Source organism: Sporosarcina sp. FSL K6-1508, assembly GCF_038007465.1.
GTDB classification, from domain to species: domain Bacteria; phylum Bacillota; class Bacilli; order Bacillales_A; family Planococcaceae; genus Sporosarcina; species Sporosarcina psychrophila_B.
In genome coordinates this window covers 1,288,785-1,346,455 of record NZ_JBBOXF010000001.1, presented here as the reverse complement: position 1 = coordinate 1,346,455, position 57,671 = coordinate 1,288,785, and the positions used below count along the sequence as shown (strand labels likewise).

General features: G+C 42.6%; 60 protein-coding genes and 1 riboswitch (1 of these 61 only partly in view). Of the genes, 21 read left to right on the top strand and 39 right to left on the bottom strand.

The window, feature by feature from the left end:
* Positions 1–314: 314 nt before the first annotated feature.
* From MKZ11_RS06565 to MKZ11_RS06550, 4 genes are read right to left on the bottom strand one after another with little or no spacing between them, the layout of a single operon-like run.
* Positions 315–1,289, bottom strand: a complete 975-nt coding sequence (locus MKZ11_RS06565; protein WP_340793193.1) for a siderophore ABC transporter substrate-binding protein — start codon at positions 1,287–1,289, stop codon at positions 315–317.
* Positions 1,290–1,349: 60 nt separating this feature from the next.
* Positions 1,350–2,111, bottom strand: a complete 762-nt coding sequence (locus MKZ11_RS06560; protein WP_340793192.1) for an iron ABC transporter ATP-binding protein — start codon at positions 2,109–2,111, stop codon at positions 1,350–1,352.
* Entirely contained in the window at positions 2,108–3,058 is a 951-nt protein-coding gene (locus MKZ11_RS06555; RefSeq protein WP_340793191.1) for an iron chelate uptake ABC transporter family permease subunit, read from the bottom strand. The genes MKZ11_RS06560 and MKZ11_RS06555 overlap by 4 nt, the downstream gene beginning before the upstream one ends.
* A complete protein-coding gene (locus tag MKZ11_RS06550) occupies positions 3,051–4,001 on the bottom strand; it encodes an ABC transporter permease (RefSeq protein ID WP_340793190.1) in 951 nt (316 codons plus the stop codon). The genes MKZ11_RS06555 and MKZ11_RS06550 overlap by 8 nt, the downstream gene beginning before the upstream one ends.
* Before the next feature lie 197 nt (positions 4,002–4,198).
* Between MKZ11_RS06550 and MKZ11_RS06545 the strand changes: the two genes are divergently transcribed.
* Positions 4,199–4,402, top strand: coding sequence for a hypothetical protein (locus tag MKZ11_RS06545; protein WP_340793189.1), 204 nt, complete (start codon positions 4,199–4,201; stop codon positions 4,400–4,402).
* A 36-nt stretch (positions 4,403–4,438) separates the two neighbouring features.
* Here MKZ11_RS06545 and MKZ11_RS06540 read toward each other — a convergent pair whose 3' ends face one another.
* The gene (locus MKZ11_RS06540) at positions 4,439–5,317 is read right to left on the bottom strand and encodes a DUF6612 family protein (protein WP_340793188.1); all 879 of its coding nucleotides are present in this window, start codon (positions 5,315–5,317) and stop codon (positions 4,439–4,441) included.
* A 222-nt stretch (positions 5,318–5,539) separates the two neighbouring features.
* On the opposite strand from MKZ11_RS06540, the gene MKZ11_RS06535 reads away from it, so the two are divergent.
* Positions 5,540–7,258, top strand: a complete 1,719-nt coding sequence (locus MKZ11_RS06535; RefSeq protein ID WP_340793187.1) for an ABC transporter ATP-binding protein — start codon at positions 5,540–5,542, stop codon at positions 7,256–7,258.
* 106 nt (positions 7,259–7,364) lie between these two features.
* On the opposite strand, the gene hflX is transcribed toward MKZ11_RS06535, so the two are convergent.
* From hflX to putP, 3 genes are all read right to left on the bottom strand, one after another.
* The gene (gene hflX / locus MKZ11_RS06530; protein WP_340793186.1) at positions 7,365–8,636 is read right to left on the bottom strand and encodes a GTPase HflX; all 1,272 of its coding nucleotides are present in this window, start codon (positions 8,634–8,636) and stop codon (positions 7,365–7,367) included.
* A gap of 137 nt (positions 8,637–8,773) precedes the next feature.
* A complete protein-coding gene (locus tag MKZ11_RS06525; RefSeq protein WP_340793185.1) occupies positions 8,774–9,469 on the bottom strand; it encodes a VOC family protein in 696 nt (231 codons plus the stop codon).
* 70 nt (positions 9,470–9,539) lie between these two features.
* The gene (putP, locus tag MKZ11_RS06520; RefSeq protein ID WP_340793184.1) at positions 9,540–11,024 is read right to left on the bottom strand and encodes a sodium/proline symporter PutP; all 1,485 of its coding nucleotides are present in this window, start codon (positions 11,022–11,024) and stop codon (positions 9,540–9,542) included.
* A gap of 298 nt (positions 11,025–11,322) precedes the next feature.
* Between putP and MKZ11_RS06515 the strand changes: the two genes are divergently transcribed.
* Positions 11,323–11,688, top strand: a complete 366-nt coding sequence (locus MKZ11_RS06515; RefSeq protein WP_340793183.1) for a hypothetical protein — start codon at positions 11,323–11,325, stop codon at positions 11,686–11,688.
* Positions 11,689–11,729: 41 nt separating this feature from the next.
* On the opposite strand, the gene MKZ11_RS06510 is transcribed toward MKZ11_RS06515, so the two are convergent.
* Both MKZ11_RS06510 and MKZ11_RS06505 read right to left on the bottom strand, forming a co-directional pair.
* Entirely contained in the window at positions 11,730–13,364 is a 1,635-nt protein-coding gene (locus MKZ11_RS06510) for an AMP-binding protein (RefSeq protein ID WP_340793182.1), read from the bottom strand.
* A gap of 169 nt (positions 13,365–13,533) precedes the next feature.
* Complete coding sequence (locus tag MKZ11_RS06505; RefSeq protein ID WP_340793181.1) at positions 13,534–15,093, bottom strand: FMN-binding glutamate synthase family protein; 1,560 nt, start codon at positions 15,091–15,093, stop codon at positions 13,534–13,536.
* A gap of 90 nt (positions 15,094–15,183) precedes the next feature.
* Between MKZ11_RS06505 and nfsA the strand changes: the two genes are divergently transcribed.
* The 3 genes from nfsA to MKZ11_RS06490 all read left to right on the top strand — a co-directional run bounded on the left by nfsA (position 15,184) and on the right by MKZ11_RS06490 (position 17,552).
* Entirely contained in the window at positions 15,184–15,915 is a 732-nt protein-coding gene (nfsA, locus tag MKZ11_RS06500) for an oxygen-insensitive NADPH nitroreductase (protein WP_340793180.1), read from the top strand.
* A gap of 11 nt (positions 15,916–15,926) precedes the next feature.
* On the top strand, positions 15,927–17,093 hold the full coding sequence (locus MKZ11_RS06495; RefSeq protein WP_340793179.1) for a class I SAM-dependent methyltransferase: 1,167 nt from the start codon (positions 15,927–15,929) through the stop codon (positions 17,091–17,093).
* 126 nt (positions 17,094–17,219) lie between these two features.
* Positions 17,220–17,552 (top strand): nucleoside triphosphate pyrophosphohydrolase, encoded by a 333-nt coding sequence (locus MKZ11_RS06490; RefSeq protein ID WP_340793178.1) that lies wholly within the window; start codon positions 17,220–17,222, stop codon positions 17,550–17,552.
* 85 nt (positions 17,553–17,637) lie between these two features.
* Here the strand turns inward: MKZ11_RS06490 and MKZ11_RS06485 are convergent, their stop codons facing one another.
* Positions 17,638–18,306 (bottom strand): Dph6-related ATP pyrophosphatase, encoded by a 669-nt coding sequence (locus tag MKZ11_RS06485; protein WP_340793177.1) that lies wholly within the window; start codon positions 18,304–18,306, stop codon positions 17,638–17,640.
* Positions 18,307–18,500: 194 nt separating this feature from the next.
* Between MKZ11_RS06485 and MKZ11_RS06480 the strand changes: the two genes are divergently transcribed.
* Entirely contained in the window at positions 18,501–18,998 is a 498-nt protein-coding gene (locus tag MKZ11_RS06480) for an RNA polymerase sigma factor (RefSeq protein ID WP_340793176.1), read from the top strand.
* Positions 18,995–19,867 carry an RsiV family protein gene (locus MKZ11_RS06475; protein ID WP_340793175.1) on the top strand — a complete coding sequence of 291 codons (873 nt, stop codon included), beginning with the start codon at positions 18,995–18,997 and terminating at the stop codon, positions 19,865–19,867. Before MKZ11_RS06480 ends, MKZ11_RS06475 begins: the two co-directional genes overlap by 4 nt.
* A 53-nt stretch (positions 19,868–19,920) precedes the next feature.
* Here MKZ11_RS06475 and MKZ11_RS06470 read toward each other — a convergent pair whose 3' ends face one another.
* The 10 genes from MKZ11_RS06470 to MKZ11_RS06425 all read right to left on the bottom strand — a co-directional run bounded on the left by MKZ11_RS06470 (position 19,921) and on the right by MKZ11_RS06425 (position 27,823).
* Positions 19,921–20,421, bottom strand: coding sequence for a PCYCGC motif-containing (lipo)protein (locus MKZ11_RS06470; protein ID WP_340793174.1), 501 nt, complete (start codon positions 20,419–20,421; stop codon positions 19,921–19,923).
* A gap of 83 nt (positions 20,422–20,504) precedes the next feature.
* Positions 20,505–20,903 carry an HIT family protein gene (locus MKZ11_RS06465; RefSeq protein WP_340793173.1) on the bottom strand — a complete coding sequence of 133 codons (399 nt, stop codon included), beginning with the start codon at positions 20,901–20,903 and terminating at the stop codon, positions 20,505–20,507.
* A 12-nt stretch (positions 20,904–20,915) separates the two neighbouring features.
* Positions 20,916–22,298 carry a class II fumarate hydratase gene (gene fumC / locus MKZ11_RS06460; protein ID WP_340793172.1) on the bottom strand — a complete coding sequence of 461 codons (1,383 nt, stop codon included), beginning with the start codon at positions 22,296–22,298 and terminating at the stop codon, positions 20,916–20,918.
* A 33-nt stretch (positions 22,299–22,331) separates the two neighbouring features.
* Entirely contained in the window at positions 22,332–22,796 is a 465-nt protein-coding gene (locus tag MKZ11_RS06455; RefSeq protein ID WP_340793171.1) for an NUDIX hydrolase, read from the bottom strand.
* A gap of 108 nt (positions 22,797–22,904) precedes the next feature.
* Positions 22,905–23,066, bottom strand: a complete 162-nt coding sequence (locus MKZ11_RS06450; protein ID WP_340793170.1) for an HD domain-containing phosphohydrolase — start codon at positions 23,064–23,066, stop codon at positions 22,905–22,907.
* Between the two features lie 104 nt (positions 23,067–23,170).
* Positions 23,171–24,457: an ABC transporter permease gene (locus tag MKZ11_RS06445; protein ID WP_340793169.1), complete on the bottom strand. Its 1,287-nt coding sequence runs from the start codon at positions 24,455–24,457 to the stop codon at positions 23,171–23,173.
* The gene (locus MKZ11_RS06440; RefSeq protein WP_340793168.1) at positions 24,447–25,145 is read right to left on the bottom strand and encodes an ABC transporter ATP-binding protein; all 699 of its coding nucleotides are present in this window, start codon (positions 25,143–25,145) and stop codon (positions 24,447–24,449) included. The genes MKZ11_RS06445 and MKZ11_RS06440 overlap by 11 nt, the downstream gene beginning before the upstream one ends.
* Before the next feature lie 336 nt (positions 25,146–25,481).
* Positions 25,482–27,044 carry a flotillin family protein gene (locus MKZ11_RS06435; RefSeq protein ID WP_340793167.1) on the bottom strand — a complete coding sequence of 521 codons (1,563 nt, stop codon included), beginning with the start codon at positions 27,042–27,044 and terminating at the stop codon, positions 25,482–25,484.
* 18 nt (positions 27,045–27,062) lie between these two features.
* On the bottom strand, positions 27,063–27,596 hold the full coding sequence (locus tag MKZ11_RS06430) for a hypothetical protein (protein ID WP_340796935.1): 534 nt from the start codon (positions 27,594–27,596) through the stop codon (positions 27,063–27,065).
* A 95-nt stretch (positions 27,597–27,691) separates the two neighbouring features.
* A complete protein-coding gene (locus tag MKZ11_RS06425) occupies positions 27,692–27,823 on the bottom strand; it encodes a response regulator transcription factor (protein ID WP_340793166.1) in 132 nt (43 codons plus the stop codon).
* A gap of 298 nt (positions 27,824–28,121) precedes the next feature.
* On the opposite strand from MKZ11_RS06425, the gene MKZ11_RS06420 reads away from it, so the two are divergent.
* The 4 genes from MKZ11_RS06420 to MKZ11_RS06405 all read left to right on the top strand — a co-directional run bounded on the left by MKZ11_RS06420 (position 28,122) and on the right by MKZ11_RS06405 (position 32,930).
* Complete coding sequence (locus MKZ11_RS06420) at positions 28,122–28,742, top strand: DUF47 domain-containing protein (protein ID WP_340793165.1); 621 nt, start codon at positions 28,122–28,124, stop codon at positions 28,740–28,742.
* A gap of 11 nt (positions 28,743–28,753) precedes the next feature.
* Positions 28,754–29,752, top strand: coding sequence for an inorganic phosphate transporter (locus MKZ11_RS06415; protein ID WP_340793164.1), 999 nt, complete (start codon positions 28,754–28,756; stop codon positions 29,750–29,752).
* A 158-nt stretch (positions 29,753–29,910) separates the two neighbouring features.
* Positions 29,911–30,111 (top strand): cold-shock protein, encoded by a 201-nt coding sequence (locus MKZ11_RS06410; protein ID WP_067205063.1) that lies wholly within the window; start codon positions 29,911–29,913, stop codon positions 30,109–30,111.
* Positions 30,112–30,797: 686 nt separating this feature from the next.
* Entirely contained in the window at positions 30,798–32,930 is a 2,133-nt protein-coding gene (locus MKZ11_RS06405; RefSeq protein WP_340793163.1) for an MMPL family transporter, read from the top strand.
* Positions 32,931–33,010: 80 nt separating this feature from the next.
* Here the strand turns inward: MKZ11_RS06405 and MKZ11_RS06400 are convergent, their stop codons facing one another.
* The 5 genes from MKZ11_RS06400 to MKZ11_RS06380 form a co-directional block, all read right to left on the bottom strand.
* Complete coding sequence (locus MKZ11_RS06400; protein ID WP_340793162.1) at positions 33,011–34,315, bottom strand: DUF5068 domain-containing protein; 1,305 nt, start codon at positions 34,313–34,315, stop codon at positions 33,011–33,013.
* A 237-nt stretch (positions 34,316–34,552) separates the two neighbouring features.
* On the bottom strand, positions 34,553–34,714 hold the full coding sequence (locus MKZ11_RS06395; RefSeq protein WP_340793161.1) for a hypothetical protein: 162 nt from the start codon (positions 34,712–34,714) through the stop codon (positions 34,553–34,555).
* On the bottom strand, positions 34,711–35,187 hold the full coding sequence (locus MKZ11_RS06390) for a hypothetical protein (protein ID WP_340793160.1): 477 nt from the start codon (positions 35,185–35,187) through the stop codon (positions 34,711–34,713). Before MKZ11_RS06390 ends, MKZ11_RS06395 begins: the two co-directional genes overlap by 4 nt.
* Positions 35,188–35,229: 42 nt before the next feature.
* Positions 35,230–35,883 carry a pentapeptide repeat-containing protein gene (locus tag MKZ11_RS06385; RefSeq protein ID WP_340793159.1) on the bottom strand — a complete coding sequence of 218 codons (654 nt, stop codon included), beginning with the start codon at positions 35,881–35,883 and terminating at the stop codon, positions 35,230–35,232.
* A 128-nt stretch (positions 35,884–36,011) separates the two neighbouring features.
* Positions 36,012–36,881 (bottom strand): putative RNA methyltransferase, encoded by an 870-nt coding sequence (locus tag MKZ11_RS06380; protein ID WP_340793158.1) that lies wholly within the window; start codon positions 36,879–36,881, stop codon positions 36,012–36,014.
* A gap of 170 nt (positions 36,882–37,051) precedes the next feature.
* Between MKZ11_RS06380 and MKZ11_RS06375 the strand changes: the two genes are divergently transcribed.
* Together MKZ11_RS06375 and MKZ11_RS06370 are read left to right on the top strand one after the other, a co-directional pair.
* Positions 37,052–38,179, top strand: coding sequence for a CAP domain-containing protein (locus MKZ11_RS06375; protein ID WP_340793157.1), 1,128 nt, complete (start codon positions 37,052–37,054; stop codon positions 38,177–38,179).
* A gap of 72 nt (positions 38,180–38,251) precedes the next feature.
* Positions 38,252–39,391 (top strand): zinc-dependent alcohol dehydrogenase, encoded by a 1,140-nt coding sequence (locus MKZ11_RS06370; RefSeq protein WP_340793156.1) that lies wholly within the window; start codon positions 38,252–38,254, stop codon positions 39,389–39,391.
* Between the two features lie 370 nt (positions 39,392–39,761).
* On the opposite strand, the gene MKZ11_RS06365 is transcribed toward MKZ11_RS06370, so the two are convergent.
* The 6 genes from MKZ11_RS06365 to MKZ11_RS06340 form a co-directional block, all read right to left on the bottom strand.
* On the bottom strand, positions 39,762–40,292 hold the full coding sequence (locus tag MKZ11_RS06365) for a superoxide dismutase family protein (RefSeq protein WP_445327030.1): 531 nt from the start codon (positions 40,290–40,292) through the stop codon (positions 39,762–39,764).
* Positions 40,293–40,495: 203 nt separating this feature from the next.
* Complete coding sequence (locus MKZ11_RS06360; RefSeq protein ID WP_340793154.1) at positions 40,496–41,488, bottom strand: LLM class flavin-dependent oxidoreductase; 993 nt, start codon at positions 41,486–41,488, stop codon at positions 40,496–40,498.
* A 4-nt stretch (positions 41,489–41,492) separates the two neighbouring features.
* The gene (locus MKZ11_RS06355; RefSeq protein ID WP_340793153.1) at positions 41,493–41,708 is read right to left on the bottom strand and encodes a DUF896 domain-containing protein; all 216 of its coding nucleotides are present in this window, start codon (positions 41,706–41,708) and stop codon (positions 41,493–41,495) included.
* A gap of 40 nt (positions 41,709–41,748) precedes the next feature.
* Positions 41,749–42,702, bottom strand: a complete 954-nt coding sequence (locus MKZ11_RS06350; protein WP_340793152.1) for an LLM class oxidoreductase — start codon at positions 42,700–42,702, stop codon at positions 41,749–41,751.
* Between the two features lie 32 nt (positions 42,703–42,734).
* A complete protein-coding gene (locus tag MKZ11_RS06345; RefSeq protein ID WP_340793151.1) occupies positions 42,735–43,217 on the bottom strand; it encodes an RrF2 family transcriptional regulator in 483 nt (160 codons plus the stop codon).
* Positions 43,218–43,365: 148 nt separating this feature from the next.
* Positions 43,366–44,049: a phosphoribosylaminoimidazolesuccinocarboxamide synthase gene (locus tag MKZ11_RS06340; RefSeq protein ID WP_340793150.1), complete on the bottom strand. Its 684-nt coding sequence runs from the start codon at positions 44,047–44,049 to the stop codon at positions 43,366–43,368.
* Between the two features lie 297 nt (positions 44,050–44,346).
* Between MKZ11_RS06340 and MKZ11_RS06335 the strand changes: the two genes are divergently transcribed.
* The 7 genes from MKZ11_RS06335 to MKZ11_RS06305 all read left to right on the top strand — a co-directional run bounded on the left by MKZ11_RS06335 (position 44,347) and on the right by MKZ11_RS06305 (position 50,424).
* Positions 44,347–45,066 (top strand): YebC/PmpR family DNA-binding transcriptional regulator, encoded by a 720-nt coding sequence (locus MKZ11_RS06335; protein ID WP_340793149.1) that lies wholly within the window; start codon positions 44,347–44,349, stop codon positions 45,064–45,066.
* 73 nt (positions 45,067–45,139) lie between these two features.
* Positions 45,140–45,248, top strand: a riboswitch (TPP riboswitch).
* Between the two features lie 294 nt (positions 45,249–45,542).
* Positions 45,543–46,148, top strand: coding sequence for a thiamine phosphate synthase (locus MKZ11_RS06330; protein WP_340793148.1), 606 nt, complete (start codon positions 45,543–45,545; stop codon positions 46,146–46,148).
* Positions 46,132–47,211 carry a glycine oxidase ThiO gene (gene thiO / locus MKZ11_RS06325; RefSeq protein ID WP_340793147.1) on the top strand — a complete coding sequence of 360 codons (1,080 nt, stop codon included), beginning with the start codon at positions 46,132–46,134 and terminating at the stop codon, positions 47,209–47,211. Before MKZ11_RS06330 ends, thiO begins: the two co-directional genes overlap by 17 nt.
* Entirely contained in the window at positions 47,195–47,401 is a 207-nt protein-coding gene (gene thiS, locus MKZ11_RS06320) for a sulfur carrier protein ThiS (protein ID WP_340793146.1), read from the top strand. Before thiO ends, thiS begins: the two co-directional genes overlap by 17 nt.
* The gene (locus MKZ11_RS06315; protein WP_340796934.1) at positions 47,398–48,171 is read left to right on the top strand and encodes a thiazole synthase; all 774 of its coding nucleotides are present in this window, start codon (positions 47,398–47,400) and stop codon (positions 48,169–48,171) included. Before thiS ends, MKZ11_RS06315 begins: the two co-directional genes overlap by 4 nt.
* Positions 48,168–49,184 (top strand): ThiF family adenylyltransferase, encoded by a 1,017-nt coding sequence (locus MKZ11_RS06310; protein ID WP_340793145.1) that lies wholly within the window; start codon positions 48,168–48,170, stop codon positions 49,182–49,184. The genes MKZ11_RS06315 and MKZ11_RS06310 overlap by 4 nt, the downstream gene beginning before the upstream one ends.
* Positions 49,185–49,566: 382 nt before the next feature.
* Complete coding sequence (locus tag MKZ11_RS06305; protein WP_340793144.1) at positions 49,567–50,424, top strand: YitT family protein; 858 nt, start codon at positions 49,567–49,569, stop codon at positions 50,422–50,424.
* Positions 50,425–50,505: 81 nt separating this feature from the next.
* On the opposite strand, the gene MKZ11_RS06300 is transcribed toward MKZ11_RS06305, so the two are convergent.
* The 7 genes in view from MKZ11_RS06300 to MKZ11_RS06270 are tightly spaced (at most 60 nt apart) and all read right to left on the bottom strand, a layout consistent with a single transcriptional unit that may run on beyond the window.
* Positions 50,506–51,138, bottom strand: a complete 633-nt coding sequence (locus tag MKZ11_RS06300) for a TerD family protein (RefSeq protein ID WP_340793143.1) — start codon at positions 51,136–51,138, stop codon at positions 50,506–50,508.
* Positions 51,135–52,151: a toxic anion resistance protein gene (locus MKZ11_RS06295; protein WP_340796933.1), complete on the bottom strand. Its 1,017-nt coding sequence runs from the start codon at positions 52,149–52,151 to the stop codon at positions 51,135–51,137. The genes MKZ11_RS06300 and MKZ11_RS06295 overlap by 4 nt, the downstream gene beginning before the upstream one ends.
* Before the next feature lie 59 nt (positions 52,152–52,210).
* A complete protein-coding gene (locus tag MKZ11_RS06290) occupies positions 52,211–53,839 on the bottom strand; it encodes a YceG family protein (RefSeq protein ID WP_340793142.1) in 1,629 nt (542 codons plus the stop codon).
* Positions 53,840–53,899: 60 nt separating this feature from the next.
* A complete protein-coding gene (locus MKZ11_RS06285; RefSeq protein WP_340793141.1) occupies positions 53,900–54,703 on the bottom strand; it encodes an HAD family hydrolase in 804 nt (267 codons plus the stop codon).
* Entirely contained in the window at positions 54,700–55,800 is a 1,101-nt protein-coding gene (locus MKZ11_RS06280) for a cysteine protease StiP family protein (protein ID WP_340793140.1), read from the bottom strand. The genes MKZ11_RS06285 and MKZ11_RS06280 overlap by 4 nt, the downstream gene beginning before the upstream one ends.
* A gap of 16 nt (positions 55,801–55,816) precedes the next feature.
* A complete protein-coding gene (locus tag MKZ11_RS06275) occupies positions 55,817–57,193 on the bottom strand; it encodes a phosphoribosyltransferase family protein (protein WP_340793139.1) in 1,377 nt (458 codons plus the stop codon).
* Positions 57,156–57,671, bottom strand: the 3' portion of a protein-coding gene (locus MKZ11_RS06270; protein WP_340793138.1) for an HpcH/HpaI aldolase/citrate lyase family protein. It continues 663 nt past the right edge of the window; 516 of the gene's 1,179 nt are visible here — the last part of the coding sequence; its start codon lies off the right edge, out of view — the gene reads right to left on this strand; it ends in the stop codon at positions 57,156–57,158. Before MKZ11_RS06270 ends, MKZ11_RS06275 begins: the two co-directional genes overlap by 38 nt.

Sequence of the window (57,671 nt, the reverse complement as noted above, 5' to 3'; positions counted from 1 at the left end):
CAATGTTGCCATTACTATATAGCACGCTATTGATAGCATAGGGTACGGAAAGTAATAATTTTGGTGTTTCTCTCTCACAATACAATAACTGATTTCAATTACCCCATACCTTTCCCCCTTTCAATTCGGATTTCCGTTTCACTCTAGCACATTCATATTACCACATTTTTCTCCATTTTCTATCAGTATACCCACTGTCTCAGGAACCAAAGCTCTAAGCGCTAAGCGATAAATCCCGGATGTGAAATTTATAATTTCCTATAAAGTAAAAAAGAGCGGATTCACTTTTCAGTGAACCCACTCTTTTACTAGTTTTACAATACCGCTTCGACTTCTTCAACCATTTCTTTTACAGATTGAAGTCCGCCGCCAGACAGGTACCAATAGTCTGGATCTAAGTAAATGATTTTACCGTCTTTATAAGCGTTTGTTTTCTTCACAAGGTCATTTTCAATTGAATCTTTTGCACTTGCATCGCCGCCTACAGCAGCGTCACGGTCTATGACAAAGAGAATGTCTGGGTTTGTTTCAAGGATATATTCGAATGTGATGCTTTGACCATGCGTCGACACTTCAAGTTTTTCATCAGCTGCTTTAAAGCCAAATACGTCATGAATAATACCAAAACGTGAATTCAGTCCATAAGCACTTACTTTTCCTTCGTTTCCAAGAATGATCAATGATTTTGCATCACTCTTGCTTGATTTTTCATTAATCGCTGCAATTCTTTCGTCAATGTCCGCAAGTTCTGCTTTCATTTCATCTTCCTTACCAAAGAGTTCAGCAACCATTTCCATGTTGTTTTTGAATGACTCCATGTAGTTAGTTGAATCTACGCCTACAAAGACTGTTGGAGCAATTTCACTTAGTTCATCGTACATCGCAGATTGACGTCCTGAGATGAAGATAACATCTGGTTTCATTGCATGAATTGCTTCAAAATCAGGTTCTTTAAGACCGCCAACGTTTACATATTTCGAATCTTCATATTTCGACAAGTATGAAGGAATATTCTTTTGTGGAACACCTGCTACTTCGATACCAAGCTCATCTAGCGTGTCGAGCATACCAAAATCGAATACGACAACTTTTTCAGGGTTTTTCGCAACTGTAGTCTCGCCAAGTTCCTGCTTAATTACCATTGGTTCTGCTGATTCGGTTTCTTCAACTTTTGGCTCTGATTTGTCACCAGTTGTTGTATCGTCTTTTGCATCCTCGTCTTTCGATCCACAAGCTACAAGTACAGCCATTAATGCGAACATCATTACTGTCATTAGTATTTTCTTCATCATTACCATCCTTTTAGTTGTATTGTAAGTGTAAACATCGAGCGCTTTACGCTCTCCCGATTATGAATTGAAGTAGACACATATTCGGCAATTAGCCATTTGTTTAATTGGGATATCCATATCATAGATATCTTTTAACGAATCGGAAGTAATAATTTCATTGGTCGGGCCATCTTTGACAACACGACCTTCTTTTAATGCAACAATCCGGTCTGAATAGACGGATGCAAAGTTAATGTCATGCAGAACGATGACAACTGTTTTGCCAAGATCATCAACGAGTCTTCTCAATATTTTCATGATTTGAACGGAATGCTTCATATCTAGACTATTGAGTGGTTCGTCCAGCAAAATATAATCCGTGTCCTGTGCGATAACCATCGCAATAAATGCACGCTGGCGCTGTCCACCCGATAGTTCATCCAGATAATCATTTTGCATATCCATTAAACCCATATAATCCATTGCCTGCTCGACAAGCCGTAAATCTTCTGCAGTCAGTCTTCCTCGGGAATGCGGGAAGCGGCCAAATGACACAAGTTCACGGATTGTCAGACGGACGTTCATGAAGTTCGATTGTTTCAATATGGAAACCCTTTTTGAAAACTCATTTGACTTCATTCGTTTCACATTGTCGTTATCGACGAGCACTTCACCCGTATCTGCATCCAGCAGACGGCTTACCATTGACAGGAGCGTCGATTTACCCGCACCATTTGGACCGATGAAAGATGTGATCTTACCACGGTGAATATTCACGTTCACCTTTTCAACGACCGCTTTTTTACCATAAAACTTCGACAGTTCACGGACTTGGATCATGTAGATCGACTCTCCTTTAATAGTAAGTAGATGAAGTAGACGCCGCCAATGAAGTTAATAATGACGCTGAGTGTAGTCGAAAACGTAAAGACACGCTCGACGACCCATTGTCCACCAACAAGGGCGATAATACTCATAATAGACGCGCCAGCAATTAGAACGCTGTGCTTATAAGTTTTGAAAAACTGATAGGATAAATTTGCAACGATCAATCCGAAAAACGTGATTGGCCCCACTAATGCAGTCGAGACGGCAATCAAAACCGCTGATAGAACCAGCATTGTCTTGACGACTTTATCATAAGAAACGCCTAGGTTAATGGCAGTATCTCTGCCAAGCGATAGCACGTCAAGATCGTTGAAATATTTCCAGCCGACGATGAAACTGACGGCGACGATACCAAGTGCCCACCAGACGAGTTCTCCACTGACGTTGTTGAAGCTTGCAAACATCTTATCTTGTACCATCATGAATTCATTGGGATCAATGAGCACTTGCAGAAACGTCGAAATGCTTCCAAAAAATGTTCCAACAATGATTCCAACAAGCAACAAAAAGTAAATTGGCTGTTTGCCTCCTCGGAATAAAAAGCGGTAGAGGAGAAGCGCGAATATAACCATTGCTGAGACAGATAATATGAAATTCACATGTTTATTAACGATAGCCATATGCCCTGAACCGAGGAAAAAAATAATGGCGGTCTGCAACAATAAGTATAATGAGTCCAGCCCCATAATGCTCGGTGTCAAAATGCGGTTATGTGTGATTGTTTGGAAGATGACAGTTGAATATGCGATTGCTACTCCTGTAATGACCATCGCCAATACTTTGATGGCCCTGCGCGGTAACGCATAGTCGAAACTTCCATTTAATCCTTGGAAAAGATACAAAGCACAGAAGACGGCGGCCAAAGCAGAGAAAATGATAAGTTTCGTTGAGTTACGCATAGGCCTTCCTCCTAAACAATAAGTAGAGGAAGATTCCACTGCCGATAACGCCTACCATCAAACTGATTGAAATCTCATAAGGATAGATAAGTACTCTGCCTAAAATATCACAGATAAGCAGGAATATCGCACCGAGCAGTGCCGTATGTGGCAATGTCTTCTGTAAATGATCCCCTTTAAAAATGGAAACGATATTCGGAATGATCAATCCAAGGAAAGGTATCATTCCGACCGTCAAGACGACGGTGGTTGTTATAAGCGCAACAAGGATAAGCCCGATATTGACGATCCGCCTATAAGCAAGCCCGAGATTTTTCGAAAAATCCTCACCCATCCCCGCAACCGTAAACCGGTTTGCGTACAAATAAGTGATAATCAGCACGGGAATGCTTATGTATAGAAGTTCATAACGTCCTTTCATTATCATCGAAAAATCACCTTGTAGCCATGCCGACATATTTTGGATGACGTTCGCTTTATAAGCGAAGAACGTCGTAATTGAAGACAAAATATTACCGAACATAAGCCCGACGAGTGGGATGAAGATCGCATCCTTGAATTTTATGCGGTCAAGGATTTGCATAAACAGTAGCGTGCCGGCAAGCGCGAATACAAATGCGACAATCATCTTTTCAATCGTGGATGCGTTTGTGAAAAACAGCATTGAGACAAGAATCCCAAGCCGTGTAGCATCCAAAGTTCCTGCTGTCGTCGGTGAAACGAATTTGTTTCGGCTCAGCTGTTGCATAATAAGACCTGCAATACTCATTCCGGCTCCTGCAAGGAGAATGGCGACGAGTCGTGGCAGACGGCTGATTAGGAAAATTTCGGTTTCTTCCGATTTAAAATCTAGCAGACCCATTGGCGTAATATGGCTCACTCCAACAAATAGCGATAGGAATGAAAGACTGATGAGTGCGATGATCAAGTAACGTATCTTCATGGGTATCCCCGATATCGATTATTTACAACCAATTGAGAATCCATTAATGAAAACAATTATCAATTAGCTGCAAATTCAATTATAGCATGCTAGAAATAGCTGTCAATGAATAACTGAAAATCATTATCAGTGAGAATACAAGAAAAAGTGGAGCACCCTTGACGACCTGCTTTTCTTATAATGGGTCGTGGTGATTTATGATCGGTCCGGTGGTTGATATGATTGGTTGTCTTAGGTTTATGATCGGTCTGGCGGCTGATATGATTGGTCGTCCCAGTTTTATGATCAGTCTGGCAGTTGTTATGATTGGTCGTCCCAGTTTTATGATCGGTCGGTCTGAGTTTATAATTGGTCTAGCAATTATTATGATAGATTTCCTTTTTTTCGTGTTGCAACAATAAAAAAGACGCCGGATTGGATACCCGGCGCCCATTGTTTCACTGTCCCATCGATTCATTGATATCGTCAGCGTTATCTAGTATTTCTTGTGGAACTTTAATTTTGTCGATTTCGTTAATTTTACTGATGTCCGCCTTTACTTTCTGATTGATATGCATTTCTTCTCCTTCTACTTTCATTGTCATGTCCATCTTCATATTGAACGCATTTGTGTAGAAAGTCTTTTTGTCGATGAAGATTTCATAGTCAAGTGACTTCACTTCCATGTTTTCCATCACTTCCGCCTGTTCTTCATTCATTTCCATACCCGCAGGCATGTTTTCAGTAGCAACTTTTTTGAACAACTGACTGAATTTATCGCCTGCTGCGGATAATGTAAGGATGTAAGCATCATCTGTTTGCTCGAACTTGAAGTCATCTGCAAAATCTTTGAACATGTTCATGTCGAGTGTCGGATCCGCTCCCCCGGCCAGTTGGTCACTCATTTCCTCGTACATTTCATTCGGCAGCTTAATCCATTCGCCAGACTCCGATTCATTCAGGAAGAAGCCTGCATCTGTCATATAGATTTCCATGTCCATCTTCCCTTGCTCACCCATGTCCATATTCATCTTCTGATACATTGAAAGTGGTTCCATCACCATATCCATGTCCATTTTTATCTTACTATTCATTTCAAACTCTTGGCTTGGCACTTTAATCAGCTGATCGATATCCATTTTTGCATGCATGCTCTTTTGCTCTTCCGAAACTGCCATCGCCTTCTCATAAACTTCCTGCGCTGTCATTTTGCTCTTATTCTGGACTTCTACCTTCTTGCCCGTGTCAGGATCTGTTTTCGGCTCCGCAGTCGTACCGCATGCACCAAGTCCAAGGACAAGTATTCCAGTTGCAATACCCTTCATCCAATTCTTCATTACATTCGCTTCCTTCCAGTTGCTAATTTTATCTACATTTACTCTTACGACTCAAAACGGAAAGGGTTCCATGTTTTAAAGTAATTGAATAATAATACTTAAGTTTCAATTTGTATCTATTGACCTATATGTCTATTATTTCGGTTTCTGAAATTAATCATCGTCTTCTGTCTCTTTTTCCGCTATACTAGCAATTATCAGACTAAAGGGGATTAAAATGATATGCTAAAAAAATTCTTTTCATATTACAAACCGCATAGGCGACTGTTCATCATTGACTTTTCAAGTGCTATTTTCGTAGCGTTACTCGACCTTGCATTTCCGGTCGCGGTCCAATGGTTCATTGATGATTTGCTGCCTAAAGGAAATTGGGGACAGATCACGACGATAAGTATTTTATTATTGGTCATTTATTTACTGAGTACGTTCCTTCAATATATCGTCAGCTACCTTGGTCACAAGCTTGGCATCAATATCGAAACCGATATGCGCCAGCAGCTGTTCAACCATGTACAGCGGCAATCATTCCGATTTTTCGACAACACGAAGACCGGGCATATTATGAGCCGAATCACCAATGACCTGTTCGACATCGGGGAACTCGCTCATCACGGACCGGAGGATATCTTCATCGCAATTATGACGGTCATCGGTGCTTTCGCTATTATGTATAGCATCAATCCGGAACTCGCTTTGATCGCCATTATTATGGTTCCTTTTCTCATTATCCTTGTCACATTCTGTAACATCAAAATGAATGCGGCGTGGCAAAACATGTACGGTAAAATTGCTGACGTCAATGCACGCGTAGAAGATTCCGTGTCAGGTTCACGCGTCGTCAAATCGTTTACAAACGAAGACTTCGAAATTGCACGTTTCCGTATAGATAACGGGAATTTCAGAATAGCCAAGCTCGTCGCCTACAAAGTGATGGCCTGGACCCATTCGAGCATGTACATGATGACCCGGCTTGTCACACTTATCGTGCTCGTTGTCGGAGCCTGGTTCACCCTCAACGACAAACTGTCGAGCGGTGAACTAGTCGCCTTCGTTCTTTTTGTCAATGTACTCATCAAACCTGTCGATAAAATCAGTGCGTTATTGGAGCTGTATCCAAAAGGAATGGCAGGATTCCGGAGGTTCCGTGAATTGATCGAACAAGAGCCAGAAATTATAGACCGCTCTGATGCGGTGGCCGTTACACATTTGAACGGCGATATCGTCTTCGAAGACGTCCATTTCCACTATGACGGCAACAAAGCGATACTAAAAGGGATTGATTTGAACATACGCGCGGGTGAAACGGTCGCATTCGTCGGCCCATCCGGCGCCGGGAAAACAACGATTTGCTCGCTCATTCCACGTTTTTACGATATTAATGAAGGAGCAATATCCATCGACAGCATCGATATCCGCAATATGACGCAACACTCCTTGCGTTCGCAAATCGGTATTGTACAGCAAGACGTATTTTTATTTACCGGAACCATTAAGGAAAATATTGGATATGGTAAATTAGATGCAGGAGATGATGAAATTATTGCAGCAGCGAAAAAAGCGCATCTTGAAGACTTCATCGCTTCACTTCCTTACGGCTACGAAACGCAGATTGGAGAACGCGGTTTGAAACTATCGGGCGGTCAGAAACAACGACTTGCTATCGCCCGTATGTTCTTGAAAAACCCGCCGATACTTATTCTGGATGAAGCGACTTCTGCTCTCGATACAGAGACGGAACGAATCATTCAACAATCACTTTCTGAACTTGCTGCTAACCGTACGACACTTGTCATCGCGCACCGACTTGCAACAATCCGTGATGCTGACCGCGTTATTGTGGTAACAGAAAAGGGAATTGCGGAAGACGGAACGTACGATGAGCTTGTGAAGAAAGGCGGGATTTTTGCCCAGCTGCATAATAATCAATTCAAAGAGGTTTAACCCTTCAATAAGCGGGCATACTAGAATTATCCCACCCCCTTTCTCTTAGATAGAGAAAACAGCACTCCATGACTTCCCTGGTCATGGAGTGCTGTTTTTTGTGTTTTTAATGGCTTACGATATACTCTTCAAGTTTCGCTCGCTCCGAAATGTCCATTTCTACCGTCAAAAGCGTCCCTTCTTCTTCATACTCTGTATTCTTCACATTTGCTTTGCCATTCAAATAGGACACGATATCACCGCGGTCAAATGGGATAAGCAGCTTACATGTGACATATTGTTCAAAAATCTTTTTCTTAATCAATTCAATCAGCTCATCAAGACCTTTTCCTTCTCTTGCAGAGATCCAAACACTGTCATCACTCACTGTAGGGTACGGGACATCTGCCAGATCCGCTTTATTGTAAATATTGAGAGTTGTTACATTCTCTACGCCGACAGCTTGCAAAGTTTCATTCGTCACTTCCATCATATAGCCGTGTTCAGAATTCGACACATCCACTACGTGCAACAGGAGATCTGCATCGCGCGCTTCCTCCAAGGTTGAACGGAATGCCTTTACAAGATGGTGGGGTAACTTCGAAACAAAACCGACTGTATCTGTTAAAATGAATTCTTTATTATCCTCTAGCTTCACTTTTCGAATAGATGTGTCGAGTGTCGCAAACAACATATCTTCCTCATATACTTGCTTCGCATTGTCCACGTCCATTTTCAACAGCAATTTATTCATAAGGGTGGACTTTCCTGCATTCGTATAGCCGACAATCGAGACAACAGGGGTACCACTTTTCTTTCGTTGTTTCCGCTGTGTGTCACGCTGATCTTTCACATGGTCAAGATCCCGGCGAAGTTTCGCAATCTGATCTTCGATTTTCCTGCGATCGAGCTCAAGTTTCGTTTCACCGGCCCCTTTGTTTTGTAGACCGCCCCCTGTTCCACCGCCCTGTCTGCCAAGAGATGCACGCAAGCCAACCAACCTTGGAAGCATGTATTGTAATTGGGCAAGTTCAACTTGCATTCGGGACTCGCTTGTTCTTGCGCGTCGTACAAAAATATCAAGAATCAGCATTGTTCGATCTATCACTTTACAATTCAGTTCTCGCTCAAGGTTGCGAATTTGAGAAGGTGAAAGTTCATCATTAAAAATGACCAGATTGGCGTCTAATTCCTCATAGAAATTTATAATTTCTTCAATTTTCCCTTTGCCGACGTAAGTTGAGGGATTGCGCTTTTCCATATTTTGCGTCACTTCTCCAATGACCTCGACACCGATAGCCTTTGCCAGGTTACTCAATTCTTCCATTGCATATTCAAAATGTTGATCCTTTTGCTCATGGACCCCGACAAGTACCGCACGCTCAATTAATAACTCCATAGAACTACCCCTTCCGGACAAGCTATAAGTATATTTAGTCTACCATAAGTGGCGAAACCTTATGGACATGGACGAGTTGTACGACCAACTGTGAAACTATACGACAGCTGGTTAACTCTCAGACCGCTCTGTCACCATTAATCAGTTTGTCCAATGACAACATCCGTCAATCTATCCTTGTCACCAATATGTGCCACAAATTTCAATGCTACATTCTGCATAGCAATTTCATTAGCATTCCCAATTTTCCGCGACAGTAAAAGTGCCCATTTCGCCGCTTCTCTCGATGGATCGCCGACATTGAAAATACACTCTGTAATTTCCAGCTGTTCATTGGTCGCAGAAAGGGTTCCATCTTCACGTAACTTTGCAAACCGTATTTCATCCGCATCTTCCCATTCGATGAAAAATGGATACGGTAATTCATTTGATATCGGTTGGTCGACGAATAGCATTCTCCATTTCCTTAATTGGCCATCAGCTGTTCTTCGTTGTGCATCCAGTACGCCTGATGTATGGAATCCTTTGTTTTCAATTTCTTCATTAAATTGCTTAATATCCGCAACAGACAGACAAATCGTCCCCCAGCCTTCTCCTTCCTCTAAATCATGAAGCAATAACTTTGTCAGCGAATGGTCCACTTTCTCTGCAATCTCTTGTCGCTCTACCGATAACCATTCAATATACGCATTTTTTGTGTAAAACAACGCATTATGCGTTCCCCACTTTTCATGACTACCACCAACTACCACGTGACGTCCATTTTTTTGTTGCTCCTCCACAATTTCCGCAGGTTCTTTTCCAGTAAAATAAACGACATGGTCGAGTTTCATAATCCTAGTCCCCCTTTATTATTTCCAGCTATATGAAAAGCCTGCAGTCTAATCACCGCAGGCTTTCAAATTACTTATCTTCGTTAAGGATATCAAGTGCTGCCGAGAATTCTTTGTCAATCTCAGCATTTGGTTTATAAGTGATATTACTAACGACAACTGCAACAATGAGACAAAGTAGGAAGCCAGGAACGATTTCATACAGATTGTCTTTCAATACAGCGACATTTCCCCAAATCATAACTGTAATAGCACCAGCAATCATTCCCCATAGCGCCCCTTTTGTTGTAAGTTTGCGCCAGTAAAGGGATAGAAGGATGATCGGACCGAATGCAGAACCAAATCCAGCCCATGCAAATGAGACGATGCTCAGAATTGATTCATTGTTTGGCCAAGCAAGTACCATAGCAATGACTGAAACAGCGAGAACAGCCATTCTTCCTAAAAATACATAGTGCTTATCCGTTGCGTCTTTCTTCATAAACGTTTTGTATAAATCTTCGACAAGCGCGGAAGAGGATACAATCAATTGAGAAGAAATTGTACTCATAACAGCAGCAAGAACAGCAGCAAGCATGATTCCAGCAATGAATGGATGGAAGATAATTTGTCCAAGGACAATAAATACCGTTTCATTATCCACAAGTGTTGCACCTGTGTTCTGCTGGTAATAAGCAATCCCGATAAGTGCGGTTGCAACCGCACCGAACAAGCTTAAGAACATCCAGCTAATTCCGATGCGACGTGCCTTTTTCGCTTCTCTGTGCGAGCTAAGTGCCATGAAGCGGACAATGATATGCGGCTGTCCGAAGTAACCGAGTCCCCATGCAACCGCTGACAAAATACCAAGGAAGGTCGCTCCCGAGACGAAATTCAGCAATTGTGGATCGACGGCACGGATACTAGCCGTCGTTTCTGTAAATCCTCCTGTGATGAAGATACCGACAATCGGCACAAGAAGAAGTGCAAAGAACATGACGATACCTTGAACAACGTCCGTATAACTGACCGCCAAGAATCCTCCGAATAATGTATAAAAAATAACGACAGCCGAAACAATCAATAGACCTGTGTGATATTCCAACCCAAATGAGCTAAGGAAGAACTTCCCGCCCGCAACCATTCCTGAAGACACATAAAACGTGAAGAAAATAAGAATGATAACACCAGAAGCAATGCGTAAAAGTCGTGATTTATCTTTCAGGCGACTTTCCAAATAACTCGGGATTGTAATGGAGTCACTTGATACCTGTGTATAAACGCGAAGACGCGGTGCGACAAACACCCAGTTCAAGTAAGCCCCAATTGTTAATCCGACTGCAATCCATGCTTCAACTAACCCGTTGAGATAGATGGCACCCGGCAATCCCATAAGTAACCAGCCCGACATATCTGCAGCGCCAGCACTGAGAGCGGTTACAGCCGGTCCAAGCGCACGTCCGCCCAGCATATAATCAGTAAGATTGGACGTGCGTTTGAAGGCATACCATCCAATGAAAACCATCGCTGCCATGTATATAATAATTGCAATTAACTGATACGTGTCATTAGACATGATGAATCCCCCTTTTTTAAGATCTTTTCTATCATATCACCTTTCTGATAAATGAAAATCACTTTTTTAATTGTACTAGTTATTATTACACGATAAATAGACACGGAACGAGGCAATTAATCCATACCTCCTGCATTTCCCGGGAAATAACTGAGTTTCGACACGAAGTTTTACATATTTCAATAGAAAAGTGGCTAATAAAATAGAACTTTAGTATATTTCAAGAAATTAAACGCCAGGGGGATGACGTTTAAAGCATGACCATGCGGGAATTGAGTTTATGAGGAGGTGATTTCCAGTGCCATGGAACAATAATGATTATCCTGCTTCATTCAAAAACCTTGAGCCCGCAGTGAGGAAGAAAGCTATCGAAATTGCCAATGCTCTTCTGCGTGAAGATTATGATGAAAGCCGTGCAATCTCAATTGCCACAACAAGAGCAAGAGAATACGTAAATGGAGACGACAATGACCGTCCAGGATATGAAGTGAAACCGCGTGAAAACGACTGGGTTCTTATGAAAGCTGCTGGTAAGAAAGCTATTTTTACAGAAGATACGAAAAACGGTCTTTTGGATAAAGCAAAACCATACGTCAATAAGCAAAACGGCATCCTGACTATTTATCATGAAGATGGTTCGCTTGCAGAAACTTTATATGAATAAAAACAAGCGTATTCCCCCATTTCAGAGGGATACGCTTATTTTCATTGATATGATTTCTCTGTGGACATTTCACGCAATTTAAACTTTTGAACTTTTCCCGAGGCAGTCATTGGATATTCATTCGTGAATTCAATATATTTTGGAACCTTATGGTGTGAAATATTTCCTTTACAAAATTCGCGTACTGATTCTTCGTTTAGCTGCACGCCTTCTTTCGGTATAATCCAAGCCATCAGCTCCTCGCCGTATTTCACATCCGGCACCCCTACGACTTGCACGTCTGAAATATCAGGGTGCGTGTACAGGAACTCCTCGACTTCTTTCGGATAAATATTTTCTCCGCCACGGATGACCATGTCTTTAATGCGCCCAGTAATATCGATATAACCGTTTTCGTCCATTACGGCTATGTCGCCTGTATGGAGCCAGCCTTCTACATCTATCACTTCACGTGTCGCTTCCGGATTATTGTAATAGCCCTTCATAACATGGTATCCACGTGTGCAAAGTTCCCCGGGTACGTCGACGGGCATTTCTTCACCCGTTACAGGATCGATAATTTTCACTTCTACATTCGGGTGCGGTTTGCCCACAGTCGATACACGTTTTCCAATTGGATCATCTGTTTTCGTCTGTGTAATAACAGGTGATGATTCTGTTTGTCCGTAGCAGATTGTAATCTCACTTGCCCCCATGTCCTCGATGACACGCTTCATCACCTCAATCGGACAGACTGAGCCTGCCATAATGCCAGTACGAAGCGAAGACGTATCGTATTTAGTGAAATCAGGATGATTTAACTCTGCTATAAACATTGTCGGTACGCCATGGAGTGCTGTACATTTCTCCTCCTGAACTGCTTTAAGTACTTGTAGCGGATCGAACTGTTCAAGCAAAATCATCGCCGAACCATGCGTCACTGCTGCAAGCGTTCCCAATACACAGCCGAAACAATGAAAAAACGGAACAGGAATGCAGACACGGTCCTGCCCTGTCAACTTCATATAATCACCGATTTGTTTGCCATTGTTGACAACGTTATTATGCGTCAGCATAACTCCTTTCGGAAAACCAGTAGTGCCTGATGTATATTGAATATTAATGACATCGTCAGGATCGAGTGATCGGAATTGCTGTTTAAACTGCTCATCCGTAACCTTATCCGCATGCGTTATGAACTCCGACCACTTATACATTCCTTCTACTTCCCGCTCCGTCATCAGGATGATCCGTTTAAAATGGGGTAGTTTTTCACTCGATATGAAACCTTTCTCACTTGTAATTAGTTCAGGACAAACCGTACGGATAATATCTATATAACTCGTTCCTTTAAAACTTTCATCCAGGATGAGTGTCGTTGCCTCCGATTGTTTCAGTAAATACTCCAGTTCTGTAGCTTGGTAATTTGTATTCACTGTAACGAGGACTGCCCCCATTTTCCCCGTCGCGTATTGGCTAAGTAGCCATTCCGGCTTATTGTCCGACCATATTGCAACATGCTCTCCTTTTTCGATTCCCATGCCAATAAATGCTTTTGCAAGAGTGTCCGTTTCTTCATCAAATTCCTGATATGTTTTCCGAATCCCATGTTCCGGATAGATATACGCTTCATGCGTAGGTTGAAGACGCGCCTGTTCTTTTACAATTTCCCCCACTGTCTTGCGTAATAACGTCATAATTCATTCCCCTTCTCTGCATCAATCATATATTTATATATTATCACAAAATTCTAAAGGTTGGAAAATATATTATTGATAATTAAATCATATTCTCTTAATCCTTTGCTTTATTTTACGTAAAAAAGTGTGCTGATCCGCTTTTCAAAGCAGAACAGCACACTTCATTTCATTCAACAGGGAAGACTCGGCCCCTTACATCTTTGTACACGACATGCTGTCGTTCAAGCTTTGTGGGCGAGTCAAGACCTGCTGCAGCGGCGATTCGGAAAAGTCCTTCCCGCATCGTCAAAATATAATTTGTGACACGGTATTTTTTCTCTTCCACAACAAGCCCCTGTTGTAATTTCTTATCTGTTGTCGCAACACCTGCTGGACAATCATTTGTATGACAACGATGGGCCATAATGCATCCGACCGAAATCATAAAACCCCGAGCAATTTGAACCAAATCCGCGCCCATCGCTAAAACAATTGCCGCCCGGTCTGGTGTCGTAATTTTACCCGAAGCAATGATTTTCACCCGATCACGCACTTCAAATTTCCTGAGCGCATCGTCAAGAAGAATGATTGCAGAGCGAAGTGGCAATCCTAAACTGTCTGCAAGGTCCTGATACGTTGCGCCCGAACCTCCTTCACCGCCATCAAGGGAGATGAAATCCGGACCCATGCCTGTTTCATGCATGAACGACGCGAGTTCTTCCGCATCCTGTTTACCGCCGATAACGACTTTAATACCAACTGGTTTACCAGAAGTTTGCCGAATTTCATCGATGAAATTGAAAAGCGTCGGATAATCATCAAACTGATGAAAGCGGTTCGGACTGTTGATAGTCGTATAGGGAACGACATTCCGGATTGCCGCAATTTCTTCCGTTACTTTCGCACCTTCTACGTGGCCGCCACGCATTTTGGCACCCTGCGCTAACTTAATTTCAAATGCTTTCACTTGCGGGATTTCCGCTTTTTCACGGACCCGTTCCAAGCTGAACTCACCATCTTCTGTCCTGAATCCGAACAGACCGGAACCAATTTGTGCGATAATATCCGCATCGCCCGCCAAATGATGCGGTGATAGACCGCCCTCGCCAGTATTCATCCAAGCACCCTTTGCCATGCCAATGCCCTTTGATAGTGCCGTGATTGCATTTTCCCCAAGCGCCCCGTAGCTCATCCCAGATTGACCAAGCATACTGCGAACATTGAATGGATGCTCACAGTTCGGTCCAATGACAATCGCATCCTCTTCCGGCAACAGCCATGGTAATGTTGGAATTTCTTCGCGGTGTTCTTTTCGCGAAAAGAGATTATCTTCATCTACGATATAGCGCATCGTATCCACTAAATTTTCATTGTCTACACGCATTTCCTCATTCTGCATTGTGAACATCGCGTTTCGTATATAATAACCCGATTCTTCAAAATCTCGTTTTGAACCGAAACCGATGATGCTATTCAAATATTTTCCCGGCATTACCATGCGCAAGTATTCCTCACGATTGAACGGTTCACCGTCATTATCATCATCGAAAAGATATTGCCGAAGCTCAGGCCCGGTCTTCTCAAGCATGTAGCGCATCCGCCCTAAAATCGGGTAATTTCGAAGAATCGCATGTTGCTTTTGTCTTCTGTCATAAAAGTAAAGAAAAATGGCAATCGTAATTGGTATGATGACTAGAAACAGGATTAACAAAGTTGTTGTAATCGAAATACTTTCCACCCAATTCATTGCTCCACCCCTTATTTAAGCTTTATAGGTAGTTTACCACTATCGTAGTCTGTTAATCTTAATTCACAAAACAAATTTTGGAGGGATCCCATGGTTATCGAATTATTAACTGCACATGCATCCGTGCGAAAATATAAAGATATTGCATTGTCAAAAGAAGAAGTCTACGAACTTATTCGTGCAGGGCAACATGCCGCCAGTTCTCATTTTGTACAAGCATACTCTGTCATCTATGTCACAGACGTTGACAAGCGGAAGCAGCTAGCCGAACTTGCCAAAAACCCGCAACAGATTTTATCAGCAGGCGCCGTCTTGGTGTTTTGTGCGGACTATTGCAGATTAAAAAAGGCAGCTCAGTTAGTGGGGAAAGACATTAACTTCTCCTCCGCTGAAAATGTACTTGTCGGCTCCATCGACGTTGCTTTATTCGCTCAAAACGTCGCTATTGCAGCTGAGTCAAAAGGCTTCGGTATCTGTTATATCGGCGGAGTCCGCAATGCTCCGGAAGAAATAAGTGAATTACTATCACTTCCAAAAGGCGTTGCCCCATTGTTCGCCATGACAATCGGTGTTCCAGACGAGGCGAATGAAGTGAAGCCCCGCTTACCAGTAGAGGCGATCATTCATGAAAACGGTTATGATGCCGATAAATACGATGAAATTATTCCAGCATATGATGAGATAATGAACAATTACTATTTGAGCCGCGGCTCCAATCGAAAAGATGCCGCCTGGTCCGATTCCATGGCTGACTTCTTGGAAGCTCCTAGACGTACCTATATGAAAGAATTTTTGAAGAAACAGGGATTTGAGTTTAACTAGGAGTGATGAAAATGCAATTTGAAGAATTAGTGGATGAACTGACACTCCGGATGACCGACGGTACTTTCATTGGGGGGACAATCAGTCAAGCCCGCACGAAAACAGATGACTTAAAACGGGTGAAAGTGAAGCCCGTGGAAATAAAGGGCCAGTTGCATATTCAATTTGAGTATCAGTACGAACGGGTTTTAAACCATGAAAATGTGATGCCTGAAGTACTGCGGCCACACTTACAGCAACTGCTTGAGCAATTTAGACAAGTCCACGCTGAATTTTCCGCCGAAAAGATTCATGTTCAACTGACGAAGAAGTTCAAAGTGATGTGGAAATCGGAAAAAGCACTATCTGAGAAAGTGGTCGATCTCTCGCATAACCGAAAAAAAAACTATTTACTCGATGAAAATACACCTTATCCATTTCTTGTTCGACTTGGTGTTCAGACACCCGACGGCAAGGTAAAAAAGCAGAAGCATGATAAGTTCAGGCAAATTAACCGGTTCGTTGAATTCATCGATGACGCCCTCGCCCATTTGCCGAAAGACCGTACTGTCCGCATTCTCGATTTCGGTTCCGGTAAATCATATTTGACGTTCGCGCTTTATCACTACTTGCGGATTGAAAAAGGACTGGATATTAAGGTAACCGGACTGGATTTGAAAAAAGAAGTGATTGAAGAATGTAACTTGATTGCAAAGGATCTTGGTTACGATAACCTTGAATTCCTGGTGGGGGATATCAATGACTATAATGATGAAACCTCAGTCGATATGGTCGTTACATTGCACGCATGTGATGTGGCAACAGATATGGCGCTTGCCCGTGCCGTAAAATGGGGAGCGAAAGTCATCTTAAGCGTCCCTTGCTGCCAGCATGAATTGTTCTCGCAGGTCAATTCCCCGGCACTCGACGTTATGCTTCAGCACGGACTTATCAAAGAACGGTTTGCCGCACTGGCTACTGACTCGATCCGTGCTGAATTATTGTCACTCGTCGGCTATGAAGCACAGCTTCTTGAGTTCATCGATATGGAACATACACCAAAAAACATCTTGATACGCGCTTATAAAACCGGTCGAGAGGCTTCAACTGAAGAAATAACACGTTACACTGAATTCAGGCACCTGTTGAAAGCCGATCCATTCTTAGAGAAGGAACTAAAAAGCTTATTGCCTTTTTGAATAAATAGAGTTCTGCAGAAATCATCCACGCTTGCTTGACGCAAGTGTGGATATTTTTTTCAATTTATTGAAACACGTGGTATCATTTAGAACAATTAGTTTTATTCATATAAAGGAGATAACTATATGCCGATATACAACAAACTCGTGCGCGACCGGATTCCCGAAATCATCGAAAAATCCGGCCAGACTTGCAATACGCGCCTTTTAGATGAAGACGAGTACATAATCGAAATCAATAAAAAAATGTATGAAGAAATGGAGGAATACGAGGCTGCCGAGACGACGGATGATGCCATCGAGGAGCTGGCAGATTTGTTGGAACTCATCCATGCGGCTTTATCCCATTACGGTGCGTCATTTGAAGACTTAGAAAAAGTAAGAGTTGAAAAGGCGGAGAAGCGCGGCGGTTTTGACGACCAGATTTATTTGATGAATGTTGAAGAGGACGATAGTTAAAAACACAAACCAATAAATATAGAAACCTGCCGCGTAGGCTCTTTTCTTCCTATTTACTGAATTAGTTTATGGTAAAACAAAGAAATCACTCATTCGGTTTATCTAACTCGACTGCCATAAAGGCATACCCATCCCGTTCATGCTGTCCTGAAAAGACGACTGGAACGCGCTCGCTAAAAATCGGTCCATCTACAACGACAGTATGGAATTCACCAGATTCCCCACACGCATCAATTCCGAGTGCTTCAAGTTCGTCCATTAGTTCTTCAGTAAATTTACGTCCTATGAAGTGTGCCGGCATCATTTTCGTGTTAACGACAATGATGTATGCCTCGAATCCCTCTTTTATAAATTCTTCCAAGATCTTGCGGCGCGGCTCCATCCATAGCGGATGAACTGCTTCCATGCCGACTTTTGCACATGTTTTTTGGACCCACTCTAAATGGTCTTCAAGATCAATATCCCCAAACACCCCGTGGTGGATATCTGATGCAATACATTCGCTCATCGCATCTAAAAATTGCGCCTCATACCCTTGCCAGTCAGACCCTCGTATCATTAAAGGAATACCAATTCTCCTTGCCTGGGCTTCTACAACCTCTAAAGGCAAAGCATGCGATTTTGATCGTTCTACGTCCTCTTCAAACATGGTCCATAAACGTTTTGGGATGCCCCCCGCTTTTATCGCACGATAATAAGCCATAGCTGAATCTTTCCCGCCGCTCCATGAGGCTACAAACGGTATACCTTCCATCTTGCTTCCCCCCTGTGTAGTAAATTATTAGGTTTTATTCACTTTACCATAGAATTACCAATGTTTCGAAGAGAGTTCTTCTAATTGAATTTTATCATCGAATGAAATCCCAAAACTTTTTTGTCATATCCCCCGTCAAATAACTATAACGTGTTCGCGACATGTTGAAAATTGGAGAAGGTGAATCTTTTGTCATGACAAAAAAAGAAAAGTTCGAACTCGTAGAAAAATTTATAGTGGAAAATCGGGAAGCTCATTATCGCCTTGCGTACAGTTACGTTAGAAATAAAGAAAATGCACTCGACATTGTCCAAGACGCCATTTTAAAAGCCCTAAAATCAATTGATCGACTTGAAGAGATTGCCTATTTGAAAACCTGGTTCTACCGGATTATTGTTAACACATCCATTGACTTCATCCGAAAACATCAACGCATTACAGTGATGGACGATGACATTCTTGGCGTGCATTTGCCTCAGTTAGAGGATGACATTACCGACATGGATTTGCAAGATGCCATTGACCAGCTACCTCCGAAGTATAGATCTCTTATCATTCTCCGTTTTTTTGAAGATTTAAAGATTGATGAAATCGCCGTGATCATGGATGAAAACGTCAACACGGTAAAGACACGATTATATGCAGCACTGAAAAAGTTGCGCATTGAAATTGGGGAGGAGTTCAGATTATGAAAAAAATGAATAAATTAAAAAAGAAGTATGACGAGATAGAGATTCCGCCTGAGTTGGAGGATGTCGTAAAAGATTCGATTAAGCAAGCAAAGGCCTCACAAAAAAAACGACCATTTCTAAAACAATGGACGATAGGTGCCGCCGCAGCCGCCGCATTATTCATCGGCAGCATCAATATGAGCCCATCTTTTGCGCAGGCAATGGCAAACGTTCCACTTCTTGGAGCGATTGTGGATGTATTTACCGCGCAACAATTGACTGTCGATAAAGAGACGTACCAAGCGAATGTCGCTACACCGGCAATTGAAGGACTGGCGGATGAAGAGTTGCAAGCTTCATTAAATAAGAAGTACATCGAAGAAAACAAAGTGCTTTTCGAACAATTTCAACAGGATGTTGCGGAATTGGATAAGGCCGGCGGCGGTCATCTCGGTGTCGACACTGGTTATGAAGTGAGAACGGATACTGAGCAACTTCTATCGATTGCTCGCTATGAGGTGAATACGGTCGCCTCCTCTTCAACTACAATGAAATATGACACAATTGATAAGCAGAACAGTATTTTAATCACACTACCTAGTCTTTTCAAAGATGACAAATATATCGCTACCATTAGTTCGTATATAGCTGGTGAAATGAAGCGACAAATGGCGGCAGATGAAGATATCTCATATTTCTTGAATGACGAATTTGGAGCGGATTTTGAAAAAATCAAACCCGATCAGAATTTCTATATCACAGCTAACAATAAACTCGTTATTTCATTTGATGATTATGAAGTCGCGCCCGGTTATATGGGTATCGTGACATTTGAAATTCCAACCAATATCTTGAGTGATCTGTTGGTCAGTGATGCATACATTAATTAATCCCTTTCCATGAGAAAAGCAGATACATAAATGTGTCTGCTTTTCTCTTATTATTATGCTGGCATTGGCGTATCTGTAGGTAACGCGTAGCCTTCTTTGTAAGTTTCATCAATGAATTCACGGATTTCTTTCAGCGTTTTACCTTCTTGCTTCATCATTACAGATTGCACGGCGATGTCGAGGCAGACCTGACAGCGTGTGCCATGGTCATCCCAGACGACAGAACCGTCTTCACGCACTTCGTCGATAAAGCAATTCAAGTTACTGCCATGTCCCGCACTTTCGCCACAACCGCAATAACAAGGCATCCAATCAATGACGTCCGTTGCCGTCCCCGCCAATTGATAGACAAGACGCATGTCTTCCGATTTGTCATCCAGGAAGGACGGTAAAGTAGCTGCTGAAGCCGTAACTTCCTGTAAGTCGCCGTTTGGCGCATGCTTTTGTTCCCCGTGTGCCATGTCGTGTTCTTTCTCGCTTGGCTGGGCTTTATCGCCGCATGCAGAAAGGACAAGAACCGCCGCTAGTATAATGAACAATAATTTCTTTTTCATATAGTGCTCACTCCCGATTCGCGTAGTTGTCCATTCATCATAACGCAACCAATTGTTTTGATGGGTTACAGATTTGTGGACAATTAAGGATGCCTACGATTATCATTTTGCTTAATCCAATAACGGATTCCTTTCCCAGCATACGGTTCATCCGAAAATCTTGGAATAACATGCAAATGCGCGTGCGGAATCGACTGACCGCCTGTTTTCCCCGTATTCCAGCCAACCGAATATCCATCGTGTCCGTTCCGCTCTTCCAAATAGTCTTTCGCTTTTATTAGGAGCTCCTGTGTATCTATCAATTCCTCCGCGGTTAATGAAAAAACATCCACTGCATGCCGTTTCGGAACGATAAGTCCGCTTCCTTCCAGCACTGTTTGTTCGGAAGACTTTTGAATATAAGCACATGTCTTATTTTCAAAGATAATTTGCTGCTCCGGGTCCGCTGACAAATTGCAATATGGACACTCTTTTTCGTGCATACAGTCGACTCCTTATTTCCCAATCATTTTTGAAGGAACGACATACTCGTCAAACTGTTCTTCTGTCAGCAAGCCTGATTTAAGTGCCGCCTCTTTTAGCGTTGTGCCTTCCGCGTGGGCAGTTTTCGCGATTTTCGCTGCATTTTCGTAACCGATATAAGGGTTAAGTGCTGTCACAAGCATGAGTGAATTTTGAACTTTGCGATCAATTTCTTCACGATTTGGTTCAATGCCAACTGCACAATTATCATTGAAACTGATCATCGCATCACTTAATAATGTTACAGATTGAAGGAAGTTGAAGATGATAACCGGTTTGAAGACGTTCAGTTCGAAGTTCCCCTGGCTCGCTGCAAAGCCGATTGTTGCATCGTTCCCCATGACTTGTGCCACAACCATTGTAAGTGCCTCACTTTGTGTCGGGTTCACTTTTCCTGGCATGATGGAACTTCCTGGTTCATTTTCAGGAATGGTAATTTCACCGATGCCTGAACGTGGTCCGCTTGCCAACCAGCGTACATCGTTGGCAATTTTCATAAGGTCCGCCGCAAGCGCTTTAATGGCGCCGTGAACATAAACAACTTCATCATAACTCGTCAATGAATGGAATTTATTTTTCGCAGATGTGAATTCAATACCAACTGCTGAACTGATCTCAGCTGCAACTCGATCACCGAATCCAACAGGTGCGTTCAGACCTGTTCCAACGGCTGTCCCGCCAATTGCGAGTTCTTTCATTGACTCAACGCTGTCTGTAATCATTTTTTCCGTTTTCTCTAACATACGGTGCCAACCGCTAATTTCTTGACCAAGCGTTAAAGGCGTAGCATCTTGCAGATGTGTACGGCCGATTTTAATGATATCCATGAATTCTTCTGATTTCTTGCCCAGCGTTTCTTTTAAAACGTTAATTGCCGGTACAAGTTGCTGTTGGACAGCGATGACACCTGCAACATGCAGCGCTGTCGGGAATGTGTCATTCGAGCTTTGTGACTTGTTCACATCGTCGTTCGGATGAAGGCGCTCTTCTTCGCCCCACTCTTCAAGAAGTTGATTGCCGCGATGTGCAAGCACTTCATTCATGTTCATATTCGACTGCGTGCCACTACCTGTTTGCCACACAACAAGCGGGAAATGATCATCCAATTTCCCGGAAATCACTTCATCCGCCGCGAAAGAAATCGCCTTCATTTTTGCTTCAGAGATAGCACCATGTGCATGGCTTGCGATTGCTGCTGATTTTTTCAAATGGGCAAATGCACGGACGACACCAATCGGCATTCTTTCTCCGCCGATTTTAAAGTTTTGTTTACTACGCTGTGTTTGCGCCCCCCATAGCTTGTCCGCAGGTACTTTAATTTCCCCAAATGTGTCATGTTCAATACGATAATCCATCATTCATCCCTCTTTCAATTGTAAGTATTCCCATTATCGCATGATTGGCACCTTTTTTTCATCCGCCCAGTCTTGGATGAATGCTTTTTGCCGAGGATTCAAGTTTCCTGGTAATTCATCTCTGCCGAAGAAACGATGTGCTTTGCTTTCTGTCCCCCTCTGTTGCAGTTCACCCCAATAGGTCTCTGAATGAAAAATAACTTGCACACTGTACACCTGATCACCGTTCGGATAAGCCACATAACATGACTCTCCGGAGTATAGTCCGAACAACTGAAGCTCTCCTACCGTTAATCCAGTCTCTTCATATGTCTCCCGTCTTGCTGTTTCTTCAAACGTTTCCCCGAGCTCCATCACGCCACCCGGAATACACCAATTGTCTTCATCTGTACGATGTTGTAGCAATACTTTGCCCCCATTAGTTAGTATGACGCCGCAGCCAACTGTTAAGAGCGGTTTCTGTCCAATCATTATCCGCATCGATTGAATATAGTCCATTGGATTTCCCCCTATGTATTCCTTCTATATTTTTAGTATATAGAAAAGACCCGGTTGCCCGGGCCTTCCCCTATCCTTTATTTCCAATCGAATTGGTTGCCCTTCAATTTAGGGATTGAACTGGGTACCTTTTCCGGCTTTGAGACCGTTCGGATACCCTTTCCCATCGTACCTCTCATGATATTGTTCAACAATAAAGGCAACATCTTTCAACCAGACTACAGAATGCGCACGCATGATTTTTGCACCTTCGATTGCTTGGGACTTCATGGGGCCCATTCTTCCTCTGTCCGCTATTGTCTGAATATTTATATTATAACAAGTCGCATTCGAGTTTCATATACTTTTTCCCGAATGTTGTAAAACGATGGCGATTAAAGCTCTTGCCTTAACGCATTGATGACATCGATTTTCGTTGCTTTACGTGCTGGACGCCATCCAGAGATCATCGCAACGCCAATACTGATGGTGGAAGCGATAACAACAAGCTGCCATGGAATGACGGAGAACGTGACAGTCATATCTCCAAAATCCTCTTCACCCAGTGCTGCTGTAACTATTATCGGCAATACGTAATTTGAGACAATGCTCACTCCATAAGAGATAATGACCGCAAGAACCGTTCCAATAATTCCAATCCATGCACTTTCCATTAAGAATAGTCGCTGGATTAATTTCGGATTAGCACCGATTGCTTTCATTACTCCAATTTCACGCGTACGCTCTGTCACAGCCATTGTCATCGTGTTGAAAATCCCGATAGAGGCAATTAAGATGGCGATTGTACCAACAAATACAAGTCCTGCTTTCAACGCTAGGAAGAAGACGTCTAACTGGTCCAGTTCTTCTGATATCGAGTACACGCTGTATCCATCGTCTTTCAATGCTGTGGAAATTGCTTTGACGTTTTCTAATTTATCCGCATAGACATTTACATTGCCATAAAACAATGGATTTTCATCGGCATTCTCTTCTACGGGTTTCTCTACATGCGCATAATAGATTTTTTCCAATTCTAGAATGATAGTAGCATCTGCATATATTTTTTGATCCTGCTCCCAATCTTTCGCGGGTTTCTTTCCAACACCAACTATTGTAAGTTGCATTTTTTCTTCGATCATTTCACCTTCGTCATTACTGATTTGATAACTGAACTGTTCACCAATCAATTTTCCGTCATACGTAGTAAATTCACCCTCTTCATTTTCACCTTGTTGATTCATTAAGGTATCCGCGAAGTTGCTTCCCACAACGACTTCGTTTACTTTTTCAGGTAAACGTCCCTCCTGAAGCTCGAAATTCGCTTTCTTTTCTTCTGTAAAATCCGTCACAATGAGCTGACTATTCCCTGTGAACTCCCCGATTGAAGATTGCTGTTCTGCCCCTAAGTTTTGACGGAATACAACTGCTTTAACATGATCCCGTTTCTTCAGCTCTACAACTTTCTCATCATCCATCTCACTTGAGTACACCTCAATTTGTGTCACAAGTCGGTTCGATAAGATTTCTCCCCGAATCGTTTCATGCAAGCCGAATCCGACTGACGCGAGTACAATTAAGAATGCCGTTCCCATCGTTGCTGCAAGTACGGTCATAAAAACTCGCATTTTGTTTTTCTTGATATGTTGCCGTACGAAACTGATCTGGTCTTTAAATTGCATGCTGAGCACCGCCTTCTGTTAATACGCCATCGTGCATTCTATATACACGATCCGCTGTTTGTGCCACTTCATCGTCGTGTGTAATGATGACGAATGTGATACCGCGTGCTTTGTTGAGCGACTGAATTAGCAAAAGAACGTCCTGTTCTGTTTCCGAGTCGAGACTGCCTGTCGGTTCATCAGCAAAAATGATGGGCGGATCCGTGATAAGTGCACGTGCAATGCTGACACGTTGTTGCTGGCCTCCGGATAATTCATTCGGATAATGGTCTTGCACGTCCGTGAGTCCAACGTTCTGCATCAGATCTTTTACCTTCTTTTGTCGCTCGCTTTTGTTAATCCCTTTCAAGGTCAGCGGCAGTTCTACATTTTCAAATGCTGTCAATCCAGGCATCAGCTGAAAGTTTTGGAAAACGAAGCCGAAATGATCCAGACGGAACTTCGCACTTTCCACTTCACTGAATGAAGATGTCTGTATACCTTGTACGCTGATTTCTCCGCTTTCCGGCGTCAAGAATCCTGCCATAATATGAAGTAGTGTCGATTTGCCCGAACCACTCTTACCAACAATCGAAACGATTTCACCATCTGCAACATCGAACGTCAATCCTTTTAGCACAGGTACACGCTTCTCTTTACCTTTTTTGCCGATTTTGAATGAATGATTTAAATTTCTTACATTAATCATGTGAGTCCCCTCCAACTTTCTTTACTTCCTTCATTGTAAGGGGAGATTCTTAAGGGTTTGTGAGGATAGAAATGAAGAATTTCTTAAGATATTGAGATTGTTATTGGGATATGATCGGTCAGCGGGAGTTTATGAGCGGTGATTCGGTGGTTATGAGCGGTGGGGAAGCGGATAGGAGCGGTCGTGCGGTGTTTATGATCGATAGTAGGGTGGAAAGGGTCGCTCGGCCGCGGGATATGATCGGTTACGAAGCTGATAGGGACGCTCGCATCGATTTTCTCCACATAAAGAAGAGCCCAACACGCATAATTGCGGCTGGACTCTCTTCTATTAAACTTATTCAGCTTTGTCGGCTGCTTCTTCTTTTCTCGAAATCTGTTGCTGAGCGGGTTGCTTTGTATTTGCGGCTTTCACTTCGTTCGCCAGTTGGTCAATACTTGGACGGATGTTACCTTTCCCCGTATAGTTCTCAAGCATTTCCTTGACGTCGATACCTGATGTTGCTTTCAATGACTCTTGCAATGTCGCCATTAGATTAGTTGCATACGACGTCACTTTATTGGCGCCGCCGCCTTCACCGCTTCCTGTATCGACAACAGTGATCTTATCGATATTCGCAAGCGGGCTTGCGATTTGTTTCGCATATTCCGGAATCATATGGACAATCATATCCAGCATAGCAGCTTGCCCGTACTGTTCGAATGCTTCGGCAATTTTACGTTTCGCTTCTGCTTCAGCAAGACCTTTCAGACGGATGATGTCTGCTTCAGATTCCCCTTGTGCACGCTGAGAATCGGCTTTTGCCTGCCCGTCGAGACGGACTTTTTCTGCATCGGCAAACGCTCGTGCTTCAATGCGGTATTTTTCAGCATCTGCTTCTGTAATTTGCTTGGACTTTTCAGCTTCTGCATTTTGCTCAACTGCATAGCGATCCGCGTCGGCTTTCTTCTTAACTTCAGAATCATATTGTTTCTCGCGACGTAAAATCTCTTTCTCTTCAAGTTCAATTTGCTTCTGACGTTCAATGATTCGAACTTGCATTTCTTGCTCCATAACTTCCTGTTTGGAAACGGCCGTTTGAAGTTCGTACGCTTGGTCAGCACGCGCTTTCGCGACGTCCTGCTCGCGTCGGTAATCCGCGACTTTCAATAGGTTTTCTTTTTCAGCTTCCGCAATCTCTGTTGCACGTTCAATTTCTGCTTTTTGTGCTTCTTTAGAGGCTTCCGCATTTTTAATACGTGTTTCTTTCTCTGCTTCCACCATTGCAATATCTGCATCTCGCTTTACTTGTGCAATACGAGGTTTCCCGAGCGAATCGAGGTAGCCGTTTTTATCACGCACATCTTTTATCGTAAATGAAACGATGATGAGTCCCATTTTTGCAAGGTCCTGTGAAGCAACTCGCTGTACTTCTTGAGAAAATTTGTCTCGGTTTTTGTAGATTTCTTCCACTGTCATCGAGCCCAAAATCGAACGCAGATGACCTTCCAGCACTTCTTTCGCTTCGTTTTCACGGTCAGCTTTTGTTTTCCCTAAAAACTGCTCGGCAGCTGTTGCAATCTCTGAAATTGAACCGCCGATTTTAATGATTGCCGTTCCATCTGCCATAACTGGAACACCTTGCTCCGTGTATACTTCGGGAGTCGTCACCTCGAGTTTACTAGATAATAGGCTAAGCGGTGCTGCTTGCTGGAATACCGGCAATAGGAACGTCCCGCCGCCGCGGATGATTTTAATGCGATTTCCGGAATCATCCGTATGTACATTTTTAGTTCCAAGATAACTCCCTGTCACGATTAGTGCTTCGTCCGGACCTACTGTACGGTACTTTGTAACGTAGACCAAAACAACTGCCAGTATAACAAACGCGACTACTCCAAGTGCAATCCAAATCTCCATCTGTTTTTCCCCCTTTTTTTATTTGAAGCGGAATGGTTCATACTCCTTAACGATGAATGTCCCCTCTTTCACTTCGATGATTAATACTTCTTTTCCATACTCAATTGCTGCATTCTCGTATCCTGCCGCTCTTTTAGAAATCAATCCATTCACCGATTCGATGACAATTTCACCGAAACCGTCGACCGGAACAGGCACAATCACTTTTCCAACCCTGCCCATCAGCGACTCGTCCGTATAAGATAGCGATACTTCTGCCGATCTCAATGGGAGAAGAACAAATAAGTATAATAGAAAATCGAGTACAAAAGCAGTGACAAGTGCAATTACTAAAATGATCCCACTACTCCATGTCGTTACCAATTCCAATATATAACCACAAGCCGCCATAAATGTTATGAATGCGAGTATGACTGCCGGATCTAAGAACGGACTGGCATCTCCGACTCCTTCCGCCATATCACTAAAAAAGATATACAATAACGTCGCAAGACCGGCGATGATTAGCCCGACTAAATATACTTGCACAATCGGTATCCCGAACAGCTCCATTTCAGCACCTCCGCTTCCACCCTTTTTTGTCTCACCTATATATACGGTCAACGACTCCAGAAGTTTCAATTTTTTGAAATTATTTTCCGAATTTATTACACATCAATTAAACCGTTTTCCCGGGCAATATGAATGGCCTCTGTCCGGCTTTTAACTTGAAGCTTCTGGAAAACATCAGAAAAATAATTCCTCACAGTCCCTTCCGATAAAAACTTCTCCTGCCGCAATTTCTAGATTGATACTACTTAATAAGCTCTTCCGATTAATACGAACAAACAGTTTTTCCAATTTCAAGATACGCTCGCCTCCTATGTTAATTTTATTGTGGTTGAGGGTATGGTGTAGAGTACATTCCGTCATCTTTCCTTCATGACAAATGTCACTTTTTCTAATAAAGATATGTCGTTTGTAAAGTTTGTGTAAATTTCGTGCAGATTTCGTCGAAATTTGTATGTATCCCGTTTTTTTTTTGCTATGATGAGTTTATTAAAAAATAATTCCCCATAATGGGATGGAGGCACGACGATGTTTAGCCAACGCAAACCTGATCCTTTTTTCACTGCACTGCTAACGATTGCTGAAACTGTACAAGAAGCAGTCCATTATGCAAATGACTTTAAAGTAGTCAATGTTGCCGACTTAAAAGAAGTAAGCATAAAGCTCAAAAATTACGAGACAGAAGGTGATGCGCTCATCCACGATCTCATTATAAAGCTTAACAAATCATTCATGACACCTATCGAACGGGAAGATATTATGAATTTGGCCATCAAAATGGACGATGTACTCGATGGCGTCGAACACTTTGCTGCACATCTTGAAATGTTCTCCCTAACCGAAATCGATGAGTACGTTCAGAAGTTCATGGAGAACATTGTAAAAAGTACAGATGAAATCGTTAAAGCGATGAAGTTGCTCGCAAGAAAGAAACTTGAAGCGATGCACGATCATGCTGTTCTTATTAAAGATTACGAACGGATTTGTGATGAAGTGTTCCGTACTTCCGTCAAACAGCTCTTTATTAATGAAAAAGATCCGATTCGCATTATCCAGTTGAAAGACATTTACGAACAGCTTGAAGACATCGCGGATTATTGCCAAGACGTCGCCAACACAATCGAAACAATTATTATGCGCAACGCATAGGGGGGAGCTAAATGGATACAGTACTTCTCCTAACCATACTAGTCGTCGTTTTCGCACTCGCTTTTGATTTCATTAACGGATTCCACGACACGGCAAATGCTATCGCAACATCGGTTTCGACTCGTGCATTGAAGCCGCGGACTGCTATTTTGATGGCAGCCGCAATGAACTTCATCGGGGCTCTGACATTTACGGGTGTCGCAAAAACAATTTCAAAAGACATCGTCGATCCATTCGTTCTTGAAAACGGATCGCTTGTCATCTTGGCAGCACTTACTTCTGCAATTTTATGGAATCTGATTACATGGTATTTCGGAATTCCTTCCAGTTCATCTCACGCTTTAATTGGGTCAATCGCTGGGGCTGCCATTTCAGCGGCAGGTTTTGGTATTTTGAATTACGGTGGATTCTTGAAAATTCTGCAAGCGCTTCTTATTTCTCCATTCATCGCACTTGCGGGCGGCTTCCTGGTAATGTCGATATTTAAAGTTGTGTTGAAAAACAGGAATTTATTTGGGACAAATAAACGTATCCGTTATATGCAAATCGGTACAGCAGCGCTTCAATCGTTCACACACGGTACGAATGACGCGCAAAAAGCCATGGGGATTATTACAATGGCTCTTATCGCTGCAGAAATGCAGACGTCAGATGATATTCAGCTTTGGGTTCGGATTGCCGCTGCAACTGCAATGGGTCTCGGAACTTCAATCGGTGGCTATAAAATCATAAAAACAGTTGGCGGTAAAATAATGAAGATTCGTCCAGTGAACGGAATTGCGGCTGATTTATCGTCCGCAGTAATCATTTTCGGCGCGACACTTATCCACTTACCCGTCAGTACAACGCACGTAATTTCCTCTGCAATAATGGGTGTAGGCTCGGCCCAGCGTGTAAAAGGGGTCAATTGGGGCGTCGCTAAAAAGATCGTTATCACATGGATTATCACATTGCCCATTTCAGCATTAATCGCTGCGATTGTTTATCAAGTTCTTGATTTGTTTTTTTAATTCAAACATTTCCCTTGCATTGTTCAGGTAGCCCTGTTATGATAAAGAAGAATTATTTTTGTTCGGCATGATGGTCTCGAATAAATCTTGACCGCTTCAAGACTTGAGCAAGGATAGTAATACAATGTATGCACAAAGCATACGAGGAGGAAACACACATGGAACAAGGTAAAGTGAAATGGTTTAACGCAGAAAAAGGATTTGGCTTCATCGAACGCGAAGACGGAGACGATGTATTCGTACACTTCTCAGCTATTCAAGGAGAAGGCTTCAAGTCTCTTGAAGAAGGCCAAGATGTAACGTTTGAAATCGAGCAAGGCCAACGCGGTCTTCAAGCTACAAACGTAAACAAAAACTAATTTGAATTAACCATTCAAAAGCCATTCCCTTCGGGGTATGGCTTTTTTCTTTGTTTATTTTAGACAAGTCGGATGGTGATCACTGCCAAATCGATTGCTTTGATTGTTTTCGGGATTGCCATGAATAATTTCGGCCGGGCCATGAATTGGTCGGCTATCGCCATGACTAACTCGCTTTGCCGCGACTAACTTCAGCAGAGACATGAATTGGTCGGCGATCGCCATGAATAACTCGCTTTGCCACGACTAACTTCAGCAGAGACATGAATTGGTCGGCTATCGCCATGACTAACTCGCATTGCCATGACTAACTTCGGTCGAGCCATGAATTGGTCGGCTATCACCATGAATAACTCGCTTTGCCATGACTAACTTCGGCAGAGCCATGACTAACTTCGGCAGAGCCATGAGTTGATCGTCTATCGCCATGAATAACTCACTTTGCCATGAATAACTTCGGCCGAGCCATGAATTGGTCGGCTATCGCCATGAATAACTCACTTTGCCGTGATTAACTTCGGCCGAGCCATGAATTAATCACCTCCCCCTGACAATCCTCCAATTCATCAAACAACTTCTCTATTTCCACAAAAGCCTTCCTTCGATAAAAGACATTCCTATCATCTTCCGTTACTATAGAAGAATAGAAGAATAGAATCAATCTATACAGAGGAAGGAATGATTGTATGCGCACACTTGCGCGCTTTGTAACAAGCGCACATAAATATATTATCTTTGCATGGATTGCAATCTTTGTCATTTTGGCGTTTTTTGCGATTAAGTTACCAGGACTTCTTGAAGGAGACGGCTTCCAAACCGATGGTGAACACGCAGCTGTCATGGATATCGTGGCCGATGACTTCGGTATGCCTGCTGAAACCATGTTCTTAGTTTTCGATAATTTGCCTGATGATAAAATAGAAGCTGCCCTCAAAAAAGTGGCTACGCTTAATGTCACTTCAGAAATCGCATCACCGCTAGACAATGACTCACAGTATAAGAATACCGTTTCCTATGCACTTCTCCATTTTGATAATAAGGATAAAGATATGTCTGCTGTTGTCACAGATATTCGCGATGTGATTGGCAACGAAAAAGGGATTACGCTTACTGGCGCTTCTGCTATTTCAAAGGATATCAACACTGCTAGCCAGCGTGACCTGATGACGGCTGAAGCAATCGGATTACCGATTGCGATTATCATACTCCTTTTCGCTTTTGGGACAGTAGTAGCTTCATTCGTACCTTTGATTATTGGTATTGTCACTGTCGTATCCTCTTTCGGTGTATTGGCGATTCTCGGCGGCCAAATGGACTTGTCCATTTTCGTACTGAATATCATCCCCATGCTTGGACTTGCGCTCAGTATCGATTTTGCTTTACTGTTCATCAGCAGATATCGTGAAGAACGTAAAAAGAACGATATGAACGAAGCTATCTCTACTACGATTCGAACAGCAGGAAGATCCGTTATCTTTTCCGCTTTCTGTGTGTTCATTGGACTGGGAGCAATGATGCTTATCCGGGTCGACATCTTTCAAAATATCGCAATTGGCGGAATGATCGTCGTTGCGATGGCTGTCCTCGCATCCGTTACCTTGTTACCTTCCGTGCTGCTCGCACTTGGTGACCGGATTGACAAATGGCAGCTATTAAAAGAAAAAACGGGTGAAGCGAACGGTTGGCGCAAATTTGCGAATGGCGTTATCAAACGCCCCGTTATGATAACAATCCTTGCGTTTGTCCTACTCGGTATCGCAATGATTCCTGTTAAAAATATGGATTTAACAATTCCAGCAATCGATTCATTACCGAAGTCATATGATACGCGACAGGCTTTTGAATTGATTGACGATAAGTTCGGTCTGGCTGACCAAGCGGCTATCTATGTCATTGCAGAGCGTGAGAATGGATGGGAGGATGAGCAAGGGCTCGAGTCCTTGATAGCACTTGAAAAAGAACTTTCAACCGATCCGCTTGTGGATAAACTAACCACGATTTTCTCCGAAAGTGACATTGATTCCGTCGAACAATGGAAACAGGCGATGATGGTGCCGGAAATGGCCGCCCGGCTTACCCCTCTTGTTGAAACATTTGTGAAGGATAATCAATTGATGATTCCCGTGACGCTTGGAGCTAACGGTAGTTCCGATGCTGCACAAGATTGGGCACGCGACTGGTCTGATAAGCAAACGGAGTGGAATTTGTCCATCGGCGGTCAACCGAAGTTCAATCAGGAAATCTTTGATGAAATCTTGGATAAGATTCTGTACGTCCTTCTTGTCATCATTGTATCCACGTTCTTCATTCTGATGATCGCTTTCAAATCGATCCTAATTCCGATTAAAGCGATTCTGATGAACATTTTCGGTTTGGCTGCAACATTCGGGATTCTCGTTTATATTTTCCAATATGGACATTTCGGATTGGAAGCAGGCACGATTGCGCTTATCATCCCTGTCATCGTCTTTAGCCTAGTCTTTGGACTGAGCATGGACTATGAAGTGTTTCTCATCTCGCGAATGCAGGAAGAGTATGCGAAGACGTTGGATAATGACCATTCAACAGTTGAAGGGCTTGCGACAACAAGTAAGATCATTACTTCTGCAGCATTGATTATGATTGTTCTGACAGGAGCCTTCGCCTTTACGGACGTTATGCCAGTGAAACAGATTGGCGTCGGTATTGCCATTGCAGTTGCTATTGATGCAACGATTATCCGTCTCCTGCTTGTTCCAAGCCTAATGAAGCTGTTCGGCAAATGGAACTGGTGGTTGCCGTTTAGAAAAGGGCCATATAAACCGGGGAATTGGCATTAATAGAAAAGCCGAGGATGCCTAGATTCTGGACAATAGAAAAGCACACCAAGGATTAAAAATCCCTGGTGTGCTTTTTTCGATTATCGCGGTAATTTAAACAGCAAGTCACGACCTTTGAACATTTTCTTCCCGTCATCTCCTGTGAACGGTCCAAAAATCAGGTCAAACTTTTCATGGCGATCAAATTCGTACTTATCGATTAAGAATACGTGTAACTTCTCGCTTGATTTTCCTGGTTCAATTGTCTTCAATGTATCCGGTTCAAGCGATCCCTGATATAAGTATCGGAATTCGCCGTCATCCACACTCAAAATCGATTGGATACCATCTAGCCTTACTGTCTCTTCTGATTTATTGTCAATATTTAGTTTGACAGTGACCGCGATAATTCCATCATCCGCAAAGTTACGGAAGGTATTCACATATTCTGCAGATGGTTTGATTTCTGTATACTGAACACCTTCAAGTGTCACTTCCAAACCATTGAGTTCCAACTTCTGGCCAATGTCTTTCTTCTCAAAAACCAACTTTTTGTCTGCAATATTTTGATTCGTCAAATCGTCCCTATAATAATCAGGACCTGATTCCGTTGCCTCTTTACTGTCTTCATTATAAATAAAATCAAAAACGGCTTCTTCTAAATAACCTCCTCTCATGTCTTCACGTTCCGCAGCACCACCTGCAATAATCAGCTTTGGTTTCGTATTCGCTAGTTTTTCATATTGTTCGTTCGTCATAACAAACGACAGGAAACCTTGCTTTTTGAAACCGGCAGGATATTTACTTGCGCTGGTAGGATCATCGGATTGTAATACATCTTCACGTGGCACTAGTTTAAACCGATCGCCGTATACTATATCATAACGATCATCCATGAGAAGCGATGCAAACCCGCCATAGTAAACGGGATTGCTCCTTTTATTTTCATATGTAGCTAGTGCTGTAACAACATAACCTTCTACATTATCTTTAAATAAATACTCGGAATCCCGGTTGATATCGGATACTTTCGTTATCTGATACTCGTCGATTGTTACGACAAATCCATCCATATCATGCGCATAGCCAGGCTCTTTATTTGTATAGAGAACTTCAACAACGCCTTCTGTCATTTCGGCGATATTCGGATTAAGAATGGCTGTGTCATCCCCGCTCGCCGCTGCCTCTTTTGGTTTTAGTTCTTCCAAAGCTGTACGCAACTCTTCCAAAGCATCGTCTGTTTCTGTTTCTGTTTCTGTTACTGATTCTACTTCTGTTTCAACAGTTTCCACAGCTTTGCTACTTTCCGCTTCATCATTCACATCGGCCGTTTTCTTTTCATCCGTACACGCCCCAAGTAAAAGTGCGCTTGTTCCAATAGCAAACATTACTTTTTTGTAATTCATGTTTCATGACACCCTTCCTATTTCCATTTTAACAAATACCTATCTTTAAATTAACCACAGTTAGGGAATAATACATACTAAAAATCGGAAAATAAGGAAAAATGATTCGGAAGAACCTGTGCTTAATTTGCTAATTCATTACCTTTAACCCACAATAAACCAGTCTACTAGACTATATAAGCACTAAGAAAAGAATAGTATAAGAATTAATATTTTCCGAATAAAAAAGCAGTGTTTTCACACTGCCCCTGAATTTCCTTCTATTGATTCAACAACCGTTTCAATCGGTGCCATGCCATTTTCCATATTATTGATAGTTATCTGCATCGCGAAATAAACGGCTACACAGCTTACTATAATAAGTAAGACGAGACCGATGACGAGATTTTTGCCTTTCATTGAGCATCAGCCTCGTCTTCGACTCTTGTAAATTCCTCTTCAATCAAATAGACATCTGCTTCGTTATAATCGCCGAAACTCTCTTCAAGATTCAAGCCGTGATATAAGTTCCAGAAGCCTTGCTCTTCCATCAGGACCAGTTCCTCGCCGTCGTTGTTCCTAAACTTCTGTACAACAGCCTGCGGTTCAGGTGCCCCTTCAGACAATGCCTTAATTGAATCTGCAATCGTTTTCCGAATTTCCTCTTCTGAAGCTTCACGAATATTGACGAGACCGCGTTCATCTGCATCATAACCGGGTATTCCCGCTACATAAACAAAACCATTGCCGTTCGGGTGAAGATGCTGAACGACAACTGTCTTTTCATACAGGCTCTCTTCATAGTGATAGTTAATCCGTTTCATGGATACGTCTTTCCGTGTAAGTTCGGGAATTGACTCGATAATTTCTTGTTTCTGTTCAAATGTCAGCATTTATGTCCACTCTTTTCCACTCTAATTTCGTTTAGTATACCATTATTCTTCTATCACCGATAATCCAAGCACACGCGCAAAGCCGATCGCCTGATCTTTCGACACGATGCAGCCGGCTATTTTCGGCAGCGTGACTTCAATCCGGTCATATGTACTGTCCGATAAATCAATGCCCTTCAAGTCTGTTTCAGTGAAATTGATGTTATCCAACTTGCATACCTTAAATTGTACATTATTAAATGAACTTTCATAAATATCGGCGTCCGTTAAATTACACTCGGCGAATTCGACTTCTTTCATACCCGAAAAACTAAAGTTACTATAGCGCCCATCACATTCTTTAAATAACGTATGACCGAGTTTGGCATTCGCAAAATCCGCACCTGTCAGTTTCGAATTCACAATTTCACATCTGTGGAACATGGCGCTCTGAAAATTCACATTGGACAAATCACATGTATCAAATACAGCATCCACAAATTCCGATCCACTCAAATCACTGCCTGCAAACGAGACATCTTTAAATATCACATCATCGAAAGTTAATCGCTCACCTTCCGCGCCCGTCATAAAGCCGCCGTCAAATCGTACTTTTTGAACATACCCTTCATTATCCAATACTTCTTCAACCCGCATCACCTTATGCTCAACGGATAATTTTGGTTTTTGCCGCTTGTTTACCTTTTTTTTAGTCAACTTGAGACCCCCTTAGCGTGTTTTCCATTCCGTTATAATGATAATCAAAATAATAACTGCAATGGCGAGAATATAAAACCAGCCTGGAACACTGCTAATTCCACCAAACATTTTTCTCGCTCCTTTCTTTAATCAACTCTTTTCACACCCATAATTATGGTGAAGTCGATCGTAATGTTCTCTATAGCCGTTCCTAGTGCTTCTTCAATCTTTTCGTTACTTGCACCCCAAGTGAGAGGTGTCATCCGTATAAGAGGCGCTAGAAGAGCAGGTGCTAGCGGAAACAGATAAGTAAGGCGTTTTGTTGTGACAGAATCGAAGTGTTCCTTGAAACGCACTACGGGATCCGAATCGTCTTTTCGCTCTCCCTCTTCATAAAAGATTGCCCTAAGCTCTTTCAAATAACCACTTTCTGGCACCGCTTTTATGAATAGCCCGTCCGATTTCAACAAACGGGTAAACTCTGCATAATTCGCTGGCGATAAAATATTTAGAATGACATCGAATTGGTTAGCTTGAAACGGACAGTTCGCAAGGTCCGCTACACTCCAAATGGAACCTGGATATTCTTTCGATGCCGCAGTGATTCCTTCTTTCGCAAGGTCAATACCGGCCCCAATAGTGTCGCCTGGCAATTGAGATAGAATGGCCGACAAATGCGTGCCTTCGCCGCAACCCGCGTCTAGAATGAAAGCTTGTTCTCGCCCTTCGAGATGTTCACTCGCTATAGCGGTAATATATTCAAGAACCGGATTAAAAAAACCGCTGCTCATCACCGTTTTCCTCGCTTCAAAAAGCGTTTTATCGTATTTTGTCACATGTGCCTGTGGGGCCAAGTTAATGTAGCCGTTTTTCGATAAATCAAATGAGTGATTATCTAAACAAACGAGCTGTGACTTGTCTACCATGACCATACCAGATGAGCAGATTGGACATCTGAATACATGCGAGTTGCTTTCCATTACTTGTGCATTGATCACTTTTTTCGATATAGTCATACGTTGAAAACTCCGATCATCTGTTGTTCTATTAGTATACAGCTTTTCGGCAGGTACTGGTAATGGAGTGAATTTAGTTTATTAACACCATACAAGGACGCCACGAAAATAGGTTCATACTGTATTCAACTGTTGCCTGGAGGTTACAATAGAAGACAGGAGGCGATTCAATGAAACGATTATTCCTTTTCATCCTTTTCATAGCTGCACTTTATTTCACAAAACCTTACTGGGAAGAACCAGTTTCACAATATGTCGACATCTCTTTTCTTGAGCCCGTCGACGAAAAAATCGATGCTCTTTTGACGAAAGAATCCCTAGATACAGCTATCCACTATATAAGCAACACCACAGACAAAGTGGTATCTTTCCTGACATCAAAGACAGCGGAAAAGGAAGAATCAATCCCCACCGTGGAAAAACCCGTGTTGGATAAACCAGTGAAAACAGGGTTCTCCATTCACAATATTGAACTCGGTAGTCCGGAAGATAAAGTGACAGCTGAACTTGGTCAGCCAAAAAACCATTCTATGAACGAATATGGTACCGAATGGTTCACCTATCACGATGGCTATCAAAATTTTGTCATGGTTTCCTTCGATGAAAAACGGAATGTGAACGCCATTTATACGAATGATGACCTCATTTCATCGACGGCAGGCATAAAATATGGCTCACTAAAATCAGCGGTCCGGGAAACATTAGGTGAACCTATCAAAGAAATTCGCAAGGGATTAAACATTTACATTCTTCAGGAGAGTGAAGGGTTCGACGTTTTTAAATCAGGTGAAACGTATACCTACGTATTTTATGATTTACATCAAAATGAAAAAGTAACAGCCATCCAGCTCATTAGCGACTCATTGGAAAAGAGAAAAACTGGTATCTATGCCGGCGGTAATACACAATTACGAAACGGATTCGAGCAACAACTTTTTGACTTAACGAATGCGGCACGCGTACGCCACGGACTTTCCTCCCTTAAGTGGGAATCCAACGTTGCAATAACCGCACGCAAACACAGCATCGATATGGCGGAGAATGATTATTTCAGCCACGATAATAAACAAGGCAAGTCTCCGTTCGACCGAATGGCAGATGACGGTGTTAAGTTCCGTGGAGCAGGTGAAAACCTTGCTTACGGCCAATCGAGCAGCATATTCGCCCACGAAGGTCTTATGAATTCTGAAGGCCACCGTGAAAACATTTTACTCGATAGTTACAGCCATCTTGGCACAGGTGTTTCGTTCAATGAAAAATTGCAGCCTTACTACACTGAGAATTTTTTACTGAAATAAGCTCCAATTAGGATTAATGGGTCATATTCAGGGAATTGGATAGACTATTAAGTAAATGGAGGGGATTTCTCAATGAAGGCTGTTACATTCCAAGGTGCAAAAGATATTAAAGTTAAGAAAGTGGATGACCCAAAAATCGAAAAACCTGATGACATTGTCGTCAAAGTAACTTCAACTGCTATTTGCGGATCAGATCTGCACATCTATTTAGGCGCTTTACCGACGCATAAAGACTATGTCATCGGTCATGAACCGATGGGCATTGTCGAGGAAGTCGGACCAAATGTGACGAAAGTAAAAAAAGGAGACCGTGTCGTTATCCCTTTCAATTTGGCATGCGGGCATTGTTTTTATTGTGAACATGAAATGGAAAGCCAATGCGATAATTCGAATTCGAACCCCCATGTGGATACGGGCGGTTATCTCGGTTTCACAGAGCGCTACGGCAATTATCCAGGCGGACAAGCGGAGTATTTACGTGTGCCTTATGGCAACTTCACACCGTTTGTCATCCCAGAATCATGTGAGCTTCCTGACGAAGCCCTTCTTTTTATGTCAGACGTCCTGCCGACAGCTTATTGGAGCGTAGAAAATGCCGGCGTTAAAAAAGGAGATACAGTCGCCGTCCTCGGATGCGGGCCAGTCGGACTTATGGTTCAGAAATTCGCTTGGATGAAAGGTGCTAAACGCGTACTGGCAATCGACCACGTCCCGTACCGTCTGAACCATGCCATTAAAATGAATAAAGTAGAAGCGCTGAATTTCGAGGACTTTGATAATATGGGCGGCCATATTAAAGAAATGACCAGCGGCGGAGTCGACATTGTCATCGATTGCGTCGGGATGGACGGCAAAAAAAATATCCTCGAGAAAGCCGGACAGAAAATGAAGTTGCAGGGCGGCACTTTAAGCGCCATCGACATCGCTCATAATGCTGTAAGGAAATTCGGTACCATTCAGCTGACAGGTGTTTACGGATCCCTTTACAACATGTTCCCTCTCGGTAATTTATTCGAGCGCAATATCACGCTCAAAATGGGACAAGCTCCCGTTATCCATTACATGCCCATGCTTTTTGATAAAATCACAAAAGGTGAATTCGACCCGACGGAAATCATTTCCCATGTAGTGCCGCTTGAAGAAGCCGCCACTGCGTATCAACATTTCAATGATCATCAAGATGAGTGTATTAAAGTCATATTAAAACCTTGAATGAAAAACCGGCAGATGCACATCTTAACGATGCATCCGCCGGTTTTTTTATTAACTTTGAATATAGTTATCGCGTTTCGGCAGGTAGCGCCATTACTAACTTCCAACGAGCCATGAATTCAGACTGGAGTGACATAACTAATTCGGGAGTTGCCATGAACAACGCGCAACGCCATGACTAACTTCCGACGAGCCATGAATTCAGACTGGAGTGGCATGACTAATTCGGGAGTTGCCATGAACGACGGGCAGCGCCATGACTAATTTCTGACGAGCCATGAATTCAGGCTGGAGTGGCATGACTAAGTTGGGATTCGCCATGACTATCAATGGTATTGACACCATTACTAGATCTCTTCAAAATCTATGCTTACTTCTTCCCACCGATGACTGCGCAGGCAATACGATCACCTGAATCACCCGCTGGATCTGTTTTATAATCATCCATTTTTTCATGAATAACAAGCGAACTGCCATCACTATCGAGAAGATAATTATCAACGCCCGGCTTCAATGTAACAAAGGCAGTTGTAACTTCAGCATTAACTTTGCCATCTGCGTCTACTTCGAGATTCGGCAAATCACCTAAGTGAAACCCTTTTGGATTGTCAAATCCATGTTCTTTATTTTCCGGATTAAAATGGCCGCCCGCCGACTTGAAATCGGGTGGTGTACACACAGCCTTTTCGTGAATATGAATGCCATGTTTGCCAGGCGGTAACCCTTCAGCCTGAATGTTGATTGTCACACCATCAGCCCCTTCAACAAAACTGGCTTCACCAATTTTCTTCCCTTCCGTATTCAAAATTGGGGCAATTAACGCTGCGACGCTTTCTCCGCTGACCGGTAGTTTCATGCCATCCTTCCCACATCCGCCTGCAATCAATAGCGCAGACAGCATGATGGACAATACAATTTTTTGTTTCAATACGATTCCTCCCTAAATTGCTCTTCTTAAAGGAGGATGGCTTTAATTCCATTTAATATGTATGAAAACGTAGAATTGATCTCTTTTCATCTACAACAGGATAAATGAGCAAAAAAACGCCGCCAATTCCAGCTTCGTGGAATTGACGGCGCTCTCTCTTTTTTATGAATTCAACATCAAAAAAGTTCCTTCGCCAATAAGCGATAAACATCCAAGCGTTTCTTTTGCGAGTGAGGAATACTACAAATCATGGCTTCATCAAAACCGTAATGTGCCTGCTCTGTTTGTAACAATGTCGCAATTTCTTTAGCTGTTCCCACTAAGTGCAGTTTACGATTTTCTTTAATCGTCATGCGATCCATTTCCGTCAACGGATAACTTTGTGCTTCCTCAGGCGTTAATGATTGTCCCAGATGGCCTTTCATCAGCATTAAACGGGCAATGTCCTGTGGTACTGCTTCAAATTCAGCTTCTTCTTTCGTTTCAGCTACCGTTACCATATAAGACACATTGATTTCCGGTTTCTCCAAGAACGCTGAGGGTTGGAAATTCTTTTTATATGCATCTAAAATCTCTTTGGTCATCCCCCCGTTGAAGAACTGTGCAAACGAATAGCCAACGCCCATCCGGCCTGCTTTGATTGCACTGTTGCCGCTCGAACCAAGCAGCCATGCTTCCGGTAAAACAACGTTAGACGGGGTTGCGATTGTTTTGTTGTACAAACTATCTGCCGGCACTTCATCGTTAATCAATTGCAGTGCAATCTCAAACTTTTCATACATATTATTAACCATTGGCTGGCGCCCTTCAGACAGCGCATAAATGGAGTGGTTATCCCCACCCGGCGCGCGGCCGACACCAAAGTCAATTCGACCAGGTGAAAATGCACTCAATGTTTTAAACACTTCAGCTAGTTTTAATGGCGAATAATGCATCATCATTACGCCGCCTGTACCAATACGAATCGTTTTCGTTTTGGCAGCCAAGTGAGCTGCTGTTACTTCAGGTGCTGAACTTGCAAACGACTTAGTTGCATGGTGCTCAGCCATCCACATGCGGTGGTAGCCTAACTCATCTGCCAAGATTGCCAGTTCTTCTGCTTTTTTCAAAGCATCTGGTGCAGTATTTCCGCTAGTAACGGGTGCTTGATCCAGTATACTTAATCTCATATATTTAAAGTCCCTTCTCTTGACGAAGTTTCTCAGGTGTAACATCTTCCCCTAGTGGGTCAATCACAGTTATACCTGAAACGGTGCTCAGAACTTGCCCGCGAATTTCCCGTAAATAGTCTTGCTGCAATACCGTTTGTTCAACCATTTCAGCATTTGTCAAACCTTCTTCATGTTGTTTTTTCGCTAGCTCATTAATGCGGTCTAAGCCTTTAATCACTTTTTCTCCCTCTTTTCATATCTCTTATTTCCCAATGATTTCACTTCGTAATTGATGGGAAATGAGGTAGTACATATTCCCCTATTTCTTGAATTACATCTTCCACAGGGCGGTTACCCGTTTTCAAACCCAATATGACATGATTAACCCCAATATTTTGTAATGCATATAAGTAATCGATTAAAAACTTATGACCCGACCTAAAGCCTACTTTTATCGGAACCGGAGTAGGGGCAGCCAACGGATTCTCTGATAAGTCGATAACCAATGGTTGTATAAATGGTTTAAACTTACCCGTTGCCCGTCGCCAAAGTTTAATTATTTCACGCTGACGATTTGCTTCTTGCGCATAAAACATCCAGCCATCCATATGTTCTGCCAACCATTCAGTCGTTTGACCAGAATACCCTGTTCCTAAAACGGGAATATCGGTAAAGACTGGTTTCGGAATAATATCTCCTTCTGTCATTCCAACTCTTTCTGTCTGAACCTGTGGATATGATTCTTTCCACACTTTCTTCATGACTGTCAACGACTCTCTAAACAATTCTGCCCTATCGTTACTGTCCACTTTAAATGCGGGAAATTCGATTGGGCGGTCACCGGTTGCAGCGCCAAATAAAAAACGTTGATTAGACATTTCATCCAAAGATGCAGCTGATTTAGCCAAGTGGAGGGGGTGACGTAATGTTGTGACGACACTTGCAGTACCAAGCGCGAGTTTATTCGTATGTGCTGTTACATATGCGAGATAAATAAAAGGATCATAAATAACACCCGTATCTCCAAATTTAGGATCGAATAACGGAGAATCTCTTACAAACAAAGAAGAAAACCCTAGATCTTCTACTTTTTTCACGAGTGTCATTTGCTCTTTCAAATCCACTTTGGGGAGCCTTCCAGCATCCGGCTCTAAAGGAAACATAAACCCAAGTGTTAATTTATTTTCCTTAAACGTTCGTGCAAAACCATTATGTGATTGGAATTTCCCCATAATGTCATCCTCCTAGCCGTCACTCTTTTCGATTACAGGACCATTTTTTCGCGAATCAATGCTTGTAGAAATTCCACTTTTTCTTGATAACGCTCTGTTTGAATTCCATCTGCTAATGATGCGATTGTTTCGCGTTTTAGTACGGATTTCCAAACCGATTCAGCTTCTCCCATTAAGTCCGTTAATAAACAACCTGTATCTTCTTTTTCTAAATCAAGCATGTCATCTAGAATCCCGCTCGCGGAATAAAGGGATTGCTGCCCCTCTACTGCAAGATAAATATCGTATATCCGGATTTCTTCAGGCTTTTTCTTTAATTTGAAGCCGCCTTTTACACCGGGCACAGAGGTAATCAAGTCCGCACTGACCAGCTTTCTCAACAACTTTTGAAAATATGTTGGTGAGGTCCCAAGTTGCTGACTAATCGCCTCTCCTGGCAGTACCGCTCTATCCGGTAACATGTTAAGCATTAAAATCGCATAAACCGATTGCTCAACGCCTGTTTTCATTTGCATAAGGTTCGCCTCTTTTATTAATCTAACGTAGATATTCATTATCCACTTTATCAAATTTTATCTTACAGTACTCGTAAAGTACATTTATTTGATTGTAAAAAAAAACGCTGCCAACTCCAGTTTCGTGGAATTAACAGCGAATTTTCATTTACGCAAGTATCAATTTTTCAAGATCCATTGGTGCAATATATGTACCGTCTTTATAGACGCGCATATTACCGCCCGAAATTTCGTCGATTAGCATGATGTTACCTGTTTCAGCGTCGCGTCCAAACTCGAGTTTAATATCATACAGGTCAAGACCTTTTGCTGCAAGTTCATCTCTAACTACGCCTGAAATTTCTTTCGTCAACGCTTCAAGTGTAACGTATTCATCTGTCGTCAATAGACCAAGTTGCGCAAGCCCATCCTTGTTAATCGGCGGGTCGTTACGGTCATCGTCTTTGAGCGTGACTTCTACGAAGGCATCCAATGGTTGTCCTTCTTCACAATATGCGCCGTATCTACGCAAGAAGCTTCCAACCGCACGGTATCTGCAAATCACTTCAAGGCCTTTGCCGAACACTTTTGCTGATCGTACTGTCATCGTTACTTCATCAATATTAGCATCTACATAATGAGTGGGAATATCTTTATCCGCCATCTTTTCAAAGAAGTATTTCGTCATCCGAAGTCCGGATTGCCCTGCACCTTCAATCGATAAGCCGACTGTGTTCGCGCCAGGATCGAAAACCCCATCTTCTCCGGTTACATCATCTTTAAATTTCAGCAGGACATTATTGCCCTCCAGTTTATATACGTCTTTCGTTTTCCCTTTATATATGAGTTCCATGCGTCTGTTCCCTTCTATAGTAGGATGAACGTTCACCTTTAGTATAATTGAGAACCGTCATAAGAAAAAGAGTTATTCGTAAATATCGGATAATGTTCTTCCTATCACAACAAAAACTGTACGACAGCCGGGCTAAACTCTACGACTGATTCACATTACTGTACGACAACAGGCAAAACTTTCACCCATTACAACCTATCAGCCCATTTTTTTGAATTTCCTACTCGTCTACTTGCATACAATTGTTGTATACTTGTTCTAGTAAATCTAAGCTCTATCGAAAGAGAGTGAAACTTCATGGGCCGTAAATGGAATAATATCAAAGAAAAGAAAGCGTCAAGAGATGCCGATACAAGCCGTATTTACGCAAAGTTCGGACGTGAAATTTATGTCGTGGCGAAGCAAGGCGAGCCGGATCCTGAATTGAATCAAGCGCTGAAATTTGTCGTTGAACGCGCAAAAACATACAGTGTACCAAAAGCGATTATTGACCGCGCAATTGAAAAAGCAAAAGGCGGTTCAGAAGAAAACTTTGATGAGCTGCGTTATGAAGGTTTCGGACCAAATGGCTCAATGGTTATTGTCGATACGCTGACAAACAACGTTAACCGTACTGCATCAGAAGTACGTGCCGCATTCGGTAAAAATGGCGGTAATATGGGCGTAAGCGGATCTGTATCTTATATGTTTGATGCTACTGCCGTTATCGGACTTGAAGGTATGTCAGCTGACGACGTTCTCGAACTTCTAATGGATGCAGACGTCGAAGTGCGGGATATCCTCGATGAGGAAGAGTCGGTCATCATCTATGCTGAACCAGACCAGTTCCATGCCGTTCAAGAAGTATTGAAAAATGCCGGAATTACAGAATTTAATGTCGCTGAAATAACAATGCTTGCACAAAATGACTTGACGCTTTCACCGGAAGCACAAGCTCAATTTGAAAAAATGATTGATGTCCTCGATGATTTGGAAGATGTTCAACAAGTACATCATAACGTCCACTTAGACGATTGATTAAAACTGTTCACCCTTTCATTCATTCCGTTGACATGCTATGCTACTAATTGATTGACAACTTCATAATCTATTTGACCATTAGGGGAATCCTTTTAAAGGACTGAGAAACGAGTTCCACTCCGCTACCCTTATTACCTGAACAGGTTCGTACCTGCGTAGGGAAGTGGCATGTCTTCCTTTTTGTGCATTCAAACGCCATCGACAGACCACTTTCCATACCTGGAGAGTGGTCTTTTTGTATTGAAAAGCGGAAGGCGCCTTTACAAAGGAACGCAGCTTAAGTGCGCCACCTCCTGTGGCAACAGCTGCATGACCTACATCCTGTAGGCCTCCGACAGGCATAAGACGGTTTACGAAGAGGGCGTTCTTCAGCCCTCGCAGTAAAACGACTTATGACCCGAGGGGCTGGCATCTGAAGCTAGCCATAATTCCACCTCGAAAAACATCTTATCTTTTAATAAAGGAGGAATTTGATGAAAGTGATTGCCGTAACAAATGATCGGATGACAAGCCAGCAATTAATAGACACACTGTTAACAATCGAACCCTTTATTGACGCAATCATCTTACGTGAAAAATCGAAAGTAGATGCAGAAATCATTGATTTAATTCAAATGTTACAAACGGCAGGATTCGATAAAACCAAAATCATCGTCCATAGGCGAACAGATATCGCTTCGATTATGGGGATAAAAAAGGTTCAGCTTCCCGGAAACAGTGTGCCTCTGGCGCTACTCAAAAACCAGTATCCTGATATTTTATTCGGCAGATCCGTTCATTCCTTCGAAGAAGCGGAAACTGCCTATAAAGCCGGCGCTGACTGGATTCTCTATGGGCATATATTCACAACAACTTCCAAAGATGGCATGCCGCCGCGCGGGTCGGAAGAACTTTCTCGAATTACTGAGGCACTTCCCATTCCTATTTACGCCATCGGGGGGATTAAACCTTATCACCTTTCCCAGTTGCAACAAGCTGGTGTTGCAGGTATTTCGATAATGTCAGCCATTTTTGAAAGCGATAATCCCCTAGCTGCCGCAAAGATCTATCAGGAGGCAAGCCATGTCGCACAACGTTGACGTTGCGGTCATTGGCGGCGGAATTATCGGGTGCAGTACTGCTTACTATTTAGCGAAAGAAGGCTTATCTGTCCATCTCCTTGAACAAAACGAAATTGCGCAAGGTACCACTAAAGCAGCCGGCGGAATGCTCGGTGCACACTCTGAATACATGAACGACACATTTTATTCATTCGCCCGTGAAAGCCAAGCCCTATACAAGGATTTCCAACTAGATACAGGCGTAGCCATTGGTTATAAACCAGGCGGGATTATTCAATTTGCCCGTTCCGATCAAGAGCGAATTACGCTTTCACGTTGGCATGATGCTCATTATCTTTCAGCCGAACAAGTTGGCCAGCGTATACCCCATGTCGCTCCCCCTGCTTACGGAGCTTATCTTTTTGAAGAGGATGCCCATGTTCATCCTGAAAAGACATGTCTGGCATTTTGCAGAATGGCCCAAAAGTTGGGTGTGACTGTTTCAGAACATAGCCAAGCGGATGAAATCGAAGAATACGGCAGCAACTACCGCATTGAAACTAACTCATCCGTTATAACCGCAAATCATGTAGTTCTAGCGGGCGGGGCTGCGAGCGCAAGACTTGTGCCAAGATTGCAGATGACGGCGGTGAAAGGTCAATGTATGCAGCTTAATGCAATGAGCATGCAATTGCCTTATACACTTTTCCATAAAGGCTGTTATATCATTCCCCGCCCAGACGGAACGCTAGTCGTCGGGGCGACAATGGAACACGGGATTTCAGATTTGCAGACAACTTATGCCGGGAATCTTGCACTGAATGAGATTGCAGAACAATTCATACCTGACCTTTCTCGCCTGCCCGTTGTGAATAGATGGGCAGGGCTGCGTCCTAAAACGGTTGATGACTTCCCCTATATCGGGAGGATTCCTGGAAAAGAAAATATGTATATTGCGGCGGGCCATTTTAGGAACGGTATTTTATTGGCACCTGCAACGGCTTGTATAATTCGGGATTTGATCATCGGAAATGAAGTGAATTTAGAACGGATTAATGCATTCGATCCGCAAAGGGGGATTTTTCATGAAGCGTACAATTGAACTGAATGGCAGTCCGTATGAGATGCCCGCTGAAGTTGAAAGTGTACAGGGATTACTTAGGCATCTTGAACTTGAGGAGCGTATCGTCATCATCGAAATGAATAGAGATATTCTTGCCAAAGACGGCTATGACAAACCCATTAACGACCGGGACCAAATTGAAATCATTCATTTTGTAGGGGGAGGATAATTATGCTAACCATCGGAAATAAAACATTTAACTCAAGACTGCTTCTCGGAACTGGTAAATATCCATCATTTGATGTCCAAAAAGAGGCGGTACGTGTATCAGAATCGGAAATTTTAACGTTTGCAGTGAGACGCATGAATATATTTGAATCGTCACAACCGAATTTTTTAGAGCAACTTGACCTTTCAAACTATACATTGTTACCAAATACAGCTGGAGCAAAAACAGCTGAGGAAGCAGTACGCATCGCGAAACTAGCGAAAGCATCGGGGCTTTGCGACATGATAAAAGTTGAAATCATCGGCTGTGACCGTTCACTTCTTCCGGATCCAGTAGAAACGCTCCGTGCAACGGAAATGTTATTGGATGAAGGATTCATCGTGCTTCCTTATACGTCAGATGATGTTGTGCTCGCTCGCAGATTATGCGAAATGGGCGTACACGCAATCATGCCTGGTGCTTCCCCAATTGGATCAGGACGTGGTATTTTAAATCCGCTCAACTTGTCATTCATCATTGAACAATCCAATGTACCCGTCATTATCGATGCGGGGATTGGCTCACCAAAAGATGCGGCGTATGCCATGGAACTGGGTGCGGACGGGGTTTTATTGAACACGGCGGTATCAGAAGCTGGAGATCCGATTAAAATGGCAATCGCTATGAAACTGGCAATTGAAGCGGGAAGACTTGGCTATGAAGCATGCCGGATGCCAGAGCGCGATTACGCAGTTGCAAGTAGTCCTACGGAAGGACTTGTAACGAATTGAACGAAAGATATTCACGGCAAGAGTTATTTGCTCCGATTGGTCAAGTCGGTCAGAAAAAGATCCGGGAGGCACGTATTTTCGTATTAGGGGCAGGGGCACTTGGCTCAGCAGGCGCTGAGATGCTCGTCCGCGCGGGCGTTGGGCGTATCACAATTGTCGATCGCGATATTATCGAGTGGACGAATCTGCATCGGCAGCAACTGTATACCGAGCAGGACGTCATTGACCAATTGCCGAAAGCCATTGCCGCAGAGAAGCGATTGACCGCTATTAATGGCGACGTCGCTATAGCTGGAACCGTTGTTGATGTGACGCCGCAAAACGTTCTCGATTTGATGGAAGGTCATGATGTAGTGTTGGATGCAACAGACAATATTGAAACGCGGCTACTTGCTAATGATGCAGCGTTAAAACTTGGCATCCCCTTTTTCATGGGTGCATGCGTCGGCAGTTATGGCCTGTCGTTCCCCATCGGTGTTCAAGACAATCAGCCTTGTCTGCATTGTTTGTTGGAGACATTACCGTCACAAACACTGACATGTGATACAGTCGGCGTCATCAGTCCGATTGTCGTGACGACAGCGGCCCGACAAGTCGCGGATGTGTTGAAATATATAACAGGAACGTCATTTGTACCAAAACTCGAATCTGCTGATTTATGGACAGGCGACCGCGCTTCAATCGAAGTTAAGAGCATGAAAAAAGCCGCATGTCCAAGCTGTTCTGAGAATGCTGTGTATCCTTTCTTAACCTCCCGTGAATCTATGAAAACGGCTGTGCTTTGCGGACGTGAAACTGTGCAACTATCATGGCCTGAGAGCAGAAAGTTTGAGCTCCTCCCTTTCGCAGAATCCATTCGCGGAACTGTTTCGAAGTTAATCCATAATCCACATCTTGTCGCTTGCGAATACAACGGTCATCGGATTGTGCTTTTCCGGGACGGTCGCATGCTTGTTCACGGAACGAAAGATATTGTGACGGCGAAAAAGATTGCTGCGGGGTTGCTTGGTTGAGGGGTGTCAGCACTTTAGATTAAACCAGCATTTCATTAAGCAAAGCGTAGGATAGCTGGAATCTGAACACGGAATCGAATAAAAAAGCTTATACTTACCTTTTGAAAAAGGAGCATCCGGATTACATGGATTCTCCTTTTTCTTATATTGCTGATCTTGTCTATTTACTCAGAAGTTAATTTAAGTCGCCAACGCTGTATTTCTATGTCCGGAACGTATAGTATTGCTAATGACGTCTTTTTCATTTCCAACAATTTAAACACTAATTTCTCCCTAGAGGAATTTCATTATACGATTAAGGGTACCATTTCAATATGAGGTTCGTTACAATAGGTGTTCTGGCAAATTATTTTATCTTTATGCAAACGAACAGGAGGTTGTCATGTTTTTCTTAGAAGCAAAACGTATTATTGTCGTCATTTTTGGTTCCCTATTACTTGCAATCTCGCTTAACTTCTTTTTAATCAATGCAAATGTCTATGCCAGTGGATTTTCAGGAGCTGCACAGCTGACATCCAGTGTATTAAATGATTTCTTAGGCGTTGAAATTAGTACAGGAATACTATTGTTACTCTTCAATATTCCCGTCTTTATATTAGGGTGGTACAAAGTAGGTAGAGGATTTACGATTTATAGCATTGTTTCCGTTATTTTTGTAACAATTTTTTTAGAAGTCTTGCCTGTCCTTTCTTTATCAGAGGATATTATTCTAAATGCAGTGTTCGGTGGTGTAATTGCTGGAGTGGGTGTTGGAATCTCCATGAAACTAGGGGCATCCACCGGTGGAATGGATATTATCGCCATGGTCCTATCACGTTTACAAGATAAGCCAATCGGAACATACTTTTTACTGTTGAACGGTGTCATTATCGTCTTGGCAGGCTTTCTGTATGAACCAGAAAACGCATTGTATACGATGTTAGCTTTGTATGTGACTACAGTTGTAATCGATGCAATTCATACCCGTCATGAAAAAGTGACCGCCATGATTGTTACTCAAAAAGCGGACGAGTTACAACAGGCGATTCATCAAAAAATGGTACGTGGAATAACGATTCTTCCGGCAAAGGGTGCGTATTCGAAAGAAGATAAAAATATGTTATATCTCGTTATCACTCGTTATGAATTGTATGATTTAGAAAAAATTATTAGTGAAATAGATCCACATGCCTTTACAAATATCGTTCAAACTGCCGGAGTTTACGGGTTCTTTAGACGTGAAGGGGATCAAGTTAAGTAAGTCCGTAACAGTAAATACAAGTAGAAAAAGTGACTATACATCAATTGATGTATAGTCACTTTTAGTAGATTCAAAAAGGTTTTACTTCGAACCGGCCTTCCAACTCATTCCCCAGCCATAAGCCTGGTCCATCTTGGCATGCCCTGGAAAATAGTCAACAAGTCTTTTGACACTGAACGTCTCGTTTTGTACATTTTCAATCATTGCGATTGCACACATGATTTGTCCGTTGCGATGCTCATCAAGCTTGACAACAATATCTTCTCCACCGCCGTATGTCAACTTGACGATACCGCCTGCTTCTGACCAATTTGCCGCACCCTCATAAATGAATGCATACACAAGCACTCGTTTAATGTCCTTAATACGTGAACCATTGATACGCAGATTTTCTCCGCCTGTAGAAGCCCCCGTACGATCGTCGTGGTCAAGCTGAATATAAGGAAAGTCTTTCAACGAGCCAAATGCGTTACCAAGTGCCTGAACACAGCCCTTTTCTCCCGAATTTAATTCATACAGGCAACCAAGATCTAAATCAAAGTTTTTCTGTCCGCCACCAAACAGCGAGGATAGGAATCCGCTACTTTTAGCCACTTTGGATTTTTGATTCCAGTTCAGGTTAACTAGAATCTCACCTACATCATTTCCTTTTTTCGTTAAATTTATGGACTGTCCTTTTTTCTTCAGTTCGATTATGCCGGTTCCTCCAGTCACTTACCGAAATTTTTCATGCTGTCCTGTAACTGAGCAATCCTTTTCATACCGTCTTCCCTCGTGCGTTTGTTTTCATCTTCAATAGCTCTCGTTTCCTCAAGCCCTTTCACGATTGTGCTCCAACTTTCTTCAATCGTTTCAATTTTAATACTCGGACCACCCGCAGTACGGGCAATTTCCACACTTTGTCTAGCAATATTCTGCGAGTTTTTCAGTAACATTTCATTGGTCCTTTTATCAAGTTCGTCCATAGAATCCGCTACAAGTTTTTGACGTTTCGCAGCAACCGCTTGGATAATGCCGTTTTTGAATATCGGAATTGTTGTAATGAATGCCGAATTAATTTTCCCAATAAGTTTCGTGTTACCGCGTTGTAGGACACGGAGCTGGGGTGCTGTCTGCAATGCGACCATTCTCGCCATTTCAAGGTCATAGACCCGCTCTTCAAGCGACTGAATTGCGTTGTTCATCGTATCTAATTCCATCTGCGCTAACTGATCACCGCCAGCTGATCTTTGTTCGAGAGCTGGAACGAGCGCCCGCAACTCTTCAACTTTGATCTGCCCCGCAACGACATATTTTTCAAGTGCCATATAATAGTTATAATTTTGGTCATACATTTCATCCATATTGTTTGTTGAACGAATCATTTCGTCTTTATACTTTGATATTTCGATGTGTATGCCTTCGATTTCCTTGCCGAGCGTTTGGTACTTGCCAAACACTTTTTCAATTAATTTATCTCCACGTTTAAAAAACTTGCCTAAAAAACCTTTTGGCTCGTCAAAGTCATTTTTATCGAATTTATCCATCGTTTTCCCAAGTTGTTTCAACATCTCGCCTGAATCAGTTACACTCGACGAACGCATGGAAGCCAATATGCGATCAGCAAAGGTGGAAATTTCGACAGCTGGTTCTTTCCCGAACTCCAATAATCCAGTCTGATTCCTCGTGTCGATTGAGCGGACTAAATTCTGCACTTCCGTATCCTGTCGCAACTCATGACGTAACATTTCTGCTTTATTTTCTGTTAATGCTTCTACTTCATAATTTTTCGTTTCTTCGATGACAATCAATCCCTTCCATTAAAAAACCGATTTAAAAAACCGCTTACAATTGATAAATCCTTTTTATGTTCCTGATACGGTAAATCGAACACCATATCTTCCAGCAAATGATGATCAAAGTAATCTTTCTCGATAAAATGCTCTAAATCATTGTGACCAGGTGGATTGTATAAAATAATATCAAGGCCAAATTCATTTAATAGTAATAATAAAGCTGCATCCGCTCTTGATAATACGCCATTTATTTCATTATTATATAAAACTATTTTCGGAATTTCCTGCGCATAATCAAACGTCTGTAATAGGTTGGGTAGTTCTTCCGACAGGTTTATTGCCTGGGTAAACAAGTAAAGAGATACTTGTTCCAGACTTTCCCCTGGTTGTGCATTCATTTTAGGATTGGCACACATTCGAGCAATTGCTGCTGCAAGTCCCAATTGGACGCCATCATGAAGATAACCATACTGCCACCAGTTGCTCTTCAACATCTTTTCCAGGTTTAAACGACCGTCTTTACCAAGTGCGTGTTGGTAATGATATTGGTTATTCGCTTTTCTCTCCTGCATAAAAGGGAACTTTTTCACTATCATGCAATTTGGTTGGCTTGTGAGCTTATGCATTTTATCCCAATAATCTTTCCGGTTTGTCGAAACGCCTGAAATCTTCGCGAATAGCGACGGGATCTTTACTTCATTCCCACTTGCCGAGAAGTTGGGGCGTATAAATGCCTTTTCTTTCGCTAATATGAAAATCTCATCGTATGTTGTCTTCAACGTGACTGACATGGGGTGATGATTGCGGAACTGCCACGGCTTATAATAGGCGGACCCTTCGTGGTGAAGTACATGATCAATTTCTTTCGAAGCACGATATGCGACAGTCCCTTGCCGTTTCGGCTCTTCTTGTGGGAAAGGCTGGATAGGCATCGTTGTCGGGTATGCCGTTAGTACAGACCATTTATTTTCCGGATCAATCTCTTTAAACTCGTCTTTTCCTTCCGGATGAAGTATGACAACATCCATTCCTAGTAAAGTTACATAAAACAGAAAATACATCTGGCTTTTGTTCATATCCCCGTACCAAATAATATGCGGAACATCCTTCTCAATCGGTGTTCCCTTCACCCATGGATCGATATGGTTCCAAGTCCATTTGATAATATCGAGAAAAACGCGCCGAAATTCCGGATGATGAAATGAACCCGCATGATTTTCTTTGAATCGCTCAAACACTTCGATAAGTGCTGATCGGATCAGCCTGTTGAAATCATGATCTTCTACATATTTTGGGAGCAGTTGAGCGCCTTCCAAAAAGGCGACAAACCGGTTGATCGAAAGATTCGGTTGTTCCTGAATAAGATCATAAATGCGTTGAATCGATTGAAAGCGTTCCGGCGGCATTGTTTTATCAAGTGTTTCAGATAGTACATGGACACCGGGTGCCTGGCTCACTGTGAATAATTCAATCATATACTCTGTTTCATCGAACCCCGCTCCGACAATACGCGCAGCAATCTGACTGTATTGTACACTGTCTTTTTCAACTCGATAATCAGGGCGGGCGGTGATCGACTTACTCAGTTCGGTCGCCCAATTAGAATACTCAACCTTCTTAAGTATCAGTTTCCTTATCATCTTCACTCCCTCCAATCACCTATTTTTTTGCGTCAATGGAAGGGGCCAAGTCCGATGTCGTCAACGGATTTCAGGAATTGATGGGAGCCGCATTGAAAGAATTGTTTCAATGATTTCCTCCGCTGCCAAAACTCCTGTCTTTTTTGTCAGTCCAAGATGACCAAAATTTACTGCTGCTTCCCCGTGCCGTGGTATCAGACCGAATTTCGCATGTTCAATCAAGCATACGTCAAGATTAGAATCGCCCGCAGTAAAGACCGTCTTCTTTCCTTCTTTCTCTGCGACATAGTTAACTGCATCCCATTTATTGATGAATGATGGAATGAAGTAAACCTTTCTACCTTGAACTGAAAATATCCAGCCATACTCAGCTGCCCACCGAGAATAATCCTTGATTCGTTCAGGAGAGAGCGGTGGTTTGATAATCATGTAAACAAAAAAACGATCTACAACGTGAATCGGTTCCGTCAATAAAGCACCCGGAGTCTCTTCTATTTTCCGCTTCACATCTTCCACTGAAGCCGTACTTCCATCTATTTTAGCACGGACATAATCCTGCCATTGCATATCTACATTTCCATCCTTAAGCACAACTGCGCCATTACTTGTAATCGCATATGTAGGACGGATTTCTTCACGAAATAGCGAGATACGATTATATTGCTCAGCAGTTCTTGTCGTTACAGGAACAAACATCATCTCATCAGCCAGCTCGCGTAATAGTGTAATCGCCTTTTCCGTCATAAAAGAAATTTCTTTTCCATTATATACTTCGACACTTCGAACAGGTACACTCACAGGATTCCTACCAAGACGCCGGTTTGAATAGATAAGCGTCCCGTCTAGATCACTTGCAAATATCATAACTTTTTCTCCACGGGTTTGATAAGTCCACAACAAGTATAAGCCATCTGTTCGTAAACCTCCACGGGAACATCCCTTTCTTTTGCCAGCTGTAAAATGTGTTTGATCTGAGGGTCGTTCAAATCCTTAACTAATATCTTCCACGGCAGACGTCGTAAAAGTACACGGGTCGTCTCGCCAACGCCAGGTTTGATGAGGTTCATATCTTCAATTCCATAGTGCTTCTGAATCAACGCGACCGTTTCCAACCCTAGCCATGTCGGGGTCATGTCTGTGTTCCTTAAAGTTGCTTTCGTCGCTTCGATTAACGCCCCTGTCGCTTCAAATTCTGCTGTGATTACATCAACATAATAATTCGATACATCTTTATCACGAAGTTCTGAATAGACTTTCGCTCCATGGAAATCCGTCTCACCGATCCAGTGGCTGTTCAGAACCGTACGACTGATTAGCCCAGACACCGTAGAATTCAAACAAGCACTCGGAATAAGATAATCTTCCCGCGTCCCGTATAAAGAAGAACAGTGACCCGGATCCGCCAATACGACAAGTTCGTCATCAAGCGTAATTCCATGTTTTTCTTTGAACATGTCCACAGACCTTGTCAGCTCTTTAGAAATAGCGCCCTTACCGGTCCACCCGTCAACAAAGACGATCTGCTTCGCCGGATGGTGGTTAGTAATATAGAGCATCGCATTTTCATCGATGCCTCGTCCACGAATGATTGACACGCAATAATGAGGCAAATCCGTTCCGTATTTCATCTTAATATAGCGCTTCATCAGAATACCGATTGGCGTACCGGCCCTTGCAAGAGAAACAAGAACAAGGTTCTCTCCCTTTTTTTCTATGAGCAGTTCCGAAATCGTGCCGACCCCGGCAGCCACTTTTCGTTTTGAAGTATGAAGTGACTCGTAAAACAAATTTAAATAGGCTGCCGTCGGCTCATATTCAACCGGTAGCATTTCCGAGTAATGGACTCCGCTTTGAATAGCCTCTTCCCGTTCATTTAGACTTCTTTCTAAACTCGCATCTGAAAGATCTTTCAATAGAAAAACTACATCATTAGATGAATAACTTCCCGTCAGTATCTGCATCTTCTAATCACACCTTTCAAGTGAAGTCTACAATATGGATTGCAGGTAATCCTTTGAATTGGCGCAATATCGGTTCGAGTCTTTTGTCATCCATTGGACGTTCAAAAAACAAGAAAACTTCATCATATTTCATGCCGGATACATTATACGCATAATTCATGGTTGCTGGATCGTCGGGGCTTTCGAAAGCCAATCGATCTTTTATCGGATAGCCTTCCTGGTCTATCGGAAATATCGGACTTCTAGTCGTTGAATGAAAAGATACACCCTCGCCCATGTAAACAGCGGTTTTCATCGGAATGTGCATGAATTCTCCTGTGCCAAGACATAACGTCCTTTTTCCTGTCCTATATTTCTCCAAATACTCCCCCACACTCCGACAATACGCCTCAACATCCTGTTTGTTGGCCGATGAAATGCCGAACCTTCCAGTCAGAGCCGAATAATATGGACCTTTTTTAAATCCGAAGGAATCAATTGATGAGTATATAAAGTGAGGAAGAGGTACAGGCAATGACTGCAGACTAATTCTTTCAAAACTAGGAACTACACTAAGCGATTCACCAACAATATCACTACTCTCAGTTAAATTAGGTGTTCCTTCGACTTGAATTGTTCCCGTCAATATAGCATACGTCGTGATTCGAATTCCATGCGACTTCTCAAATTCCCTCAATCGCTGCTGATCTTCTTCACTCCGCCAGTCCAAAAGGGATAAGATTGTATATTCTTCACGTGGAAAACGCTTTTGAATAGAAGCAATGATATTCAAAGCTGTATTACCTGTGGTAATTTCATCGTCCACAAGACAAATCGGTTTGTCATTTTTCAAAAAATGCTCCGGGGCATAGCAACGCTGATCACTGGCGTGTGAATGTTCTTCTTCAAAATAGAGTGTCACCTCTTGATCGGCAAGCATTTCTCTTGTCGAATGAATGTAGACAGCATTTGAAAAACAGTCAAAAACGCCATGACCGAGGGCCGTTGCCGTTTCCGCGAAACCGATAAAAATAACCGGCTCATCAAGTTGGCAGCGCAATTTTTGCACAATCGAATAGGCAGTTTGTAATTTCTTAGTAGAGCCATCCCTTATTGCTTCGATTAACTGATCTTTTCCAGGCATTTGTTTAGCTACCTTACCTTCATAATAAATGGCAGCCAGCAGTGCTGACGCAATTAATGGCACTTGAGGAGTTATAGGGATGTGCTTCCCCAATACTTTACTGACGAACAAAAAAGACCTTTTTTTATTAATCCGCGCGGCCATCTCATATAAAGTTTCCGCCCGGAGTTCGAGTGGATTTTGTTTGATTTGTACATGTACTTTCATGGACTCGCAAACATTATGTGTATATTTACTCGGATAGTAAATCGATGAATGTGATGTTTTCATTGTACACCCCGTATATATCAGACTTAATCAATACTTTTTGTGCCCAGTATAAATGGGGCTTAATCTCATTCATTTTGTTCATAAATTCACTTTTAAAAACACCTTTTTCACCAGTCGCCTGCTGATAGATGCTTAGCGCATCCACATATTCTTCCTTCGTCACGACATGCAATGCTTGGACGGGCAAGAGATGGGATGGATGAATAATGGTTTTTCCGACTAAACCATTCGCTTTATCCAATAGAGTTTCTTGAATTAATCCGTCAAAATCCTTTCGAATCAGTTCTTTTCTGAGTAAAAGACCCTCCGAACCTAAGTGGTCATGAAATGGTGTCTCACGTAGTTGTGGTTTCAAGACACGCCCGTTTGATGAAAAATGTTCCCAGACTGGGCCAGATACGACGAACCCATCATGTTGTCTGGAAAATAGATTAACGACATCCGTAATCAGTTCATTAACAATGGAAATCTCATAGAC

Bases quoted from the DNA above. Each gene is read 5' to 3' on its own strand.
- MKZ11_RS06380 (WP_340793158.1), bottom strand. From the start codon at position 36,881: ATGACTATATCGAAAAAAGTGATCAATGCACAAGTAATGGAAAGCAAC.
- MKZ11_RS06505 (WP_340793181.1), bottom strand. From the start codon at position 15,093: ATGAATTGGGTGGAAAGTATTTCGATTACAACAACTTTGTTAATCCTG.
- MKZ11_RS06535 (WP_340793187.1), top strand. From the start codon at position 5,540: ATGCTAAAAAAATTCTTTTCATATTACAAACCGCATAGGCGACTGTTC.
- MKZ11_RS06495 (WP_340793179.1), top strand. From the start codon at position 15,927: ATGCAATTTGAAGAATTAGTGGATGAACTGACACTCCGGATGACCGAC.
- fumC (WP_340793172.1), bottom strand. From the start codon at position 22,298: ATGGATTATCGTATTGAACATGACACATTTGGGGAAATTAAAGTACCT.
- MKZ11_RS06475 (WP_340793175.1), top strand. From the start codon at position 18,995: ATGAAAAAAATGAATAAATTAAAAAAGAAGTATGACGAGATAGAGATT.
- MKZ11_RS06455 (WP_340793171.1), bottom strand. From the start codon at position 22,796: ATGGACTATATTCAATCGATGCGGATAATGATTGGACAGAAACCGCTC.
- MKZ11_RS06345 (WP_340793151.1), bottom strand. From the start codon at position 43,217: ATGCAAATGAAAACAGGCGTTGAGCAATCGGTTTATGCGATTTTAATG.
- nfsA (WP_340793180.1), top strand. From the start codon at position 15,184: ATGGTTATCGAATTATTAACTGCACATGCATCCGTGCGAAAATATAAA.
- hflX (WP_340793186.1), bottom strand. From the start codon at position 8,636: ATGGAGTTATTAATTGAGCGTGCGGTACTTGTCGGGGTCCATGAGCAA.
- MKZ11_RS06450 (WP_340793170.1), bottom strand. From the start codon at position 23,066: ATGAAGTCCCAAGCAATCGAAGGTGCAAAAATCATGCGTGCGCATTCT.
- MKZ11_RS06365 (WP_445327030.1), bottom strand. From the start codon at position 40,292: ATGCTGTCTGCGCTATTGATTGCAGGCGGATGTGGGAAGGATGGCATG.
- MKZ11_RS06445 (WP_340793169.1), bottom strand. From the start codon at position 24,457: ATGCAATTTAAAGACCAGATCAGTTTCGTACGGCAACATATCAAGAAA.
- MKZ11_RS06435 (WP_340793167.1), bottom strand. From the start codon at position 27,044: ATGGAGATTTGGATTGCACTTGGAGTAGTCGCGTTTGTTATACTGGCA.
- thiS (WP_340793146.1), top strand. From the start codon at position 47,195: ATGAAGCGTACAATTGAACTGAATGGCAGTCCGTATGAGATGCCCGCT.
- MKZ11_RS06410 (WP_067205063.1), top strand. From the start codon at position 29,911: ATGGAACAAGGTAAAGTGAAATGGTTTAACGCAGAAAAAGGATTTGGC.
- MKZ11_RS06415 (WP_340793164.1), top strand. From the start codon at position 28,754: ATGGATACAGTACTTCTCCTAACCATACTAGTCGTCGTTTTCGCACTC.
- thiO (WP_340793147.1), top strand. From the start codon at position 46,132: ATGTCGCACAACGTTGACGTTGCGGTCATTGGCGGCGGAATTATCGGG.
- MKZ11_RS06480 (WP_340793176.1), top strand. From the start codon at position 18,501: ATGACAAAAAAAGAAAAGTTCGAACTCGTAGAAAAATTTATAGTGGAA.
- MKZ11_RS06340 (WP_340793150.1), bottom strand. From the start codon at position 44,049: ATGGAACTCATATATAAAGGGAAAACGAAAGACGTATATAAACTGGAG.
- MKZ11_RS06405 (WP_340793163.1), top strand. From the start codon at position 30,798: ATGCGCACACTTGCGCGCTTTGTAACAAGCGCACATAAATATATTATC.
- putP (WP_340793184.1), bottom strand. From the start codon at position 11,024: ATGTCTAATGACACGTATCAGTTAATTGCAATTATTATATACATGGCA.
- MKZ11_RS06440 (WP_340793168.1), bottom strand. From the start codon at position 25,145: ATGATTAATGTAAGAAATTTAAATCATTCATTCAAAATCGGCAAAAAA.
- MKZ11_RS06290 (WP_340793142.1), bottom strand. From the start codon at position 53,839: ATGATAAGGAAACTGATACTTAAGAAGGTTGAGTATTCTAATTGGGCG.
- MKZ11_RS06330 (WP_340793148.1), top strand. From the start codon at position 45,543: ATGAAAGTGATTGCCGTAACAAATGATCGGATGACAAGCCAGCAATTA.
- MKZ11_RS06560 (WP_340793192.1), bottom strand. From the start codon at position 2,111: ATGATCCAAGTCCGTGAACTGTCGAAGTTTTATGGTAAAAAAGCGGTC.
- MKZ11_RS06420 (WP_340793165.1), top strand. From the start codon at position 28,122: ATGTTTAGCCAACGCAAACCTGATCCTTTTTTCACTGCACTGCTAACG.
- MKZ11_RS06525 (WP_340793185.1), bottom strand. From the start codon at position 9,469: ATGAAACTCGACCATGTCGTTTATTTTACTGGAAAAGAACCTGCGGAA.
- MKZ11_RS06375 (WP_340793157.1), top strand. From the start codon at position 37,052: ATGAAACGATTATTCCTTTTCATCCTTTTCATAGCTGCACTTTATTTC.
- MKZ11_RS06490 (WP_340793178.1), top strand. From the start codon at position 17,220: ATGCCGATATACAACAAACTCGTGCGCGACCGGATTCCCGAAATCATC.
- MKZ11_RS06280 (WP_340793140.1), bottom strand. From the start codon at position 55,800: ATGCAGATACTGACGGGAAGTTATTCATCTAATGATGTAGTTTTTCTA.
- MKZ11_RS06360 (WP_340793154.1), bottom strand. From the start codon at position 41,488: ATGAGATTAAGTATACTGGATCAAGCACCCGTTACTAGCGGAAATACT.
- MKZ11_RS06305 (WP_340793144.1), top strand. From the start codon at position 49,567: ATGTTTTTCTTAGAAGCAAAACGTATTATTGTCGTCATTTTTGGTTCC.
- MKZ11_RS06335 (WP_340793149.1), top strand. From the start codon at position 44,347: ATGGGCCGTAAATGGAATAATATCAAAGAAAAGAAAGCGTCAAGAGAT.
- MKZ11_RS06430 (WP_340796935.1), bottom strand. From the start codon at position 27,596: ATGGAGCTGTTCGGGATACCGATTGTGCAAGTATATTTAGTCGGGCTA.
- MKZ11_RS06350 (WP_340793152.1), bottom strand. From the start codon at position 42,702: ATGGGGAAATTCCAATCACATAATGGTTTTGCACGAACGTTTAAGGAA.
- MKZ11_RS06390 (WP_340793160.1), bottom strand. From the start codon at position 35,187: ATGCTGACATTTGAACAGAAACAAGAAATTATCGAGTCAATTCCCGAA.
- MKZ11_RS06295 (WP_340796933.1), bottom strand. From the start codon at position 52,151: ATGTTACGTCATGAGTTGCGACAGGATACGGAAGTGCAGAATTTAGTC.
- MKZ11_RS06545 (WP_340793189.1), top strand. From the start codon at position 4,199: ATGATCGGTCCGGTGGTTGATATGATTGGTTGTCTTAGGTTTATGATC.
- MKZ11_RS06285 (WP_340793141.1), bottom strand. From the start codon at position 54,703: ATGATATTTGCAAGTGATCTAGACGGGACGCTTATCTATTCAAACCGG.
- MKZ11_RS06540 (WP_340793188.1), bottom strand. From the start codon at position 5,317: ATGAAGAATTGGATGAAGGGTATTGCAACTGGAATACTTGTCCTTGGA.
- MKZ11_RS06395 (WP_340793161.1), bottom strand. From the start codon at position 34,714: ATGAAAGGCAAAAATCTCGTCATCGGTCTCGTCTTACTTATTATAGTA.
- MKZ11_RS06550 (WP_340793190.1), bottom strand. From the start codon at position 4,001: ATGAAGATACGTTACTTGATCATCGCACTCATCAGTCTTTCATTCCTA.
- MKZ11_RS06555 (WP_340793191.1), bottom strand. From the start codon at position 3,058: ATGCGTAACTCAACGAAACTTATCATTTTCTCTGCTTTGGCCGCCGTC.
- MKZ11_RS06470 (WP_340793174.1), bottom strand. From the start codon at position 20,421: ATGAAAAAGAAATTATTGTTCATTATACTAGCGGCGGTTCTTGTCCTT.
- MKZ11_RS06275 (WP_340793139.1), bottom strand. From the start codon at position 57,193: ATGAAAACATCACATTCATCGATTTACTATCCGAGTAAATATACACAT.
- MKZ11_RS06465 (WP_340793173.1), bottom strand. From the start codon at position 20,903: ATGCACGAAAAAGAGTGTCCATATTGCAATTTGTCAGCGGACCCGGAG.
- MKZ11_RS06400 (WP_340793162.1), bottom strand. From the start codon at position 34,315: ATGAATTACAAAAAAGTAATGTTTGCTATTGGAACAAGCGCACTTTTA.
- MKZ11_RS06510 (WP_340793182.1), bottom strand. From the start codon at position 13,364: ATGACGTTATTACGCAAGACAGTGGGGGAAATTGTAAAAGAACAGGCG.
- MKZ11_RS06370 (WP_340793156.1), top strand. From the start codon at position 38,252: ATGAAGGCTGTTACATTCCAAGGTGCAAAAGATATTAAAGTTAAGAAA.
- MKZ11_RS06485 (WP_340793177.1), bottom strand. From the start codon at position 18,306: ATGGAAGGTATACCGTTTGTAGCCTCATGGAGCGGCGGGAAAGATTCA.
- MKZ11_RS06565 (WP_340793193.1), bottom strand. From the start codon at position 1,289: ATGAAGAAAATACTAATGACAGTAATGATGTTCGCATTAATGGCTGTA.